General features: G+C 47.0%; 30 protein-coding genes, 1 pseudogene and 1 riboswitch. Of the genes and pseudogenes, 7 read left to right on the top strand and 24 right to left on the bottom strand.

Translation table 11 applies throughout. The annotated features are described in order from the left end of the window. On the top strand, positions 1-1,100 hold a 1,100-nt coding region (locus tag ACLTD4_RS14410), incomplete at its 5' end, for a CocE/NonD family hydrolase (RefSeq protein ID WP_412331385.1). Between the two features lie 135 nt (positions 1,101-1,235). Then, the gene (locus tag ACLTD4_RS14405) at positions 1,236-2,219 is read left to right on the top strand and encodes a ComEC/Rec2 family competence protein (RefSeq protein ID WP_117623967.1); all 984 of its coding nucleotides are present in this window, start codon (positions 1,236-1,238) and stop codon (positions 2,217-2,219) included. 51 nt (positions 2,220-2,270) lie between these two features. Here the strand turns inward: ACLTD4_RS14405 and ACLTD4_RS14400 are convergent, their stop codons facing one another. The 7 genes from ACLTD4_RS14400 to ACLTD4_RS14370 all read right to left on the bottom strand — a co-directional run bounded on the left by ACLTD4_RS14400 (position 2,271) and on the right by ACLTD4_RS14370 (position 9,559). Next, the gene (locus ACLTD4_RS14400) at positions 2,271-2,414 is read right to left on the bottom strand and encodes a hypothetical protein (protein WP_002605186.1); all 144 of its coding nucleotides are present in this window, start codon (positions 2,412-2,414) and stop codon (positions 2,271-2,273) included. Positions 2,415-2,443: 29 nt separating this feature from the next. Further along, positions 2,444-2,992, bottom strand: a complete 549-nt coding sequence (spoVT, locus tag ACLTD4_RS14395) for a stage V sporulation protein T (RefSeq protein WP_002605187.1) — start codon at positions 2,990-2,992, stop codon at positions 2,444-2,446. 293 nt (positions 2,993-3,285) lie between these two features. Continuing rightward, positions 3,286-4,359, bottom strand: a complete 1,074-nt coding sequence (locus tag ACLTD4_RS14390; protein WP_117623966.1) for a lactonase family protein — start codon at positions 4,357-4,359, stop codon at positions 3,286-3,288. Between the two features lie 191 nt (positions 4,360-4,550). Next, on the bottom strand, positions 4,551-4,736 hold the full coding sequence (locus tag ACLTD4_RS14385) for a hypothetical protein (protein WP_002605189.1): 186 nt from the start codon (positions 4,734-4,736) through the stop codon (positions 4,551-4,553). 149 nt (positions 4,737-4,885) lie between these two features. Further along, complete coding sequence (mfd, locus tag ACLTD4_RS14380) at positions 4,886-8,422, bottom strand: transcription-repair coupling factor (protein ID WP_117623965.1); 3,537 nt, start codon at positions 8,420-8,422, stop codon at positions 4,886-4,888. Continuing rightward, entirely contained in the window at positions 8,419-8,997 is a 579-nt protein-coding gene (gene pth, locus ACLTD4_RS14375) for an aminoacyl-tRNA hydrolase (RefSeq protein ID WP_002605191.1), read from the bottom strand. Before pth ends, mfd begins: the two co-directional genes overlap by 4 nt. Before the next feature lie 445 nt (positions 8,998-9,442). After that, complete coding sequence (locus ACLTD4_RS14370) at positions 9,443-9,559, bottom strand: putative holin-like toxin (protein ID WP_333490891.1); 117 nt, start codon at positions 9,557-9,559, stop codon at positions 9,443-9,445. A 197-nt stretch (positions 9,560-9,756) separates the two neighbouring features. Next, positions 9,757-9,852, top strand: a riboswitch (purine riboswitch). Positions 9,853-9,873: 21 nt separating this feature from the next. Here ACLTD4_RS14370 and ACLTD4_RS14365 point away from each other — a divergent pair. After that, positions 9,874-11,286 carry an NAD(P)/FAD-dependent oxidoreductase gene (locus tag ACLTD4_RS14365; protein WP_055659196.1) on the top strand — a complete coding sequence of 471 codons (1,413 nt, stop codon included), beginning with the start codon at positions 9,874-9,876 and terminating at the stop codon, positions 11,284-11,286. A gap of 116 nt (positions 11,287-11,402) precedes the next feature. Here ACLTD4_RS14365 and ACLTD4_RS14360 read toward each other — a convergent pair whose 3' ends face one another. From ACLTD4_RS14360 to ACLTD4_RS14345, 4 genes are all read right to left on the bottom strand, one after another. Next, positions 11,403-11,537 (bottom strand): hypothetical protein, encoded by a 135-nt coding sequence (locus ACLTD4_RS14360; RefSeq protein WP_270467743.1) that lies wholly within the window; start codon positions 11,535-11,537, stop codon positions 11,403-11,405. Between the two features lie 53 nt (positions 11,538-11,590). Next, positions 11,591-12,256 carry a hypothetical protein gene (locus tag ACLTD4_RS14355; protein WP_147335919.1) on the bottom strand — a complete coding sequence of 222 codons (666 nt, stop codon included), beginning with the start codon at positions 12,254-12,256 and terminating at the stop codon, positions 11,591-11,593. A 173-nt stretch (positions 12,257-12,429) separates the two neighbouring features. Continuing rightward, positions 12,430-12,600, bottom strand: a complete 171-nt coding sequence (locus tag ACLTD4_RS14350) for a hypothetical protein (RefSeq protein ID WP_181988720.1) — start codon at positions 12,598-12,600, stop codon at positions 12,430-12,432. Positions 12,601-12,701: 101 nt separating this feature from the next. Continuing rightward, complete coding sequence (locus ACLTD4_RS14345; RefSeq protein WP_117623963.1) at positions 12,702-14,216, bottom strand: glycoside hydrolase 43 family protein; 1,515 nt, start codon at positions 14,214-14,216, stop codon at positions 12,702-12,704. 309 nt (positions 14,217-14,525) lie between these two features. On the opposite strand from ACLTD4_RS14345, the gene ACLTD4_RS14340 reads away from it, so the two are divergent. After that, positions 14,526-16,238, top strand: coding sequence for a hypothetical protein (locus ACLTD4_RS14340; protein ID WP_117623962.1), 1,713 nt, complete (start codon positions 14,526-14,528; stop codon positions 16,236-16,238). An 82-nt stretch (positions 16,239-16,320) separates the two neighbouring features. Here ACLTD4_RS14340 and ACLTD4_RS14335 read toward each other — a convergent pair whose 3' ends face one another. From ACLTD4_RS14335 to ACLTD4_RS14275, 13 genes and pseudogenes are all read right to left on the bottom strand, one after another. Further along, entirely contained in the window at positions 16,321-17,196 is an 876-nt protein-coding gene (locus ACLTD4_RS14335; protein WP_117623961.1) for a DMT family transporter, read from the bottom strand. A gap of 196 nt (positions 17,197-17,392) precedes the next feature. Then, a complete protein-coding gene (locus tag ACLTD4_RS14330; RefSeq protein ID WP_055659203.1) occupies positions 17,393-18,190 on the bottom strand; it encodes an HAD hydrolase family protein in 798 nt (265 codons plus the stop codon). Continuing rightward, positions 18,187-18,771, bottom strand: coding sequence for a xanthine phosphoribosyltransferase (locus ACLTD4_RS14325; RefSeq protein ID WP_002605207.1), 585 nt, complete (start codon positions 18,769-18,771; stop codon positions 18,187-18,189). The genes ACLTD4_RS14330 and ACLTD4_RS14325 overlap by 4 nt, the downstream gene beginning before the upstream one ends. Positions 18,772-18,799: 28 nt before the next feature. After that, a complete protein-coding gene (gene tig, locus ACLTD4_RS14320) occupies positions 18,800-19,918 on the bottom strand; it encodes a trigger factor (RefSeq protein ID WP_055659205.1) in 1,119 nt (372 codons plus the stop codon). 148 nt (positions 19,919-20,066) lie between these two features. Continuing rightward, positions 20,067-21,466: pseudogene (locus ACLTD4_RS14315) on the bottom strand (aminopeptidase). An 86-nt stretch (positions 21,467-21,552) separates the two neighbouring features. Further along, positions 21,553-22,002 carry a D-aminoacyl-tRNA deacylase gene (gene dtd, locus ACLTD4_RS14310; protein WP_117623960.1) on the bottom strand — a complete coding sequence of 150 codons (450 nt, stop codon included), beginning with the start codon at positions 22,000-22,002 and terminating at the stop codon, positions 21,553-21,555. Between the two features lie 43 nt (positions 22,003-22,045). Beyond that, entirely contained in the window at positions 22,046-23,848 is a 1,803-nt protein-coding gene (locus ACLTD4_RS14305) for a glycerophosphodiester phosphodiesterase (RefSeq protein ID WP_117623959.1), read from the bottom strand. A 136-nt stretch (positions 23,849-23,984) separates the two neighbouring features. Next, complete coding sequence (locus ACLTD4_RS14300) at positions 23,985-24,677, bottom strand: GTP pyrophosphokinase family protein (RefSeq protein WP_055659227.1); 693 nt, start codon at positions 24,675-24,677, stop codon at positions 23,985-23,987. Between the two features lie 131 nt (positions 24,678-24,808). Continuing rightward, positions 24,809-25,915 carry a S1 RNA-binding domain-containing protein gene (locus tag ACLTD4_RS14295; protein WP_181988721.1) on the bottom strand — a complete coding sequence of 369 codons (1,107 nt, stop codon included), beginning with the start codon at positions 25,913-25,915 and terminating at the stop codon, positions 24,809-24,811. 189 nt (positions 25,916-26,104) lie between these two features. Next, positions 26,105-27,469 carry an MATE family efflux transporter gene (locus tag ACLTD4_RS14290; protein WP_002605214.1) on the bottom strand — a complete coding sequence of 455 codons (1,365 nt, stop codon included), beginning with the start codon at positions 27,467-27,469 and terminating at the stop codon, positions 26,105-26,107. Positions 27,470-27,676: 207 nt separating this feature from the next. Further along, positions 27,677-42,004, bottom strand: a complete 14,328-nt coding sequence (locus tag ACLTD4_RS14285; protein ID WP_412331384.1) for a doubled motif LPXTG anchor domain-containing protein — start codon at positions 42,002-42,004, stop codon at positions 27,677-27,679. Between the two features lie 13 nt (positions 42,005-42,017). Beyond that, positions 42,018-42,911, bottom strand: coding sequence for a hypothetical protein (locus tag ACLTD4_RS14280; protein WP_117621957.1), 894 nt, complete (start codon positions 42,909-42,911; stop codon positions 42,018-42,020). Positions 42,912-43,241: 330 nt separating this feature from the next. Next, on the bottom strand, positions 43,242-44,432 hold the full coding sequence (locus ACLTD4_RS14275) for a phosphopentomutase (RefSeq protein WP_117621956.1): 1,191 nt from the start codon (positions 44,430-44,432) through the stop codon (positions 43,242-43,244). 331 nt (positions 44,433-44,763) lie between these two features. On the opposite strand from ACLTD4_RS14275, the gene ACLTD4_RS14270 reads away from it, so the two are divergent. The 3 genes from ACLTD4_RS14270 to ACLTD4_RS14260 all read left to right on the top strand — a co-directional run bounded on the left by ACLTD4_RS14270 (position 44,764) and on the right by ACLTD4_RS14260 (position 46,959). After that, complete coding sequence (locus tag ACLTD4_RS14270) at positions 44,764-45,489, top strand: phosphatase (protein ID WP_055660175.1); 726 nt, start codon at positions 44,764-44,766, stop codon at positions 45,487-45,489. Further along, a complete protein-coding gene (locus tag ACLTD4_RS14265; RefSeq protein ID WP_117621955.1) occupies positions 45,486-46,424 on the top strand; it encodes a LysR family transcriptional regulator in 939 nt (312 codons plus the stop codon). Before ACLTD4_RS14270 ends, ACLTD4_RS14265 begins: the two co-directional genes overlap by 4 nt. Positions 46,425-46,563: 139 nt before the next feature. Continuing rightward, positions 46,564-46,959, top strand: a complete 396-nt coding sequence (locus tag ACLTD4_RS14260; RefSeq protein WP_055660171.1) for a Fur family transcriptional regulator — start codon at positions 46,564-46,566, stop codon at positions 46,957-46,959. The last annotated feature ends 157 nt before the right edge of the window (positions 46,960-47,116 follow it).

Here is a 47,116-nt window from a genome sequence, read left to right as displayed (position 1 = left end):
ACTGGGAAGAGGTCTTAAAGCTGCGGCCCATCCGGGACATGGCCAAAAAGGCGCTGGGCATCGATGTCCCATTCTTAAACGAATGGCTGAGGCATCCCGACTACGACGATTTCTGGAGGAAAGCCAACTGGAGAGAGCGCAGCTGCGGCCATGTCGTTCCCGCCCTCGTCATGTCCGGATGGTTTGACGACAATGGAATGGGGACCACGGAAGCGCTGGAGCTGATCGACGATTTCTATCCCACCGGATCGTACAAGGTGGTTCTCGGCCCCTGGAAACACAGCGGCAACGCCAATTACGACATCCACGGCATCTTTATGGGAGAACGCGCACTGCGCTATGATATGGATCTCCTGTGCTTTGCGTGGCTGGATCACTTTTTAAAGGGTGAAGACAACGGCATCGAAACCACCGCGCCAGTGGAATACTATACACTGGGTGACAACTGCTGGAAGACCGGAAAGCACTGGCCTCTGCCGGAAACCGTTCCCACCGTCTGGTATCTGGACCGCGAGGCTCTAACATTATGTAAACCTCAAAGGCAGGAATCCGATTCCTACGATTACGATCCCGACTCTCCCGCCGCACACATCATAGACGTTTCCGAAAATGAGCTGGAGGTGCCGGAAGACTACACCGAAGAAGAGAAACGCGATGATATCCTGTGCTACACCACACCGGTGCTGGAGCACGATTTGACCGTGACCGGAGACATCACCGCAGTCCTTTATCTTTCCTCCGACTGTCCTGACACCGATTTATTCGTGCGGATCACGGATGTGGATGAAAACGGAATCTCCATTAAGCTGGCGGACGGTGTCATGGATGTAAAATACAGAAACAGCTTTGAAAAACCGGAATTTATGGAACCGGATGGCATCTATGAGGTGCGCATTCGAACCACAAAGCTCTCCAACACCTTCAAAGCCGGCCACCGGATGCGTTTTACCGTTACCTCCGGCGCAAAAAATTTTATGTTTCCAAACAGTAATACAGAAAATGGTTTCGACAGCGAAGTGAACCGGATCGCGCACAACACCATCTGCCGCGGCGGGATACAGGCTTCCCATATCCTTGTGCCGGCAGAAAAGAGAGCTTAATGCATGTTTTTTCTCAATAACAGCGGCAGCTTTCGCCATTTCTGAAGATTTCCTGACAATTCGCGCCTCCACCTGTTAAAAACGGGGACAATCTTATATAATAAGGGATAGTCAAAAAAGAAACCGGAGGGAAACATGAAATCATTTAATATCTGGAAAAAAATAGCCGCGGGAATTCTGTTTTTAAATATTGTACTGACCAGCTTTATCGGACAGCCCGTGGCTGCAGAAGGAACGGAAGGACAGCCGGCCATACAGCGTATGGGGTTTTCTTCCAAACTGTCCATCGGGCCGGGAAGCCAGCTCTTTGACGGCGGAAGCCTGTCTCTGCTGGCTGACCACGGCAACCGTCAGATGCTGTCCATGGTCATGCAGTCAAAGGATGGCACTCTTGTCGTCATTGACGGCGGCTGGGACAGTGATTCCGCCCATTTACTCGATGTGATCCGCTCCAAGGGAGGCCATGTCTCCGGTTGGTTCATCACCCATCCCCATTCCGACCATGCAGGCGCCCTGATTGAGATTTTAAATAATCCGGACAGCCAGATCACTATTGACAACGTCTACTACAAATTTACAGACCAGGAATGGTACGATACCCACGGTTCCGGACGCGGCGACTTCGTAGTTGGCCTTCGGGACGCCCTGGCAAAGCTTCCGCCGGAGAAGCTTCACGGCGACATCACCAAGGGCCAGGAAATACAGCTGGGCGATATCCGGGCCGTCGTCATGAATGATCCGTATCTGCTGGATGCCACCTCTGTCAACAACAGCTCCGTCGTCTTTAAGTTTTACTTAAACGGCGTCAGCATCCTGGTTCTGGGCGACTTGGGACCGGAAGGCGGACAGCTCTTAATGAACGAGCACACGACCGCCGAGCTTAAGAGCGATATCGTACAGATGTCCCATCACGGACAGTACGGCGTAAACCGCGATGTCTACGCAGCCATCAATCCTCAGATCGCCTTATGGCCCTGCCCGCAGTGGCTCTGGGACAACGACAACGGCGGCGGTATCGGAAGCGGGGACTGGAAGACGTTGGAGACCCGTCAGTGGATGGAGGAATTGGGCGTGCGCGTCAATTACTGCATCAAGGACGGCGATCAGATAATCAATTAAACAAAACGGCCTGTCGCCATGAAGCTGACAGGCCGTTTTCATTTTTCATCATCAGTCCCCGCCGGGGCCGTCCCTTCTGGGACGTGTGGACTCGGGAAGCGGCTCCACATAGAAGCCGTCCTTGTAGGGTTCTGTATCCACTTCGGGAATGTCTCCATCACCGTAATCATCTTCCTTCGGATCATACGCTGCCATCTCTGTCACCTCCTTTTTTACGGCTGTTATCAGCCTTCCATCTGTCTTCCAAGGAATCCTGCTGCCGTCGTGGCCAGCTTCGTTTCCATATCTCCGAATCTTGCTCTGGGCTCTCGGCTTAACAAAGCAACCGCCCCGATCGCATCGCCTTCACAGATGATCGGCGCGATCACCTGGGCTGTGATCCCTTCCAGGGCTTCTCCTGTCAGGGGAGTGAAATTCTTATCATCTTTTCCAGCCAGCAATACGGTTCTTTCATTAATTACGTTTTCCAGCTGTTTGCTGATCGTCTTCTGGAGCAGTTCCTTTTTCGAACCACCGGCAACCGCGATCACCTGGTCCCTGTCACTGATGCAGACGGTAAGTCCTGTCGTCTGTGCCATAGCTTCCGCATACTGGGATGCAAACGCCGTCAGTTCAACCATCGGTGAATATTTCTTTAAAATGATTTCGCCTTCCCTGTCTGTGAATATCTCTAACGGCGTACCCTCTCTCAAACGAAGGGTTCTCCTGATTTCTTTCGGGATTACCACACGGCCAAGGTCATCAATTCTCCTTACAATACCTGTTGCTTTCATATAAAACTCCTCCATGGTGTACAATTTTATATCACTGATACTATTTTGCTACGAACGCTGAGATTTATACTCATGTCTGCCATTTTTCGTAATATATCCCTGTCATTTTCCATCGAATGAGGTTTTTAAAATTGATTTACAGCCGTGAAGACCGCTCTGAATGCGGCTTCCGCAGTATCATGACTGCAGAGTCTGGCGTAAGAAAATGCGCCAGTTCTTTTGAACTGGCGCAAATACGATCAGATTTTGTGGTTGATGGCTGTTCTGTTATATTCTTCCTGCCTGTCTTCTCCTCACCGTTCCGCTGCGCCGATCAGACATACCGGCGATCCGCAGCGGATCTCCTCATCCATGTCATCGATTTTTCCATTTTCTTCATCAAATCGAAACATGGTAATCGTATCGCTGTCCTGATTCGCGGAAAGGATTACGTCCCCGCAAAGGCAGAAATCCCTGGGCGTCTTCCCCCTCGTCCCGGTCCGCCCGGTGAACGTGAGAAGTCCGGTACCGACGTCCACCGCAAACACCGCGATGCTGTCGTGCCCCCGGTTAGACGCACAGAGAAAACGCCCGTCGCCGGATAAATGAATGGCCGCACACGTGCTGTTCTCCGCCTGCTCCGGCAGTGTGGAGACTCTCTGCAGGATACGGTTTTCTCCGCCGCTGCATTGAATCACAAATACCTCTGAGCTCAGTTCACTCACCACATACATCAGCTCTCTCTTCTCACCGTTTAAGACAAAATGTCTCGGTCCCGTACCTCCCGGAAATACAATATCACGCTTCTCGTCCGGTTCCAGCTTCCCATTCTCTTTATCGATCCTGTAATATTTGATCCGGTCGATCCCTAAATCCACACACCAGAGACCAGCTTCATCCGCAGAGTACCCTGCATAATGAACATGAGGCCCCTCCTGTCTCTCTTTATTGGGTCCATGGCCGGAATGCTGTTTCAAATCACACAGTTCCCCGATGGAGCCATCCGCATTTAACCGGAACATGGATACGCTGCCGCTCATATAGTTGGCTGCGTACAGAAAGCCCCGCTTCTCATCGGGAAGCAGATGACACGGCAGCGTCCCCTCCGTTCCCCGTGTGTTAAGAAGCGTCAGCGAATCGCCGTGAATCCGGAACGCAGCCACACCGCCTCCGGTCCTTCCTTCATAAGTCATGTCCTCCATAACGGAGTATAAAAACCGGCCATCGGAGGAAACCGCCAGGTACGACGGATTCGACACTCCTGCGGCCGCAAAAACTTCCGTGAGCCGCGGCTCCCCGCCTTCTCCCCGGATCAGCCTGTACCCGTGAATTCCGGCCTCCTCTGCCGCTGCATAGCTTCCTGCATACAGGATGTAATTCTGCTTCATAAATGGTATCCTTTCCCCGTATCGTATTTTCTATCATTTTACCCGATAAAAAGAAGCTGCGCACCGCTGGTCTTACAAAGCCGGTGCAGCAGCTTCCTTTCAAAATCTTTTAAGCATGCTCCTTACAGAACCCGGAACAGCCGCCTGCTTACGAAACTCCTACTACTCTTTCGCAATCTTCATTGTCTGAATCAGAACGCTCCTTTCGTGACCCTTGGTGATACGTCCTTTGAGGAGCATACATACGCCTCATGCGTCACCCTTGCCGCCGTGCTGTCAGGAACCGGAGCTACAAATCTGTTCTCAAATGATTCATTCCTTTGAATGGTCAGCTCATTCGAAACTCTCTGCAGAAGATACATACCTAAAACGTCCATGGTTACCACCTTTCTTATATTTTATGATTATGGAAATATAGCATGCATTGGGGATTTTCATCCCTTCTTCTACTATTATTATATCATAAAATAGGCTAATAGCAACCATCGCAAGCTTAAATTTTTATAAACACTTTTCAGAATACTCTTTATTTTTCTGTCAATTCACGCAACTGTTTCAGCAGCTCTTCCGCCTGTTCCATCATGCCGGCCGTGGTCTGGTTTTTCCGTCTGTCGATGAACGTAAAGTACGGTTCATCCGCCATATGGAACTTCAAATCGCCGCGGTACCGCTCCACCATAGCCGGTATGCCCGCCACGTTAAGCTTCGCTTTCTGATACATGGTGAGCCGGATCTCCTGGCTGTTGATGTTCACCTCGGTCACGTAAGCACCATGAGCCAGCGCCTTGATGGCCGCCACGTGCAGGAGATTTTCAACCGGCTTCGGAATATCTCCGAAACGGTCCATCAGCTCATCCTGCATATCCATGTGCTCATCCTCATTCTCAATACTGGAAATCCTCTTGTAAATATCCAGCTTCTGATATTCATTCTTAATATAAGAGGTGGGGATATAAGCGTCGATATCGCAGTCCACCACAGTCTCGTAGGTGTCCTCCTCCCTCCGCTGGCCCTTCAATTCCAATACCGCCTGATTTAACAGCTTACAGTAAAGGTCATACCCGACCGCTTCCATATGGCCGTGCTGTTCCGCGCCCAGAACATTGCCCGCCCCGCGGATCTCCAGGTCACGCATGGCAATCTTGATGCCGGAACCCAGCTCCGTAAACTCCCGGATGGCCTGGAGACGCTTCTCCGCCTCCTCACGGAGCATCTTGTCACGTCTGTACATGAGAAACGCATAGGAAGTCCTGCTCGACCGGCCCACGCGCCCCCTCAGCTGGTACAGCTGGGAAAGTCCCATGCGGTCCGCATCCTGTATGATCATCGTATTGGCATTGGGAATATCGAGTCCCGTCTCGATGATGGTGGTGCAGACAAGCACATCGATCTCCCCATTGACGAAATCAAACATGATGCGCTCCAGCTCATGCTCGTGCATCTGGCCATGGGCGAAGGTCACTGAGGCCTCCGGCACGAGACTGGCGATATGGTTTGCCACCTCGTCAATGTTGCTGACGCGGTTGTATACGTAATACACCTGGCCGCCGCGGGAAAGCTCCCGGTTAATGGCCTCCCGGACCATCTCGTCATTATACTCCATCACGTACGTCTGGATGGGCATACGGTCTACCGGAGGTTCCTCCAGCACACTCATGTCGCGGATTCCCACCAGGCTCATGTGCAGCGTCCTGGGAATCGGAGTCGCGGTCAGGGTGAGAACATCGATATTTTCCTTCAGCTTCTTGATCTTCTCCTTGTGAGCCACGCCGAACCGCTGCTCCTCATCGATAATCAGAAGCCCCAAATCCTTAAACTGGACATCCTTTGACAGCACGCGGTGGGTGCCGATCACGATATCCACCAGTCCACGTTTTAAATCCTCCAGCGTCTTCTTCACCTGGCCCGGTGTGCGGAACCGGGACATCAGATCCACACGCACCGGGAAATCCTTCATTCTCTGGACAAAGGTGTTGTAATGCTGCTGGGCCAGAATCGTGGTTGGCACCAGATACACCACCTGCTTTTCGTCCTGCACCGCCTTAAACGCGGCGCGCAGGGCGATCTCCGTCTTTCCGTAGCCCACGTCGCCGCAGATCAGGCGGTCCATAATCTTCCGGCTCTCCATGTCGCCCTTGGTGGCATCGATGGCGTCCAGCTGGTCCTCCGTCTCCTCGTAAGGGAACATCTCCTCGAATTCCTTCTGCCATACCGTATCAGGCCCGTACGGAAAGCCCTGGGTGTCCTGTCTGGCTGCATATAGCTGCACCAGGTCCCTGGCGATCTCCTTAACCGCGCCTTTCACCCTGGTCTTCGTCTTGTTCCACTGGTCTCCGCCGAGACGGTTTAATTTCGGCTTCTTCGCCTCGGAACCGGCGTACTTCTGGATTCCGTCCAGGCGTGTGGCGGGCAGATAGAGGTTGCCTCCGTCTCCATACTCTACTTTTAAGTAATCCTTGATGACTCCGTCCTGTTCGATCTTCTCAATTCCGCGGTAGATACCGAGGCCGTGGTCCTCATGAACCACATAGTCCCCCACGGACAGATCGGAAAAGCTCTGAATCTTCGTCCCCTCGTAGGTGGTCTTCTTCCTCTTCCGCTTCTTTTTCTCGACGCCGAACATGTCGCCTTCCGTGATCACGATAAACTTGATCATCGGATACTCGAAGCCGCGGTGTAAGTTTCCGTAGGTTACCAGGATCTCACCCGGCTTTACTTCCACCTCTTCCCGGCTCTCATCCGGGCACCATGCCCGCAGGTTGTACTCCCTCAAGTCACTGGCAAGACGGCTGGATCTGGTCCTGGAGGCGGAAAGAAGGATTACACGGTATCCCTCCCGTTTCCACCTGGTCAGATCCTTGATCAGCAGTTCAAATCCATTTTGATAGGAGTTCACATTTTTCACAGAAAGGCTGTATCTTCCATTTACTGTAAATCCGGAGAGTTTCTGCTCCAGGCCGGTCAGATACGCGGTGCGGCTCTTCTGAGTCCTCGCCAGCATCTCCCTGGCCGGATAGAGCAGTCCCGTCTGTCCTGGAAGCAGATATCCGTGCTCGAGACGGGATATCATGCTCTCCCGGAACTCTTCCTCCACCGTAGCGCCCTTTTCCTTTAACCGCTCCGGCTCGTCTAAGTAGATGACCGTGTCCTCTTCCGGGAAATAGTCGAGAAATGACACACTGTCCCGGCAGAAATAATGAATATATCCGTCCAGGCCGTGCTGCTTCCAGCCCTCTTTAAGGCCATCCGAGAGTTCCGAAATAATGGAATGAATCCGGGCTGCTTCCTCGGTCTTAAGCTGCGCCCTTAACTCTTTCTCGTATTTCTTTGCCTCTTTTTCGATCGCTTCCCGTCCGTCTGCGATCTGCTGCTTCGTCAGCACCATCTCCGTGGCCGGATAGACCAGGACACGTTCCAGTTCTTCGATGGACCGCTGGCTCTCGATATCGAAGGTACGGATAGAATCCACCTCATCATCCCACAGTTCGATACGGACCGGCAGTTCCTCGGTCAGCGGAAATACATCGATGATTCCGCCCCGGATCGAAAACTGGCCCATTCCATCCACCTGGGCTACGCGCTCGTACCCCAGCTCTACCAGTTTTTCCTTCCACTCTGCGATATCTAAAGTCTGTCCGCTTCCCACCTCGAGAATCTGCTTCTGTAAGAAGGCCAGCGGAAGCAGATGGTCCATCAGCCCGTCAAAGGTAGTGACGACCACGCCGGACTTCTCCTCCATCAGCCTGCGGAATACGGCCATACGCTGTTTAGTTAAAAGATTTCCGTGAATGTCCGCGTTAAAAAACAGTAAGTCCCTGGCAGGATACAGAGAGACTCCCGGCTCGAAATTGCGGAAGTCCTCGTAAATCTCCCTGGCTCTGGTGTCGTCGTAAGTGACCACCAGCTTCCAGGACACCTCCTTCGCCGCCTCGTACATTAAATGGACCTTCTGGGAATCCATACAGCCGCTGACCAGAACCGGCCCTTTTTTCCGGTTTAAATCGCGGTCTAAATCTTCAAATTCCTTCAGCTCTCTTAATGGACTTTCAAACACATCGCTCATGAATTCTCCTTATTTTTTCTGTTATAATGGTTCATCGCCGCATCTGCTCCGTCCTCGATCATCATGCAGGCCGCCTCCGCCGCGTCGCGGTACGCCTCCTCCATAACTGCCTGCTGCTCCTTCGGGAATCGCCCCAGCACGTAGTCCGCCAGGTCCATGCCGCGCGGTTTCTCGCCTACCCCGATGCGTATTCTCGGAAATTCCTGGGTTCCCAGATGGCTGATGATATTTTTTAAGCCGTTGTGGCCGCCGGCGCTTCCCTTTAAGCGTATGCGCAGCTGCCCTTCTGACAGATTAATATCATCGCAGAGAATGATGATGTTCTCCGGTTCTATTTTATAAAAGTCCGCTATTTCCCGGATGCTTTCCCCGCTTAAATTCATATACGTCTGGGGCTTCGCCAGGATCACCTTCTGGCCGCCGATATATCCCTTTCCGTACAGCGCCTTATGCTTCTTCTCCGTCACCGTCGTTCCGGCCTTGTCCGCCAGAATATCGATGGCTTCAAAGCCTACGTTATGTCTCGTTTTTTCATATTCCCTTGTTGGATTTCCAAGTCCTGCGATCAAATACATATTTTCCGCTCCTTACTATGTTCTATATTAATTTATCTCTGAGTTCATGCCAATTATTTCCGCGGGCAGCGAACCAGGCGAACATGCCCGCATGTCCGGCCGGCGACTGCCGCGAGAACCAATGCCTAGTACTGCATTGCGTAATGCAGTACTAGTTGCCTGCGGCGGGGTATTGGACTTCATAACGCCCGAAAAGCGCTAGATTTCCTTGTAGGGGGTATCTAACGCTGGCTGGTTTACTCATTTTAACAGTTTGAAACCTTGATGTAAAGGGGGAAGATGCGGTGTATATCATAAAATATTTTAAAAATAACTTGAATATTGGGTATAAATCAATTATAATAATATTAAAGAAAGCACCCACTCCAAAAGTGGATGCTCCACGTTAAATGTTAAATGTCCTTACGGACACCGCCCATCCTGTGTGCTAGACAGGGTGGGCATTTTATTTTCGCTTATTTCTCTTATCGAAAAAGGCGATAACCGCTACAAGCAAGCTTCCAAAGGACATCATCAATGCTAATATCCCAATAAAGATAGATAGAACTTCATATGCTGTCATAGGCGTTACCTCCTTTCCTATGTATTCCCTTACGGGTTTCACAATTCCGGGAGGCTGTCACTCCTGTCATGAGTGCTTTCCTGGCTTTAATTTTACCATATATGTATGTTTTTTTCAATCTTATAAGCCGTTATTTTATACGCATTAATTTAGTCGCCCACACATCTTGCGGTGCCCCTCCCAATATGGTAAAATGCTAGTGTCACTGAATCACACCTTATATAGGTTCAAAATAGGTTGAACGTTTCTACCAACTACCGTAATAGTTGACTATAAGGCTGGTTGGTATTTTTATGGGAAAAGGAGTGTTGTTCATGAGTTCAAATTCAAGTAACTATGATGTCATCATCATCGGGGCTGGGCCTTCCGGTATTTTCTGTGCCTATGAGCTGATTCAGCAGAAACCGGATTTAAAGATCCTGATGGTCGAGAAGGGGCGCAGAATCGAAAACAGGACGTGTCCGAAGAGAACGACCAAGACTTGCGTGGGATGCAAGCCATGTTCCATCACCACCGGTTTTGCCGGAGCGGGTGCATTTTCCGACGGCAAGCTGTCACTCTCTCCAGACGTTGGCGGGAATCTCCCGGAGATTCTGGGGTATGACAAGACAGTGGAGCTCTTAAAGGAATCCGATAACATCTATCTGAAGTTCGGCGCCGACACGAATGTATACGGCATCGACAAGCAGAAAGAGATTCAGGAGATCCGCAGAAAGGCGATTAACGCCAACTTAAAACTGATCGAATGTCCGATCCGCCATCTCGGCACAGAGGAAGGCTACAAGATCTATACCCGCCTTCAGGAGCATTTACTGGCTCAGGGCGTTGAGATGGAATTCAACACCATGGTAAAGGACATTATTATAGAAGATAACGAGGCGAAGGCCATCGTTACCGATAAGGGCGAGACGTATTACGCGCCGGAGATCGTATCCGCCATCGGCCGCGAAGGCTCTGACTGGTTCAGCCACATCTGCGACGCGCACGGCATCGAGACCCGCGTCGGAACGGTGGATATCGGAGTCCGCGTAGAGGTCCGCGACGAGATCATGGAGTTCTTAAACAAGAACCTCTATGAAGCGAAGCTGGTCTACTACACACCGACCTTTGACGACAAGGTGCGTACCTTCTGTACGAATCCTTCCGGTGAGGTCGCCACAGAATACTACGAAAACGGACTGGCCGTTGTCAACGGCCACGCCTATAAGTCCAAGGAATACAAGACAAACAACACGAACTTCGCGATTCTTGTCTCCAAGAACTTCACGAAGCCATTCAAGACGCCGATCGAATACGGCAAGCACATCGCCCAGCTCAGCAATATGCTCTGCGACGGCAAGATTCTGGTTCAGACCTTCGGCGATTTCCAGCGCGGCAGACGTACCACGGAAGAGCGTCTCTGCCGCAACAACTTAATCCCGACCTTAAAGGACGCGGTTCCCGGCGATCTATCTCTGGTATTCCCGCACCGCATCATGGTCGATATTAAAGAAATGCTGCTGGCCTTAGACAAAGTCACCCCAGGTATCGCCAGCGACGAGACACTGCTTTACGGTGTGGAAGTAAAATTCTACTCCAACAAGGTTGTAGTCAATTCTGATTTCGAGACCAGTGTCACGGGACTTCGCGCCATCGGAGACGGCGCCTCCGTTACGCGCGGGCTTCAGCAGGCATCTGCCAACGGAATCAGCGTGGCGAGGAGTATCCTGAAAAAAATGGAGCAATAACCATGTAGAAAAAAGTCCCCTTGATAGCCAGACATTAGACAATAAAGGTGTCGGCTATCAGGGGGACTTTTGGATTTTTCTATAATGTCCCGTGGATAACAATTCATTCTATTTGTTCAATATAACTTTTTTATTTCAAATTCATTTTTCTCTTTATAGCTATTCGTTCCGCTAACATAAAATAATAATACATCCAGATATTCTAATATTATTTTAATTACCTTTAAAATTCCTTTCCCTAATTTCTGCATAACCGTATCTCCTTACTATTATGTGTACTCTATCTCCTATGTTTTATTCACGCTTATGATATGTAATTAGCCAGAACGCTGCAAACAATATTGAACATAAATGTGAATATAATATTTCCAACAATCTTAGATTTTTTTCTTTTAATTCCCTGCTCTATCTTTTGCCGAATAACCTTATCTCCATTGGTGATGTCAAAAGTATGATTATCACTGTTGGATCGCAGCGTAGTGAATACAATATTAGCTATTACCTGAAATATTTTATATGCTGCAATACAAAATACGATTCCGTATACTATACTATGAAGCAATCGACCAAATGTGTCAATAGACATCGCCCCTAAAGTTTCAATATCCAGCTTTATGATATCATTTCCAATCACTTTGATTACACACCATACCACAACGAATAACGATATATAATTTATAGCATAGGCGATAATTCTATTATACTTTTTTAAAATTTTATAAACTTTATGTTGTTCTAAGTCCGGCGCTAATAATCCTTTTTGCCATAATTCCACAATATATAATAGCTCATCACCTAACATAGAATTTATGAAATCAACACGTGCTACAATAGGGCATATCTCCTGATCTATTTTATCAACCTCTTCTAATTTTCCTAAAATGACTATGTTGAGCATCTCCTCCGGCCGCAGCTCATCTGCCAGTCTAACCGTCAAAGTATGTTTTTGTGGCAGGGGATAACCTGGCAATTTCGCATTGTATTCCCAGACAATTAAAATACTGTTTACTGGTTTTTCGATATTTAAATCATATTTTTCGAAAGTTGCCCAACTATCAAATTCTATACTCTCTCTATCTTTAAAATTAATATTTACATTTATTCTGAACCCTGCATTATCATAATGAGCCTTAAACTTTTCAGTTATTCTGTTATTAAGATTTTTAAATCCGGCGTTGTGATGACAACGTCTTTATCAAATAACTTTGATTTACAGTCAGGTTTGGCATTCATTGCATAATATAACGCCTGATAATTTTTAATAAACTGTTCATCAGCCCTTATTTCCATTATTTGACGGTCTTTATTATTCATGCCTGTATCCCCCCCTGCCTGTCTCCATATTATCACAAATACCGGCAAAAGGGAATACATTCAACTCATTTTAGCAGTTTTTTTTACTTTATATATTTGTTTTATTCAAACAGAACGCACTCATAATCGCAGTATCCGGCCGATTCCTCATTCTCACGCGAGCAGGACCACAGACAGAGCTTCGCTCCTGTCCAGGTGGCCCGGCACAGCCTAAATACCGGCTCCAGCTTATGGAACACGGTGCCGTCGGCGGACCAGGAAAACTGGTATGTCTTGTCCCCGGAGACAGAAAGCTTCAGCCACAGGCTGCTGCCGGCGGCGGGTGCCTTAAGGACACAGCGCTCCTCCGCTTCACCGAGGAACATTTTCTCCGAAACGGTCCCCTCATAGCAGCGAAGCTCCGGTCCGTCCGGCCCCTGGTATAAGCCGGCGTAGGCGTAGGAATGGCCCACCATGCCGATGCCGCCGAAATCTCCGTTCTTATCTCCGTGCAGTTCCAGCCTGGCTATCATCGAGAACTCCTTTTGCTGGGGGATCTGAGTCAGCACATTAGGGGCGTACCACAGGAGATTCTCCCTGTACGGATTTCTGCGGCAGTACAGCCTTAGATGGCCCGGTGCGGCGGTCAGGGAATAGTTTTCCGGATTGGGATTCGCCTGCCACTGCCACTGGAGACCCAGGTTCTCCGAGGAGAAATCATCCGCACGCGCGATCTCATACTCCGGCATGCCTTCCGCCGGCATTTTCCATTCTGCCACAGGCTCGCCGATTCCGTCTCCGTCCGTATCCTGTCCCATAAACGGCCATCCGTCCACGAAACACATGGGCTGAAGATGGATGATTCTCCCCAGTTCCAGGACATCCTGAAAATGAATGAACCAGTCTCTTCCGTCCGGGGCCGTTATCCAGCCGCCCTGGTGAGGGCCATTAATGGGGGACTTGCCCTGGCGCATGACAATCTTATACTCGTAGGGGCCGTACACCGACGTGGATCTAAGGCAGGACTGCCAGCCGTTCTCCACTCCGCCGGACGGCATTAAAACGTAATAGTATCCGTCTTTTTTATACATCTTCGGCCCCTCTGTGGTTGGGGCGATCTGCTCGCCGTCGAAGATCAGGACCGGTTCGCCGATGAGTTCCCGGCAGTCGGGGTCGATCTCCACCATCATCAGGCGGTGCTTAACCCCAGCCCTGCTGCCCGCGTAGGCAAAGATCATGTATGCCTTCCCGTCATCATCCCAGAAAGGACACGAATCGATCCAGCCCTTTTGTTCGCATAGCATGTTCAGCTGGAATTCTCCATAGGGATCGCGGCTTCTGGCCACCAGAATCCCTTCGTCCACCAGCGGTATAAACACGATGAAGGTTCCGTCGTGGTAACGGATCGCCGGCGCCCAGGTTCCGGATCCATGGGAAGGCACCGCGTATTTTTCATACGGCAGCTCCTTTACACAGTAGTTGATCAGTTCCCAGTGCACCAGATCCTTCGAATGCAGGAGAGGCACCCCGGGAAAATAAGTAAAGGAAGATGCCACCATATAGTAGTCTTCTCCGACCCGAATCACATCGGGATCCGAATAGTCCGCGTACAATACCGGATTTTTGTAAGTCTGCATAAAATCCTCCATTTCAGCCACGCCCTGTCTTACAGGCCATGTGCTCTCATAAAGTTTGATAAATTCTGTACGATCATGGTGTGACCCGCGTCCGAGGGATGCCATCCGAGGACAGCCCCCGAAACGTTCCCATGATCTGCGTTCCATTTCTATAATACAACCGATCATACTTTTTTTCCAGTACAGCCGTGCACTCTTTTATCTTTATAAAATCTTTATACTCAGAATGTGAAACCTTCCTTGTGTTTTTTCTATTTTGCAATATAATAGTACTATTACTATTCAATATTTCTCAAAAGGGAGTTTCGCATGAAAAAAAAGACTAAGTTACTCTTAAACCTTGCTCTGACTCTGTTTTTCCTGATTATGATCATTGTCAAGGGCCCCAACCTAAATCCGCTGTATTCGGATGGCGCATTCGCCTGGTGTTTTATATTCAGCTCCTACGTCGTCTTAAATTTCCTGATTGGTCTGGGCGGAATCCGTGTTACTACGGATCAGTCCTCCCACATGTCCGTCAGCGTGGACAAGAACGTCAAGGGAATTAAAACAGGAATTACGCTGCTGATCATTTTCTGGCTGCTGTATTTTGCAGTCACGGTACTCTCCATGCCTCTGTTTAATTACAAGGCGTACCGCGACCAGCTAGGGCAGCCCGAGATCTCGGAGTTCACCGAGACGGTACAGCCGCTGGCCCTTAACCAGCTTCCGGTCGTGGACAAGGCACTGGCCAGGGAACTGGCCGATAAGAAGGTCGGCGAGAATCCGGGACTTGGCAGCCAGGTCGTACTGGGTACTCCCGTAATCCAGAAGGTCAATGGTAAACTGGTATGGGTTGTTCCGCTGGAGCACTCCGGCTTCTTCAAATGGTTAAAGAATCTGGACGGTTCCGCCGGATACATCGTCGTATCCGCGACCGATGTAAGCGATGTGGATCTGGTAACGGATCACAAGATTAAGTATCAGGAGAATGCCTACCTGCTGGACGACTTAAACCGCCATGTACGCCTGTTTGAGGGCGGCCTCTTCCAGGGTATGACGGATTACTCCTTCGAACTGGATGACGACGGCGTTCCCTACTGGGTAATCACTACCTATAAGAACCGCTGGCTGTTCAGTCTTCCGGAGGCAAGCGGCGTGGCGATTGTAAACGCCTCCACTGGTGAAACTAATTACTACGGTGTGGATGATCTGCCGGAATGGGTAGACCGCGTTCAGCCGGAAGAGTTTATCATGCAGCAGATTCAGAATCAGGGCGCCTATGTTCACGGTATCTTCAACTTCTCCAACCAGGATAAGTTCCGAACCAGCCAGGGCAACATCATCGTCTACAACGGCTCCGACTGCTACCTCTTCACAGGACTCACCAGCGTGGGCTCCGATGAATCCGCCATCGGATTTATCATGGTGGACATGGTAACGAAGGAACCGAAGATGTACCAGATGAGCGGCGCCACCGAGATGGCGGCCCAGCAGTCCGCCCAGGGTAAGGTTCAGCAGTATGGCTATTCCGCCTCCTTCCCGATGATCATCAATCTGGACGGAAAGGCCACGTACTTCATGACACTGAAGGACAGAGCCGGTCTGATCAAGCAGTACGCTTTCGTCTCCGTATCCAACTATACGAATGTCGGAACCGGGGAGACTATCGACAGCGCGCTCCGTAATTTCCGGCAGGTTATGGGAAGCAGCAATGACGGCATCATCACAGGGCAGAATGCAAAGGAAGTTGAAGGAAAGGTCTACCGGATCGCCAGTGAGGCATTAGGTGAGAGCATCACCTACAAGCTGATCCTGAAGGAGAAACCGGATCAGATCTTTACCATTTCCTACGATCTGAGCAATGAACTGGCCCTCACAGAGCCGGGTGACCGCGTAAAGATTAACTATATGGCGAGTGGTACCGGAATCTGTATTGCCACCGCGTTCGACAATCTGGAATTTAAGCAGATACCCGATGAGGAAACAGCGCCTCCGGCTGAGAGCAGCGAGGCCGCAGAATCGGAAAGCAGTGCAGAATAAAGTTATATGGATGAGAAAAAGCATTGGAATGATTGCCCGACAATTATTCCAATGCTTTTATATTTCATAGAAAAATTCCCTTTTATCTGTCCTGCGTCTCCCTGCCGCCCATCCACGTCATCCCCAGAATCAGCGCGGCTCCGACCATCTGCGGTACGCTCATGGTCTCCCTGAGTATTACTGCGGATAAAAGAATCGCGGTCACCGGATCGATATAGCTTAGGACCGCCACCGTCTGCGCCGGCAGCTTCTTCATAGCCGAAAAATACAGAAGGTATCCCACTCCGGTATGGACAATCCCGACAAATGCCAGCAGGACCCAGGATATCGCCGGAACGGACGCCCAGACCGCAGAGAACGGTTCTGCAGTGGTCAGCACCGTATAGGGAAGCAGAATGACAGCCGCCACGCCCAGCTGTGCAGCGGTCGTCTCCAGGCCGGTCAGGCCCTTCATAAATTTATTGAGTATCATGACACTGGCATAGAGGACCGCAGCCATCAGGCCGAAGAATATGCCGAGAAGGCCATTTTCACCGTTCTCCAGAAAGAGTACATTGGATACCAGAAGCATTCCAATGACCGCTCCTACCGCGCAGCACAGCTTCTTCTTTGTCAGCTTCTCCCCCAGCACAATGGGCGACACAAGGATCACGAACACCGGGGCAAAATAGTAGCTGAGCGTCGCACACGACACCGTCGTATATCGGTAGGCCTCAAACAGAAAAATCCAGTTAAAACCGATGGCCGCTCCCGAAAGCACCAGCACCAGCCAGTTGCCCTTAATCGCTCTCCAGTTGACCGGCTGTTTCATCAGACATCCGGCCGTGACCAGAAAGAGGCAGCCGATCACGCCCCGCACCAGGGCAATCACACTGGAGGGGAGCGCGATCCCCCGTACAAACAGGCCAATGCTTCCAAACATCAGCATGGCCACAATCACATTCACTTTTGCTTTCATACTTTAACCCATTCCTTTGTTAAACTACGATTAACTTTAGTTGTTTTTCCCGGGAATGTCAACCTCTTTTCAAACAAAGACAGGCGCCACTCCGAATTAACGGCCGTGGCGCCTGTTACTCTCTTATCACTTCAGTCTCCTGCATTGCATGAATATCACAGTGAAAGTGCAATGCTGCACTGGCTCTGCATGCCGCTTAGATCAGCTTCAGCTTCTTCATGGCATACTCAATTCCATCATCCTCCACATTCTTTGTAAAGAACGTGGCATATGGCTCCAGCTCCACATCGTGGTGTCCCATGAGAATACAGTTCTTCGCATGTTCAAACATCGGAAGGTCGTTGGTGCTGTCACCGAACACGTAAGCGTCCTCAAGCGCCATTCCGTACTTCTCCAGAACCACATCGATGGCAGTCGCCTTGGAATAATCCGCCGGAACACATTCATAGAACCCGTCTCCGCGGTCTATGATGTTATATTCCAGCCCCAGCGCCCTCGAAAATCCGGCCAGATCGCTCTGCTCGTCTGCGAATACGCAGAACTTATCGAAATCATAGCAGTCATCTTCCCAGGAATAAGGTGCTCCATGGCCGTCTCGCTCGACATTTTCCCGAATCTGTTCCAGCTGGGTAAATCTGGTTTTGGCTTTTCTGAAATAGCAGTGCTCCGTGCCTTCCAGAATTCCTTCCATATTATACTTTAAAATGTCCTTCTTAATCTGCAGGCCGCGCTCATGGGGAATGGTAAAGGAAAACAGCACCTCGTCATCCACAATCACCCTTGTGCCGCATCCGCAGCAGTAGCCGTCCACTTCAACCAGGCCCTTGATCGGACCGATCAGGCTGTATGTACGGCCGGAATTGATAAATACCAGATGCCCATTGGCCCGCGCTTTCGCAACCGCACGCTTGGCACTCTCCGGTACATTCCGGTTCACTTCAGAAAGAAGTGTCCCATCTATATCAAAAAATAATGCTTTTCTGTTGCTCGTCATTCATCACCCCGAAAACGGATACTGCCCGTTTTTTCATCCATGCTTTCTACGATTGCAAGGGATTCGACACGGATTCCATCCGCACGCAGACGGTCTCCTCCAGGCTGAAAGCCTTTCTCAATCACGATTCCAGCACCGACTAACTCCGCTCCCGAATCCTTTACAACGGCTGCCAGGCCCTCTAAAGCCTTGCCGTTAGCCAGGAAATCGTCGATCAGCAGAACCTTGTCTCCAGCGCCTAAAAATTCTTTGGCAACCATGATATCATAGACTTTACCATGTGTAAAAGATTCCACCTTGGTGGTGTAGACATCCCCGGCGATATTCTTCGTCTTGGACTTCTTCGCAAATACTACCGGAACATCAAAATACTGGGCAACAATACACGCAATGCCGATTCCGGATGCCTCAATTGTAAGGATCTTATTGATGCTGACATCGGAAAAACGTCTCTTAAACTCCTTTCCGATCTCTTCGAACAGCTTAATATCCATCTGATGGTTTAAAAAGCTGTCTACCTTCAATACATCGCCGGATTTAATCTTTCCGTCTTTCCGTATCCTGTCCTTTAAAAGCTGCATAAAGGTTCCCCCTACTCGTAAGATTTTTTTATTTGATTACTGCATTATCAACTAAAAATTTCATGGTCTTGGTAGAAATCAGATAGTCGTCCACGTTATAAGCTCCGGCCGACTCAATCATCTGATCTTTACTCTCGTATCCCATCTCTGTCGCAAGATTATCACGATCTTCGTCAGATACGGTAATACCTTCCTGGTCCGCGATCGCGTGGAATACCAGTCTCTGCTCAACCGCAGACTTTGCAATATTCTTTACGTAGTTCTCTTTAAAGGTCTCCTCATCCACACCGTAGAACGCGGATGTAAATGTATTTAAATCAATGCCGTACATCGCTGCCTGGTTGGTATAGTTAAGCAGATAATTATTGAAGTTCGCATCAACGGCTTCCTGCGTCGTCTCGATCTGGCAGTTTTCAACGACTGCTTTCAGAATATCATTCTCAACTGCCGCCTGCGCCTGGCCTTCCTTCTGCTCCAGAAGGCTCTGCTTTTTGCTTTCCTTATACTCGTCAACCGTCTTGAAATCAGATACTTCCTGAACGAACGCCTCGTCTAATTCCGGCATGTTCTTTTCCTGTACGTTGTTGACGGTTACCTTGAATACAACTGCCTGACCGGCTAAATCCGCGTTGCCGTAGGATTCCGGGAAGGTTAAGTCGAGTGTCACCTCGTCGCCCTTTTTTGCGCCGATCAGACCGCTCTCAAACCCGTCAATAAACTGGTGAGAACCGATCACAAGATCCTGTCCCTGCGCGGTACCGCCATCAAATGCCACGCCATCCTTTGTTCCTACATAGTCAATATTTACCTTATCTGTATCCTGAACAGCACGGTCCACATCATCATAGGTGGTTTTGCTCTCGCGCTCTGATAAGATCGCAGCGTCCACTTCTTCGTCAGATACTTCCACTGGTGTCTTGGTCACTTCGATTCCCTTATAATCACCGAGTGTCACAGTACCGTTATCGATTCCGGATAAATCCATCATCTGCAGCTGTTCAGACGCGCCCGCTTCTGAACCGGCCTCCGTAGTAGTCCCGGCAGTGGTTTCCGCAGGTGTCGTCTCTTCTGCCGCCTTCTTGGAGCAGCCTGTCACAACTGCCGCCATAATAAGACCACAGGCAGCAACTTTCAAAAATTTTCTCATAATACGTTCCTTTTCCTTTAACCAAAATAATAAATATATAAAATGCTTCCTGACAGTTATACCATATCGGAGCATGTAAAAAAAGCTTTTTACCGAAATTAACAAAAATTTCAGAATACGCAGCTGCCGTTTCCGGCCCCGCAGCCCCTTAGGAAGCCCTGTAAAAAGCCAAAAATGCTTTGTATGTATTATATACATCCAGCTTGGATGCCAGCTCAAACGGAGAATGCATGGAAAGAATCGGCACTCCCAGATCGACTACGTCCACGTTCATATGCGCTACATACTGAGCGATTGTTCCGCCGCCGCCCACATCGACAGCGCCGAGCTCGCCGATCTGCCAGTACACGCCTTCCTGATCCATCATGGCGATGACCTTTGCCATCACTTCGGCGCTGGCATCGTTGGATGAGGACTTCCCACGGCTTCCTGTATATTTAGTCAATACGCAGCCCTTATTTAAATAGCAGGAATTCCGCTCCTCATAGACATTCGGAAATGTGGGATCGTAAGCCGCATTCACATCGGAGGATAAGCAGATGGAATTCCTCAGTGCGCGTTTCACATCTGCGCCCTGTGTCTCCGCCAGTTCCTCTACATAATGGAGTACATAATCGGAGTTTAGTCCGGTATTTCCCACAGAACCGATCTCTTCCTTATCGGTAAGAATGGTTACAGTGGTGTAGACCGGATTCTCTGTCTCAATCTCCGCCATCAGCGCTGTGTATGCACACACTCGGTCATCCTGGCCGTAAGCACCGATCATACTGCGGTCCAGACCTACGTCGCTGGCCTTATGAGCCGGAACCAGTTCTATCTCGGCACGGAAAAAATCAGCCTCAGTAATTCCATAACGTTCGTTTAACAGCTGAAGCGCCAGTAGCTTAACCGGCTCCTTGATCTTTGCTTCGTCCACATATGGAATCGAGCCAATAATTACATTCAGTTCTTCCCCCTTCAGTCCATCCTTTAAGGGGCGCATATTCTGCTCAGCCGCCAGATGCGGAAGCAGATCCGTCACACAGAAGACCGGATCGCCTTCCTGTTCCCCGATATTCACCTCTACAATCTCGCCGCTCTTCTTCACGATGACGCCGTGCATGGATAACGGGGTGGCCCCCCACTGATATTTGCGGATTCCACCATAATAATGAGTCTTAAAATACGCCAGATCACTTTTCTCATAGACAGGATTCGGTTTCAGATCAAGGCGTGGGGAGTCGATATGCGCTCCGTTTAAGCGAAGTCCTTCTTCTACAGATTTACTTCCGAACGTTGTCGCTATCACCGACTTTTCCGGTTTACCAGATATACCTTGTCGCCTGCAGAATACTTCTTACCAGCTTCAAACGGCGTATAGCCTGCGGCTTCCAGGATCTTTACAGCTTCCTTTACGCACTCCCGCTCTGTCTTACCTTTATCCAAAAATGCCTTATACCCTGCCGAGAAGGCTTCCGCAGCTTCACGCTGTTCCGGTGCCTCCTTCGCAATATTCGGGAATTCCCATGTTAATTCTTCTGCTAAAATTTCTCCCTTTGTCTTTTCCATTGTGTAAATAACCTCCATGTTTGTCTGTTTATTTTATTATTTCAATTTGCGCCCGGTAATCTCTCAGAGGGCAGCTATATCCTATTTCAGAAAAGTTCGCCGCTGTCAAGCGCCAGGGTGAACGGTCCGTCATTTTCCAGATCTATCTTCATATGTGCGCCAAAGCTTCCATGCTCTACCGTCTGAACGTGTTCACGGCACCGGTCAATCACATATTCGTACAGTTCTTCCGCCAGTTTCGGCCCCCCGGCCTTTACAAAGCTGGGCCGGTTGCCCTTTTTACAGTCCGCGTAAAGCGTAAACTGGCTTACCACCAGAAGCGCTCCGCCGACATCAGCAAGCGAAAGATTCGTCTTTCCATTCTCATCCTCAAAGATACGCAGTTTGCATATCTTATCCACCATCCGGTCCGCTGTCTGCTCCGTGTCCGTGTCTGAGACACCCAGAAGAAGCAGAAAACCTTTGCCAATGGCTCCAATTACTTCCCCGTCCACGGACACTGCCGCGCGGGAAACTCTCTGCAGTACAACCTTCATGCCAATAACTCCTGTCTATTAGTAACAGTTCAGACTGTTACGTCTACTTTAATACAAGCCGGAGATATTCAAACAGCGTCTCCGTCGCCCGCTCCCGATAGACGATCTCTCTCGCCAGAACCGGATAATCCGTGATGATGTTGTCAACTCCCAGCATCTTCATACGCTCCATCTCGCTCTTGTTGTTCACCGTCCACGCATGGATCGCTTTTCCTTTTTCATGGGCGGCTTCCACCAGCTTACCGCTGACAAAGCTGGACCGTATGCTGATAAAATCCACATCATCATCGGAATAATAATCACCGTATGCGGCAGAAATAATATATCCGGTTCGTATATCCGGATCCAATTCCTTCACTCTGGACAGATAAGAGAGGCGTGTGGAAGTTATCACACACTGCTCCTTCATCTGAAAATCCGAGATCAGCTCCACCACCTTATCCGGCAGGGGACTGTCCTTTCCCAGGTTCTTAATTTCAATATTCATCTTGACCCGGCCCTTGCAGAACTCCATAATTTCTGCGAGCGTCGGAATCCGCTCTCCTTCAAACTCCTCGGAAAACCATTTCCCCACATCCAGATCCTGGAGATCTTCCAGAGTGTAGGAGCCGATGGTCCGGTTCACTCCCGCCACTCGTTTCAGCGTGGAGTCATGCCCCAGAACCACAACGCCGTCGGCCGTCTCCTGCACATCGATCTCCACAAAATCGGCCAGATTCTCCACTGCCAGTTCCATCGCAGCCATGGTGTTCTCCGGTGCTGATTTGGAGCTTCCGCGGTGCGCCGTGATCTGGATCTCCGTCAGGATATCGTCGGTGATGGCCGAACCATTTCTCACGAGGTTGAAGAGGAACAAGAGGCTGAGCGCCGCCGCCACAGCCACGCCCGCTCCCAGTATCCGCCCGCGGAACGATTTTCTGGAAGGATAGGAGAAATCCCACCGGGGTTCCCGGCTCAGACGGTTGCTGTACTGATAATACTGGACGCTAAGCGCTGCAAAATTCCCCAGTGCCAGGGCCATGCTGGCCAGGAAGATAAGCACCAGCTCGATCCGGTCCCCGACCGCCGGCAGAATCGCCAGCGCCAGGCGATTATCCGTAAACAGGCTCATACCGACCGCCGCCACCAGGATACAGAAAATATAGATCACATGAAGCAAAACGATCAGTCCCGCATAATATCCGCCCAGCAAAAACACGGTATTCGCCAGATGGCCTTTTATCAGCCTCCGGCTTCGTCTGTAGCCGTCCCGGAAGCTCTTCTGTTCGATCATACAGGTGTAAAAAGTATACAGCCCCGGTACAACAACCAGGATGACCAGCACCACTGCTGCGCAGACCGCCAGGCGGCCGGCATTCTGCTTCATCAGCTCTGACATGACAAAATTCAGCGGCTTGACATGGGTCAGTACCCGGTAGATTAGATAGAGGTTGGAAATCCCATAATCAGCCAGAATCAGAAGCCCCAGCCGCCAGTTTTTCTTCTTAATCTCATCAGACAGCTTCGATAATCCGCCTAAAAATATCTCTCCCACACTGAGCTTCCGGAAATACGCCGCCCCCTGAAACAGGGTCAGGAGACATCCGGTCTCAAGCGCGAGAAAGAGGATACCGATGATACCGATCACAAGAATCATGACGATCGTCCCCGGCTTCAGAAAAAAATAACCGATATTGCCCGCAGTTAAATAGCTGTATCCGGCCATCTTTAAAGACCACTTTAATCCCTTATTAAGCAGGAAGAGATAAAGCGGCCCGGTAAGCAGGCGGTACAGGACTTCAAAAAGCAATGCATTCTTCTGATTAAATTTAAGAATCTGGCATGTTTCCTTCGTCAATGTCCTCATATACAACCTTCTTCTACAGGGTTATTATTTTCAATCCATAGCCTGTCATTCCAATCCATATCCCGTTGTTTCAGTCCTCGCCTGATTTGCTAAAAAGCAGCCCGAACGGATGGAATCCGCTCTGGCTGCCCACATTCTACGGTAATTCTTCCTCTGCCACTTCCTCATCATCGGGCATCTCCTGATCCTGCTCCCGCTGTGCCTCTGCAAGTTCCAAAATAGCCTGATTTAAGGAAAACATCTTTACATCCAGCATATTGACCACATCTGCACAGGCCTTCAATTCCTGCTGTAAATACGCCGGGGCATTTCCTTCAAATTTGTAATAGATCTTATGTTCCAGACTTGCCCAGAAGTCCATGGCAATCGTTCTGATCTGAATCTCCACCTTCGTATCGACAGGTCCGTCAGTCAGATAAATCGGAATCGTCACAACCATATGATAGCTCTTATAGCCATTTGGCTTTGGATTCTTAATGTAATCTTTTACGTAGAGCACCGTAACATCGCTCTGTTTCGTTATCATCTCAGCGATCTGATAGATATCTGATGTAAAGGAACAGATAATCCTTATTCCCGCGATATCGCTTAACTTTTCCACCATGTTGTCGATCGTCACTTCAAATCCGTAGCGCTTCAGCTTCTTAACGATACTGTCCGGCGTCTTAAGACGGGACTTGATGTGCTCAATCGGATTGTAATTGTAGATGTGCACAAACTCATTATTGAGTATCTCAATCTTTGTATTGATTTCCTTTAATGCCGAGTCATACAAAAACATCACAGATTTCCACTGGTCAACCTGGTTAAATGAATTGGGAATATTCATCTTCATTCCTCCCTTCCTCACCACGTGTCCGCATTCTAGTCAGTCCGGGCAGAGCCGCGACAAAGCGCCTCTGCCCGTTAGAATTAGTATACCATAGAAACCCGGCATTTTATATTCTTTTTCCTGACTTTCTAAAATTTTAATCCTTTTAACAGCGCGCCCAGGCCCGTAGTCACTTCTCCGTCGCCCTTGAAATCGAATCCTTCTAAATCGATTTCCTCTTCCGGCTCGAGGGCCTTCATGCTTAAGCTGATCTTATTGTCTTTAATGGAGATAATTTTTACTTTTACCGTCTGGCCTTCCTTTAAGACAGCGCCCGGATGTTTGATTCTCTGGTTGCTGATCTGCGAAATATGCAGAAGTCCGGATAAGCCGTTCTCCAGGTTTACAAATGCGCCATACTCTTTTAGTGTATCCACGGTTCCTTCCATGACGGCTCCCACTTCACACTTGGCGATCTTCTTATTCTTTTCTTCCTGAAGCTTCGCACGCGCAGGCTCCTTACCAGAAAGCACCAGTTTCTTTGCTTCCGGATCAGCGGTAATAACGGTGGCTTCTATGGTCTTTCCATTATATTCCTCTAAGTCCTCAACATATTCCGCCGCCAGCTTGGAAGCCGGAATAAATGCTCTGACACCCTCCAGATACGCAACGGCTCCGCCCTTTACGATCTCTGCAATCTTAACATTTACGATGGTACGGTCGGCCAGCATCGCGGCAAACTTATCCCATAACATGTTCTCGTTGGCTTCCTTCATGGAAAGCTCGATATTGCCTTCCCCGTCGTCGGTGCTGATGACCGTGGCTGTAATCTCATCGCCAGGATGAATCTCCGCCTGAAGCTGGAAATCCGGATCACCGTTGATATTCTCCTTATTAATAACGCCGCCTGCGTAGTATTTCAAGTCAACCAAAACCTGGTCTTCCGTCACACCTGCTACAGTTCCGGTCAGGACATCTCCTTCTTTTACACGCTTAAAGGAAGCTTCCAGCTCTTTGGCATAGTCTTCCATGGTTTCTACGCGGGCTTCCGGTTGTGGTTGTGGTTGTGCTGCCTCTGCCTCTGCTGGCACTGCTTCTGCTGGTGCTGATTCTGCTGGCGCTGCTTCTGCTGGCGCTACTTCTGTTGGCGCTACTTCTGATGACTCCGCTTCTGCTACTGGTTCAGCCGGTGCGTTTACCACCTCTTTCTCTACGAGCACGTCCTGCTCCAGAGTTACATTTTTTTCTTCACTCATGTTTCTCTCCTCCATTTATGTTATTATTTTATGTAAAATTTAATAATTTTCCTTTACAGTATACCATAAACAAAGGGTTCGTGGAAGCCCCGCTATTCCTTCAAATTTCTTAAATATTACTAAATTATTCTGTCCGATGCTTCAGCAAACGCATTTTATCCTATCAAATTAAAAGAAAAACCCGGGAAGTCAATTCTTCCCGGGGTAGATACGTTTTCTCAAAAACCATCTCTGTGGATCACGAATCTGAATCTGATAGCACAGCCATAACGGAATACACGCCGCGATCCATGCCAGCGGGCTCGCCATACAGATCGCCATATATCCCCATTGGCCTGTGAGCGTAAAGGCGATAATGGTTCTTACAACCATCTCCGCCACACCGCACAGCATGGGAAGAATTCCATTCCCCAGCCCCTGAAGGACGTTGCGGTACAGAAACAAAAATGCCAGAAATACAAAATACCACGATATGGTGTGCAGATAAGTAATCGCATATCCTAACACCTCTTCCGATGGATTGGATATGAACCACCGAACAATGCTTTCACCGCACACAGCCGATATGAATACCGCGACCACCACTGCCCCCAGTACGATTATGTAAGACTGGCGCACACCTTCCTTTACCCGGTCGAACCGGCCAGCGCCCATATTCTGTCCGCAATACGTCGCCATGGCTGCCCCCAGTGTAATCATAATCTGCGTGGACAAATTCTCGACTTTGGACGCGGCCGTATAGGAAGCCACCACAGTGGACCCAAAGTCATTGATGGCGCTCTGAAGGATCATAACTCCAACCGCAGTAATCGAAAATTGCAGCGCCATCGGAAGACCCACACTGAACATCTGGACCACCGTATACCACCGGCACCGGAAATCCGACTTTTCCAGCCGCAGCATCGGAAACTTTTTAAACATATAGACAAGACACAGCACCGCGGAAACTCCCTGAGCGATTACCGTAGCCAGTCCGGCGCCGGCCACACCCATATGGAATGTGATGACAAATAGAAGATCCAGCACCACATTTAAAAGAGATGACACAATCAGGAAATAGAGCGGCGTACGGCTGTCCCCAACACCTCTGAGAATGCAGGAAAGCACATTATAATAGAGCGTTGCCCCCAGACCGCCATAAATCATCATCAGATATGAGGAGGCGCCTTCCATAATATTGTCAGGCGTTCTCATAAGCCTTAAAAGCGGTTCCGTCGTTACCATGGTTACCGCAGTTAAAACCACCATAACCGCTGCGCTGAGCATCAGCGCCACAGCGACGTAATTCCGCAGCCGTTTCTTGTCACCCGCTCCAAAGGCCTGAGATATCATAACCCCAAATCCGCTGGCGATTCCATTACAGAAACCAATTACGAGGAACACCATGGAACCGGTGGAACCCACGGCCGCCAGTGCCTCCTCTCCAATAAACTGTCCCACAATAATGGAATCCACCATATTGTAAAACTGCTGAAAAATATTTCCGATCAGCAGTGGAATGGAAAACGCCAGAATCAACTTCAGCGGCTTTCCCTGTGTCATATCCTTTGTCATTTTTACATGCTCCCTGTTTTGACGCAAATCACGAGTCAATTTTATCAAGTATATAATCTATCACAACTCTTCCACGATTACCAGTGGTTTCTTCAGAAACGGGGGAATGAACAAAAATAGAGAGAAACCGCCCGGCAGAGTGTACATTCTGCCGGGCGGTCTTCGTCTGTTGCTTGTTTCTTTGTTGTTTGTTAAATGATCCCTGAATTACTTGTTTTCTTCTTTCTTCTTGTTGTTCAGCATTGTAAACGCTGCTAACAGGAATCCGGAAAGTATTGCTGCTAATCCTGCCTGAGCTCCTGCGCGATCGCCAGTCTTTGGAAGACCCGCTAACGGCACATTGCCATCATCAATCAGGATTAAGTTGTCTGTCGGGTTACCGTCAACCGGTGCATTTGCTAATGGTACTGCATCCGGATCAATTGTTACGGTAGGACCATCATCAGTTCCAGGACCATTCGGGACGTATGGTTTGTTGTTGTCTGGGGTGCTGCCACCACCGTTTCCACCATTATTATTAGAATTTCTACTAAATGTACCGGTTATTTCAATATCCTGAGCCGGCATCCTGAATGTGCCTGTTTTATCCCAACCACTAAAGGTGTAACCCGATTTTGTCGGATCAACTTTTACGGTTACTGGAGAATTGTATTCATAGGTCTCTACGCTTCCGTAAAGTTCTCCATCAACCTTATAGGTTACAGTATAACTGTTAATACTGTAACGCCCTTCAATCACTACATTTTCAGCCGGCATATTAAATCCGCTTTCACGATTCCAGCCACTAAATGTATATCCTTCTTTTCGGGGCTCTGATCTCAAGGATACTGGCGCTCCAAATTCATAGCTTTCTGTATCCCCAACTACCTCTCCGTCAATTTTGTATACAACCGTATAGTTATTGACATTAAAACTGCCTTCAATTACTATGTTTCTAGCTGGCATCGTAAATCCATCCGTCTGATTCCAACCACTAAATGTGTGGCCATCCTTTTCAGGATCTTTTCTCAGGGTTACAGGAGTTCCATATTTGTACATCTCTTTTTCTCCGTAATCCTTACCATCTACTAAATAGGTTACGATATACTCATTAACATCAAAGTTTCCTTCAATTACTACATTTTCAGCCGGCATAATGAAATCCTCTGTTCTGTTCCAGCCACCAAACTTATGGCCTTCTTTTATTGGCTCAGATCTCAATTTAACTGCCGTACCGTATTCGTAAGTCTCAACCTCTCCAGTGATTACACCATCAACTTTATAGGTTACCGTATAACTGTTGACATGGAAGCTTCCTTCAATTACTACATTCTCTGCTGGCATTGTAAATCCCGTTTCCTGATTCCAGTGACTGAACGTATAGCCTTCTTTTAAAGGCTCCTCTCTCAGTGTTACTTCTCTGCCATACTCATAAGTCTCTACTGCCCCACTTATTTCTCCGTCAACTTTATACGTCACCGTATAGCTGTTAACACTAAAGTTTCCTTCAATTACCACATTCTCTGCCGGCATTGTAAAGTCTTCTTCACGATCCCAACCGCTGAATGTATAGCCTTTCTCTTTTGGTACTTCTCTCATAGTAACCGGACTTCCGTACTCGTAGGTTTCGATCTCTCCGTACTGACTTCCATCTACCTTATACGTTACTGTGTAGCTGTTAATGCTAAAGCTTCCTTCAATTACTACGTCCTTAGCCGGCATCTTAAATTCAGCGTTTTGATTCCAGTGGCTAAATGTATAACCTTCTTTTGTCGGTTCGGATTTCAGCTGGACTAACTCACCATACTCATGGCTCTCTGTCTCACCATACGGTTCTCCATCTACCTTATATGTCACTGTATAGCTGTTAATCTTGTAAGAGCCTTCAATTACAACATCTTCCGCAGGCATCTTAAATTCGGTTGTCTGACTCCAGCCACTAAATGTATACCCCTCCATTTTCGGCTCTTCTCTCAGAGTTACTGTACTGCCGTACTCATAGGTTTCGTTCTCTCCATACTGAGTTCCATCGACCTTATATGTTACTGTGTAGCTGTTAATACTGAAGTTTCCTTCAATTACTACATCCTTAGCCGGCATAGTGAACTCTGCATTCTGATTCCAGTGGCTGAACGTATAACCTTCTTTTATCGGTTCAGATTTCAGCTGAACTAATTCGCCATACGCATGGGTTTCTGGTTCTCCATACTGCTCTCCATCCACCTTATATGTTACTGTATAGCTGTTAATCTTATAAGAGCCTTCAATTACGACATTTCTAGCAGGCATTATAAATCCAGTTGCGGGATTCCAACCACTAAATGTGTATCCTTCTTTTTCTGGATTGTCTCTCAGGATTACTGGTGTTCCGTATTTATATGTTTCTTTTTCTCCATAATCCTTGCCGTCTACTAAATATGTTACGGTATACTCGTTAACATCAAAGTTTCCTTCAATTATCACATTTTCAGCCGGCATAGTGAAATCTTCTGTTCTGTTCCAGCCGCCAAACTTATGACCTTCTTTTATTGGTTCGGATCTTAAATTAACTACTGTACCGTAATTGTAAGTCTCTACCTCACCATATATCTCTCCATCGACCTTATAGGTTACTGTATAACTGTTGATAAGGAAGTTTCCTTCAATAACCATATTCTTTGCAGGCATTGTAAATCCAGTGTCCTGGCTCCAGTGGCTGAACGTATAACCTTCTTTTACAGGCTCGCCTCTCAGTGTTACTTCGGCACCATATTCATAGGTCTCTACTTCACCACTTACTTCTCCATCAACTTTATACGTTACTGTATAGCTGTTGATCTGATAGGTACCTTCGATAACTAGATCATCTGCAGGCATCATAAAGTTATCTTCATGATCCCAACCACTAAATGTATAACCTTCCTTCTTTGGCTCTTCTCTCAGTACTACTGCACTTCCATACTCATAGGTTTCTGTACTGCCATACTGGCTTCCATCCACCTTATATGTTACTGTGTAGCTGTTAATCTTAAAGCTTCCTTCGATTACAACATCATTCGCTGGCATATTAAATTCACTGCTGCGATTCCAGTGGCTAAATGTATAACCCTCTTTTGTTGGTTCGGATCTCAGCTGAACTAATTCATTAAACTCATATGTCTCCTGTTCTCCAAACTGCTCTCCATTCACTTTATACGTCACAGTATAGCTGTTGATCTGATAGGAGCCTTCTATCACTACATCTTCAGCCGGCATCTTAAATCCAGCCTCATAACTCCAGCCATTAAATGTATAACCTTCTTTAGACGGCTTCTCTCTCAGCGTTACTGCTTCACCGTACTTATAAGTCTCTGGTTCACCAATTTGTGCTCCATCTACCTTATACGTTACGGTATAACTGTTTACTATAAAGCTGCCTTTAATTTTAACATCTCTGGCCGGCATTGCAAATTCATTACTATGATCCCAACCACTGAAAGTATATCCTTCCTTCGTTGGATTCTTCTGTAATGTTACTAATTCGCCATATTTATAAATCTCTTCCATTCCATACGGCGTTCCATCTACCTCATAAGTTACCTTGTAACTGTTAATGTTAAATGATCCCTTAACTACTACATCTTCTGCTGGCATTGTAAATCTGTCATCATGATCCCAACCGCTAAATGTATAGCCCTCCTTCTGAGGTGCTTCTTTCAGCTTAACTTGCGATCCATAAGAGTACGTTTCTATTGAATCATAAAACTTACCATCAACAAAGTATGTTACAGTATATTCATTCACCTTAAAGCTTCCTTCAATCACTACATTTTCAGCTGGCATATTAAATCCCGTTTCAGAACTCCAACCGCCAAATGTATAGCCCTCTTTTTGAGGTTCCTGCCTCAGCTCTACAGGTGCATTGTACTCATAGGTCTCGATGTCACCGTAAAGTTCACCATCGACCTTATATGTTACCGTATAACTATTAATACTGTAATGGCCTTCAATTTCCACATTTTCAGCCGGCATATTAAATCCGCTTTCACGATCCCAGCCGCTAAATGTATAGCCCTCTTTCTGAGGTTCTGTTCTCAAGGACACTGGCGCTCCAAATTCATAGCTTTCTGTATCCCCAACTATCTCTCCGTCAACTTTATATACAACCGTATAGCTATTGATGCTGAAGCTGCCTTCAATTACTACGTTTTTAGCTGGCATTACAAATCCATCTGTTTGATTCCATCCACTAAATGTATGACCTTCTTTTTCAGGATCTTTTCTCAGGGTTACAGGAGTTCCGTATTTGTATGTTTCTTTTTCTCCATAATCCTTGCCGTCTACTAAATATGTTACGGTATACTCGTTAACATCGAATTTTCCTTCAATTACAACATTTTCAGCCGGCATAGTGAAATCTTCTGTTCTGTTCCAGCCGCCAAACTCATGACCCTCTTTTGATGGTTCGGATCTCAATTTAACCTCTGTACCATACTCGTAAGTCTCCACTTCTCCAGTAATTTCACCATCAACTTTATAGGTAACAGTATAACTGTTGATCTTGAAGCTTCCTTCAATCACTACATTTTCTGCAGGCATGGTAAATCCTGTCGTCCGACTCCAATGGCTGAACGTATAGCCTTCTTTTACCGGCTCTTCTCTCAATGTTACATCTGCACCATACTCATAGGACTCGGTTTCACCGCTTATCTCTCCGTCGACTTTATACGTCACCGTATAACTGTTGATCTTAAAGCTTCCTTCGATCACGATATCCCCTGCAGGCATTGTGAAATTCCCCTTGCGATTCCAGCCATTAAATGTATAACCTTCCCGCTCTGGTTCTTCTCTCAGCGTTACTGTACTTCCATATTCATAGGTTTCTGTACTGCCATACTGGACTCCATCTACCTTATACGTTACGGTATAGCTGTTGATTCCAAAGCTTCCTTCGATCACAACATCTTTTGCCGGCATCAGGAAATCTTCACCGTAATTCCAATGGCTAAATGTATACCCTTCCTTTATCGGCTCGGATTTCAACCGGACTAATTCGTTATACTTATATACTTCCGGCTCTCCATACTGCTGTCCATCTACCTTATACGTTACTGTATAGCTGTTGATCTTATAAGAACCTTCAATCACGACATCTCCAGCCGGCATCTTAAATCCGTTCTCATAACTCCAGCCCTTGAATGTGTAGCCTTCCCTGGACGGCTTTTCCCTCAGCGTTACCGCTGCTCCATACTCGTAGGTCTCCGTCTCTCCATACTGCTCTCCGTCTACCTTATACGTTACAGTATAGCTGTTGATCTTATAGGAGCCTTCAATTACTACGTCTCTTGCTGGCATCTCAAATGCTTCCGTGCGGCTCCAGCCACTAAATGTATAACCTTCTTTCTCCGGGCTCTGCCTTACCGTTACCAGCGTTCCGTAATTATACGTTTCCACCTCTCCAACTGGCTTTCCATCTACCTTATACGTTACTTTGTAGCTGTTGATGTCAAAGCTTCCTTCGATTACAACATTTTTTGCCGGCATATGGAACGTTCTGCCTGCTATGGAGTTTGAAAGCAGCTTCTGAATAAAGTTCTCTTTCACATCTTCACTGCTCCAGCCGCTAAAGGTATAACCTTCTCTTTCTGCGTCCGCTTTTACAGTGACTTCCTGATTATACTGGTAGGTCTCTGTTTCTCCGGTCTGCTTTCCATCTACCAGATACGTCACGGTATAATTGTTAATCGTAAAGCTTCCTTCAATTACCACATCTTTTGCGGGCATATTGAATCCGGTATCACGACTCCAGCCGCTGAAGGTATAACCTTCTTTTTCCGGGGCTTCTCTAAGAGTCACAGGTGCATTAAACTCATACGTTTCCGCTTCTCCTACCTGTTCCCCATCTACTTTGTATGTCACTTTATAGCTGTTGATTTTAAAGCTTCCCTTGATCACTACATCATGTGCCGGCATTGCAAATCCGTCTTCATGATCCCATTTGCTGAAGGTATATCCTTCCTTCTTCGGCTCTTTCTGAAGTGTTACTGCACTTCCGTATTCATACGTTTCTTCCTTGCCATAAGCACTTCCGTCTACCTCATACGTTACCTTGTAGCTGTTAATGCTGAATGACCCGTTAATGACTACATTTTCTGCAGGCATCGTAAAGTCTTCCTCATGGTCCCAGCCGCTGAAGGTATAGCCTTCCTTCTCCGGGGCTTCTTTCAGCTTCACAGCAGTTCCATACAAATATGTCTCTGCTGTTTCATAAGGTGTACCATCTACCAGATACGTTACCGTATACTCGTTTGCAGTAAAACTTCCTACAATCACTACGTCTTTGGCCGGCATGGCGAAGTCTTCCTTCAGATTCCAGCCACTGAACTTATGCCCTTCTTTTTCCAGATCATCTCTGATCGTTACAAGCGTTCCATACTCATAGGTTTCTATTTCTCCAGACTGTACTCCGTCTACCTGATAGGTCACTTTGTAGCTGTTAATATCAAAATGGCCTTCAATTACCACATCCTTCGCCGGCATACGGAACGTCTTTCCCGCGATAGAAGAAGACAGTAATCTTTGGATAAATGATTGCCTGACATCTTCACTGCTCCAGCCGCTGAAGGTATAGCCTTCCTTCGTTTCGTCTGCTCTTACGGTTACCTCTTCATTATACTGGTGCTTTTTCTCATCAATAACCTTTCCGTCTACCTTATAGGTTACCGTATAATCGTTGATGCTGAAGTTTCCTTTGATCTCTACATCTTTTGCAGGCATCTTAAACCCGCTGGTCTCGCTCCAGCCGCTAAAGGTATATCCCTCCTTCGTTGGCGCATCTCTCAGCGTTACATCTTCTCCAAATTTATAGGTATCTACCTTTCCATATAACTGGTCATCAACCTTATAGGTAACTGTATAGCTGTTAATCTCGAAATGTCCTTCAACCACTATATTTTCTGCAGGCATCGTAAATCCTGACTCACGGCTCCAGTGACTGAACGTATAACCTTCTTTTGCAGGTTCCTCTCTCAGTGTTACTACTGCTCCATACTTATAAGTTTCTGCTTCACCGCTTATCTCACCGTCAACTTTATACGTCACCGTATAGCTGTTGATCTTAAAGTTTCCTTCGATTACTACATCCTCTGCAGGCATCGTAAAGTTATTTTCACGATTCCAGCCACTAAATGTGTAACCTTCCGTCTCAGGTTCAGCCCTCAGCGTTACTGCACTTCCATACTTATGAGTCTCGGTATCTCCGTACTGGACTCCATCTACCTTATACGTTACGGTATAGCTGTTAATTCCAAAGCTTCCTTCGATCACAACATCTTTTGCCGGCATCAGGAAATCTTCACCGTAATTCCAATGGCTAAATGTATACCCTTCCTTTATCGGCTCGGATTTCAACCGGACTAATTCGTTATACTTATATACTTCCGGCTCTCCATACTGCTGTCCATCTACCTTATACGTTACTGTATAGCTGTTGATCTTATAAGAACCTTCAATCACGACATCTCCAGCCGGCATCTTAAATCCGTTCTCATAACTCCAGCCCTTGAATGTGTAGCCTTCCCTGGACGGCTTTTCCCTCAGCGTTACCGCTGCTCCATACTCGTAGGTCTCCGTCTCTCCATACTGCTCTCCGTCTACCTTATACGTTACAGTATAGCTGTTGATCTTATAGGAGCCTTCAATTACTACGTCTCTTGCTGGCATCTCAAATGCTTCCGTGCGGCTCCAGCCACTAAATGTATAACCTTCTTTCTCCGGGCTCTGCCTTACCGTTACCAGCGTTCCGTAATTATACGTTTCCACCTCTCCAACTGGCTTTCCATCTACCTTATACGTTACTTTGTAGCTGTTGATGTCAAAGCTTCCTTCGATTACAACATTTTTTGCCGGCATATGGAACGTTCTGCCTGCTATGGAGTTTGAAAGCAGCTTCTGAATAAAGTTCTCTTTCACATCTTCACTGCTCCAGCCGCTAAAGGTATAACCTTCTCTTTCTGCGTCCGCTTTTACAGTGACTTCCTGATTATACTGGTAGGTCTCTGTTTCTCCGGTCTGCTTTCCATCTACCAGATACGTCACGGTATAATTGTTAATCGTAAAGCTTCCTTCAATTACCACATCTTTTGCGGGCATATTGAATCCGGTATCACGACTCCAGCCGCTGAAGGTATAACCTTCTTTTTCCGGGGCTTCTCTAAGAGTCACAGGTGCATTAAACTCATACGTTTCCGCTTCTCCTACCTGTTCCCCATCTACTTTGTATGTCACTTTATAGCTGTTGATTTTAAAGCTTCCCTTGATCACTACATCATGTGCCGGCATTGCAAATCCGTCTTCATGATCCCATTTGCTGAAGGTATATCCTTCCTTCTTCGGCTCTTTCTGAAGTGTTACTGCACTTCCGTATTCATACGTTTCTTCCTTGCCATAAGCACTTCCGTCTACCTCATACGTTACCTTGTAGCTGTTAATGCTGAATGACCCGTTAATGACTACATTTTCTGCAGGCATCGTAAAGTCTTCCTCATGGTCCCAGCCGCTGAAGGTATAGCCTTCCTTCTCCGGGGCTTCTTTCAGCTTCACAGCAGTTCCATACAAATATGTCTCTGCTGTTTCATAAGGTGTACCATCTACCAGATACGTTACCGTATACTCGTTTGCAGTAAAACTTCCTACAATCACTACGTCTTTGGCCGGCATGGCGAAGTCTTCCTTCAGATTCCAGCCACTGAACTTATGCCCTTCTTTTTCCAGATCATCTCTGATCGTTACAAGCGTTCCATACTCATAGGTTTCTATTTCTCCAGACTGTACTCCGTCTACCTGATAGGTCACTTTGTAGCTGTTAATATCAAAATGGCCTTCAATTACCACATCCTTCGCCGGCATACGGAACGTCTTTCCCGCGATAGAAGAAGACAGTAATCTTTGGATAAATGATTGCCTGACATCTTCACTGCTCCAGCCGCTGAAGGTATAGCCTTCCTTCGTTTCGTCTGCTCTTACGGTTACCTCTTCATTATACTGGTGCTTTTTCTCATCAATAACCTTTCCGTCTACCTTATAGGTTACCGTATAATCGTTGATGCTGAAGTTTCCTTTGATCTCTACATCTTTTGCAGGCATCTTAAACCCGCTGGTCTCGCTCCAGCCGCTAAAGGTATATCCCTCCTTCGTTGGCGCATCTCTCAGCGTTACATCTTCTCCAAATTTATAGGTATCTACCTTTCCATATAACTGGTCATCAACCTTATAGGTAACTGTATAGCTGTTAATCTCGAAATGTCCTTCAACCACTATATTTTCTGCAGGCATCGTAAATCCTGACTCACGGCTCCAGTGACTGAACGTATAACCTTCTTTTGCAGGTTCCTCTCTCAGTGTTACTACTGCTCCATACTTATAAGTTTCTGCTTCACCGCTTATCTCACCGTCAACTTTATACGTCACCGTATAGCTGTTGATCTTAAAGTTTCCTTCGATTACTACATCCTCTGCAGGCATCGTAAAGTTATTTTCACGATTCCAGCCACTAAATGTGTAACCTTCCGTCTCAGGTTCAGCCCTCAGCGTTACTGCGCTTCCATACTCATGAGTCTCGGTATCTCCATACTGGACTCCATCTACCTTATATGTCACTTTGTAGCTGTTAATACTGAAATTTCCCTTAATTACAACATCATTTGCAGGCATCGAAAATGCTTCTTTTTGACTCCAATGGCTGAACGTATACCCGTCTTTTGTCGGTTCATCTCTAATCTCAACCATTTCGCCAAAGTCATACGATTCTTCTTCCCCGTAGAGAGCTCCATCTACTTCATATCTTACCGTATATTTGTTGATCTCAAAGTGCCCTTCGATTATCACGTTCTCTGCAGGCATTGTAAATCCACTGTCACGACTCCAGCCTTTAAAAGAATATCCTTCCTTTACTGGTTTTTCTCTTAAAGAAACATTTTCGCCATATTGATACGTTTCTACTGCACCGTATGTGGAATTGTCTACTTTATAGGTTACTGTATAACTATTAACGCCAAAGCTTCCCGTTATCTTTATATCGTGAGCAGGCATCTTAAACATTTCAGCATCTTTACCATTAATTTTCCAACCGCTAAAGCTATATCCTTTGGCAGCTGCATCGGCGGCAATTGTTACATCTTCCCCGACTCTGTATGTTTTTGTCTGAGGTAAAGAACTAACACCATCTGGTACGTTTCCTGTATATTCATACTTTACACTATAACTTTTCCTGTCATAATACAATTTAACAACCAGTTTTCCGTCACCTGTAATTGTTCTGTCTTCAGGCATTGTCAAAGCAGCATTATACTCAAATCCGTCGTTTGTGTAATCTTTCGGCGTAAATGCGGCCTTCTCTCCAGTTACTCCTGAACCAGTCTCTGTGTCAATCTCTACTAATTTATATTCCTCAGGATTTTCAACGGACTGCTGATAGTGTTCTATTGTGTAAGGAGTATCTGTATTCCTGGTATAATATAGCTTCAATACAGTACTACCATCACCTTGCACTTCTGCCTCTGTAATATTATCCACAATTCCGGAAACATACGTAAATCCCGGCATTGTTTTCTTATAATCATCATCCTTTACAATAGTTCCTGTAGTAGAATATTTGGTTGCTACGTCAGTCGTTTTTTGTGGATAACTTTTATCTAACTGCTGTGTATAATGTTCTACAGTGAATGGTATACCATCTTTTGGTTTCCAGATTGCATACAGGTCAACATTAGCATCTTTAATTACAAAAGAATTATTTGTGCCGTTTGATACATATCGAGGTGATGTCGATGCTTTATCTGTATCCCAGCCTAAGAATTCATATCCTATGCGGGTAGGTATATTATTATAATTTACACGCACAGTGGTTCCCTCGCTATAATTCTGCGTAGGCGGAACATTTTCGTTACCACCATTTGGCCAATATCTTACAGAATAAGTATTTTTATCTACTACAATACCGTCGACATGCCAATCTCCCTGATCTTTAATTACGTACCATAGAACTTTCTGCGTATCTGGATTAAAACTTTTTCCTGCTTTTTGGGCTGCTGCCGCTATAGCTGTGCCAGATGGTTCTTTTAAAATATTAGCCGCAACCATTTCAGGGTTATTATTTATTTCTATTTTATTCCTTAAGGTACCAGTTAACTGTGTCTGTGTGGTTGACGGATAATAATCACTTGCTCCATATCCATTAGGTTCAAAAGGAGCTTTCCCATCTGTTCTAATAAAGAATTTAGCCTCCTGGCCATCTGTTCCTTTCTTATTAAGCCACGTAGCATATAGTGTTATATCACTGGTAATAGTATTCGTTTTATTATCAATATTCGGCGGATACTGTACGCCTTCAATAAATGTCTGTTGAAGCATTTCTGTACCACTATGATGGCCAGACTTTTCACCATGCCAACCAACAAACTCATATCCATTTTTATTTGTAAAAGGATTATCAGGTGTTATAATTTTCCCTTCATCACCCACTATCATGGTAAATGGTTCACCAGTGCCTCCATAATCCTCATTAGGATCAAAGGTCACCGTTATTGTTATTGGCTCAAACCAAAAATAGAGATCTTCATTACTATTGAAACTCTGCCAACTATCTCCTTTATCTTTAAGAGAATATTCTAATATATATTTTCTTTTAGCCTGTTGACGAATGCGAAGTACAGATTCACCGTCATATTGGTTGCCAATAGTTGCCTTCACAAATTTATAGGACTTAAAAGCCTCACTTTCATTATTTTTTATATCTTGAGCAATATTGGAAATCATCAAGCCCGAAGTTGTAAGTGTAAAACGGTTCCACCAGTCTCCAACATAATTATTGCTACCTATCGTTTTTCCGTCAATACTCATAGTTCTAATTTTGGCAGCCATTCCTCCGTTGGTAAAATATATTGCATAGATTGAAAAATGTTCTGCCTCAAAAGCAATCATCTCGATCGAATTATTATCGGCTACGTCTACCGCGTCAGATACTGATTCGACCTTTTCAACTTCTTCAACGCTAACCTTTTCAACACTTTCAGATGTTGCATCAACATCACCGGTATCAATATGAGTAATCTCTACCTTTTCAGCTTCCGCACTCTTCTCTTCAATCGCCTTACCAGCAAATGTAACTTCTACATATCCATTATCACTCCAGCTATTATCCAGAGCCTCCAGTTCGCCTGCTTCATTCTCCACAAACAGCTTAATATCATAAGCCAGAACCGTATTCGCGGAAGTATCTTCACCAGTCTCCTCTGCCGTCTTTTCCTTAACAGCCTCCTCAACCTTCTCCGTAACTTCCGTCACCTTCGCCACAGTTCCTGCCGGCAGAATTCCTTCTTCTGCATGAAGGCTCACGACTACATCGCCCAGAGTCTTGCTGAAATTAAATTCCGGATGCTCCCCAATCTCCGCCATCACCACAACGATTTCCTGTTCTTCCTCAATCTCCGGAACAACAAACCGTTTTACACCTGTATCTGCATTAGAAGCAGTAGCTTCGTCATCTTCTACTGCTTCAAGGCTTTCCCCATTTGCAGTTACGTGGTCAATGACATAGCCAACCTGTGGTTTTACGGTAAATGTTAAATCTTTTCCTTCTTCTACATTCTTAGCGCCCTTTACAGCAGCCGTACCAACTGGTGTAACCGTATAAGTAACGGCATAGCCTTCTTTAGACACGTCGATATGCAGCTTATTCAAAGTAGTAACATAGGCCTTTGCATAATAGGACTCATCCAATACTACCTGGCCATAGGTCTTGCCGCTGGTGGTTCCTGTTTTCGATACTTCTTCTTTTTCGTCAGCTTCAGGATCCACTACCAGAGAATCGTTCTTCTTTCCGTCTTCTCCGTTAGCAGCATGATCCTTTCCATCAACGGTTGTATCGTCTGCCTTATTATCTTCCGCAGCATTTTTGTCTGCATTATCTTTATCAGCATTATCCTTATCAGAATTATCATCAATTACAGCATCGCCCTGGCCGTCGTCCGGTTTGGATACTTTGCCCTGGTCTTCTGCCTTATCATCAGAAGGATCCTGGTTTTCTCCGTTGTCAGGAGTCACAGCATCTGCCTTATTGTCCTCAACAGCGCTGTTTCCTTCTTCTCCATCAGGAGTCACCACAGCATCTTTATCAGCATTGCCGCCGTTGCTGCCGTCTTCTGTATTTGTATCGCTATTAACAGCTTCGCTATCATGCTTATCACTGGTATCTGTGTTATCAGCCTTATCGGTTTTATCTGCGGCATCAACTTTATCTTCCTTACCTTCATCAGTAGATACCTTGTCGCTCTCCTTACTTCCCGCATCACCATTGACTGCAGTTGTAAGAATATGAGTATAATGACGGTTCAAAGTCGCTGCCGATACCAGAGAGTCCCCCTGATCGGAACCGCTGTCAGAAGAGCCGCTGTTCGAAGATCCGCTATCAGATGCTCCGCTATTCGAAGCCCCACTGTTCGAAGACCCGCTGTTCGAATCCCCACCATCAGACGCTCCACTATTCGAAGCTCCGCCATCAGATGCCGCCCCACTGTTCGAAGACCCACTCTCAGAATTCCCCGCTTCGGCCTTTCCGCCGTCTTCGGTCTTGTTCGTATCACTATTCTGTACGCCGCCGTTCGTCCCGGCATGATCTTCCGGCTTCTGAACCTGCTCTTCTTTTCCTGTATTTGTATTGGAATGGTCGGTATTTTCCCCATCTACGTTTGTATCCGGGTTCTGAACCGTTCCGTCATTTGTTCCGTTTCCATCACTTACATTAGCATCCGGATTCTGAACATCACCGCTTGCCGCGCCTTCTCCGTCAATCGCTCCGCCTGCATTTGCATCCGGGTTCTGTACATCGCCTTTTGTGGTACCATTGCCGTCAGCCGCTTCGCCCATATTTGCATTTCCGTCAGGGTTCTGTACGGTTCCGTCAACTGCTCCGTCTTCGCCGCCGGCATTGCCGTCGGGATTCTGCACTTCGCTGCCAGCTCCGCCATTAGCTCCAGTGCCTCCGGCTCCGTTTCCGTTGCCTTCACCGCCAACCGGTGCTGTCGGTGCTTCCGCATCCAGTAAAGTGGAATTCCCCTTTACCGTTACCTTCTGAGTCGTATATCCGTCAATTCTGGAACGGAATGTCACTCTCGCATCAGAATCATTGATATACAGGAAAATGATATCCTCATCGCCTGTAATCTGATAACCTTCGGGATCGCCGTTAATACGAATAAACATACGAAGCTCTGCTCCGTCTGCATATTCCTCTTCGTCCATATCGTAAGCCGGTGCAAACTCAAATACAGAACCTGTTTCAAACAGCCTCTGATATTCCTTTGCAAGGCTTCGGTCGGATGTATCCACGCCGAGGTCCTCAAAATTAAATTCATCGCCATTATCAATGGCTGCCTGCGCAGAGTCTCTCAAATCCTCTCCGCTCATTACAAATGTAGCATTCTCTTTCTCAAAAGCAGCGGCCACATCCGCCCATGACACCATGTTAAATGAGGTCATTGTAAGAACAAATGACAGGAATCCCGCTAAACCTCTTCTTAACTTTTTCTTTAATCCCTTCATAGCTTCCCCTCTCTTACCCTTCCATCAGGGCACTCTCTCTATTTTTATGCAGATATCTGTCTTCATATAAAATCCATCCGTCACTGCTCTCCAGTGCGGAGGTCATCAGGAGCACCAGCTCCATGAAACTTCGGAAGGCCTGTTTTTCACCGGTTTCCCTCCAGCGTATAACGCCCTGCCATGTCGAATGTTCCCGGAACAGAATCTTTATCAGAAAGGTGGCTTCTTTCCCACCTTCCCGGTAAACAGACCACATCTTATCCGGTATAATCCTGATGTCTTCGTTCTGTCCTCCGGAATCGTCTTCCCTCAGACTGCCAAGTCCGATAAAGTGCCCCATGGCATCAGCCAGGGCTATGGTCCCCGTAAAATCTTCCAGATAATTGAGGAAGGCGTTCTGAACGCTTCCCGCCAGCAGACCGCCCTCGAAGGAGTCTACGGCGATCTGGCAGACATTTGAGGTCTTTTGTGACTGCCTTTGCTCGCCCGGTCCGTTCAGCACCCGTTCTATCCAGTAGGTCATTTGCAGAAAACTCTCAAATTCCTGTTTTTCCTGCCCTTCCAGCCAGGAGATCTCTCCCTGCCAGCTCGTGTTGTATCTGAACTTTACGTTGAGCTTAAATGTGGCCAGCGTTCCATCTTCCAGCTGATCATATTCCTGTACGGGAGGTTCAGGAAGCTTCGTTCCGCCAAATCTCCGGTAATCCATCGTTCTCTTCGGATTCGCCAACTCGTCGAATATCCGGTTCACGTGAAGCATCATCTCCAGGTAATTCTCAAACCGGATCCCCGGCGCCGTACCAGCGTGATATATGATGCCGCTCATGCAGCCATTCTCAAATCCATTTACCGATATCTTGAAGTAGCGGGAAGAGTTGCGGTTCATACTCATCTTTGCTATCGTCATAAATTTTTTCTTCTCCCTCTGTTCAGAGCTTTTGTTTATCTATTTCATTACATTTTCTTCAAATAAATATAGTTTTACCCAGTGTCTGTAACCAGTATATACCAGAATGGTTACAAATTGGTTACATTTTAAGTTTTTTTGAAAATAATTTAAAATTATTTGTAATGTGTAACCGTAACCTTAAAAACTGCATGAAACTGGTGTCTGAACACGCAAAAAAGCGCCGGAAATACCGGGAGATTGCATCTCCTCACGTATTTCCGGCGCTCATTTAAAAGCTTTTATTCAGTTTTGTTCTCATGGACGGTTTCAAACCCTGGCGCATCACTTCTATTTTAATTCCTGAAGTATCGATTTTCCAATTGTTCCTTCCGGCATTGTAACCCCGAAATTGTCTGTGATGGTAGCTCCGATTACGGCAAAGGTATCTTCTGACGGGATTCTTCCGCTTCCGCTCATGGAAGGAGAGTATGCCAGAAATGGTACTTTCTCTTTCGTATGATCCGTACCGGTATAGGTCGGGTCATTGCCGTGATCAGCCGTTAAGATCAGTAAATCATCTTCTTTTAGCTTGCTCAGAACGATCTGCAGCTTCTCATCAAACCGCTCGATCTCTTTACCGTAACCGATCGGGTCGCGGCGGTGTCCCCACAGCGCGTCGAAATCCACCAGATTTACGAAGCACAGGCCGTGGAAATCCTTATCCATGACTTCGATGGTCTGCTCCATTCCATGTACGCTGCTCTGTGACTTATAAGCCTCCGTAATTCCTTCACCGTCAAAGATATCCTTAATCTTGCCGATACTTATCACATCGTATCCCGCTTCCTTTAAGGCATCCAGTGCGGTTGGTCCGTAGGGCTTTAACGCGTAGTCATGGCGGTTAGGAGTCCGTTTGAACTCGCCCTTCTTCCTGCCTACATACGGTCTGGCAATCACGCGGCCCACCTTCCACTCGTCTCTCATCGTCAGCTCCCTGGCAATCTCGCAGCAGCGGTACAGCTCGTCAAGTCCGAAGGTCTCCTCGTTTCCGCAGATCTGAAGCACAGAATCGGCAGAGGTGTAGACGATCATGTCTCCGGTCGCGATCTCATGCTCGCCATACTCGTCTAAAATCTCTGTTCCGCTGGCCGATTTATTGCCCACGATCTTATGTCCCGTGCGCTTTTCCAGCTCCTCGATCAGTTCCTTTGGAAATCCGTGTTCAGTAAATGTCTGAAACGGCTTCGTAATATGAAGTCCCATCATCTCCCAGTGTCCGGTCATCGTGTCCTTGCCGGTACTGGCTTCATTCAGTTCAGTGTAATAGGCCAGCGGCTTCTCTGCCGGCTCTGCATGAATTAAGGGATGCAGGTTTGCAATTCCCATTTTTGCAAGATTCGGTATGTGGAAGCTCTCCATCCGCTCATCGATATGTCCCAGCGTATCCGTCCCCACGTCGCCATAGTCCGCCGCATTATCCATTGCCCCGATTCCCAGGGAATCCAGCACAATGGTAAAAATTCTGCGATATTTTTCCATATTGTATCATTCTCCTTCTGTCTGCAACACTATTTATATTGGTTCGATACTGGTATTATACTCCATAAAAATCATTTTATAAAAGGACAAATGTCTTAATGAATTATTTTTTCTAATATGATTGGGGAAAGATAAGGTGTGAGAGCTGCCGCTGAGCAGGCAGGCATCTTGTATACAGCGCGCTGCCTCTTGATTTCTCTGCTTTTTTGGTGACAATTCTGTTTACTTTTATCCAGAATATGGTATATTTGTAATTAGAAAGATTACATTTTAGGCAGACATAAATTGTATAACAAAAAGGAGACGAGGCGCAGGCCTCCATACGTTATTTATGAAAGATATCATGGATTTACACACCCATACCACCGCAAGCGGCCATGCATACAACACACTTTATGAGATGGCACGCTCTGCCTCAGAGAAAGGACTCACGCTTTTCGGTTCGACAGATCATGCACCGAAGATGCCGGGAACCTGTCATGAATTTTATTTTATTAATTTTAAAGTCATACCGCGTACCCTGTTCGGCGTAAAGATACTGATGGGGTCTGAACTCAACATTCTGGATTATACCGGCCGCATTGATTTAAGGGAAGGCATACTGGAACGTCTCGATTACACCATCGCCAGCATCCACGAGCCCTGCTACAAATGCGGTACTGTTACAGAAAATACAAATGCCTATTTAGGGGCCATCAAAAATCCTTATGTTAAAATTATCGGCCACCCGGATGACGGACGGTTTCCTATTGATTACGACACGGTCGTAGCCGCCGCCGCGGAACACCACACGCTGCTGGAGCTCAACAGCAGCTCGCTGCATTCGGCAAGCATGCGGCTCCACGCAAAAGAAAACTACCGGATCATGCTGGATTTATGTAAACATTATAAAGCATCTGTCATCATTGACAGCGACGCTCACATTGAAGCTGATGTGGGAAATCATAAACTTGCCTGGGAGCTCATCTGCGAGACCGGCTTCCCGGAAGAGCTGATTGTAAACGGTTCTCTGGACCGTCTGCTTCCGTATATCCCCAGGCTGAAGGAGTGCTTATGATCAACTTTCTGAATCTGGAATATTTTCTGGCAGCGGCCGAGGAACTTAACATCACCCGGGCAGCCAAACGCCTCTATATATCCCAGCAGTCATTAAGCAATCATATTTCCAATCTGGAAAAGGAGTTTGACGTCCAGCTGTTCAACCGGACAACACCGCTGACACTCACCTATGCCGGAAGAGCGCTGAAGCTGCGCGCCAAACAGCTGCTGGAACTAAAGGATGAGACTTACCGCCAGCTGGCCGATATTAAGGATTTTACCACCGGACAGATATCCATCGGGGTTTCTCACACGCGGGGACGTTTTCTCCTTCCCGCCATCCTGCCGGTCTACCGCGAAAAGTTTCCGAACATCGAGCTTCACCTGGTAGAAGGCAATTCGTCGGAGTTAAGTACTTCCCTGATCCGGGGAGACATCGACTTAATTATTGACCTGCTTCCATTTAAAGCAGAAAACGTGGAAACCGTCACGATCTGTGAAGAAGAGATTCTTCTCATCGTTCCCGATCAGATCCTGGACAGCTTTTTCCCCGGCCGCCAGGAGGAAATTAAGAGTCAGCTGAAAGAAAATGCGGACGTGCGTTTGTTAAAAGATTGTCCATATCTTCTTATTAATAAAGGAAACCGCGTCCGGACCATTGCCGACGAAATTTTTGAGGATGCACAGATCACGCCCTCCATCGTTCTTGAAACGGAAAATATCGAAACCGTACTGGCTCTGGCGGGCAAAGGGATGGGAATCACATTTTATCCCAAGATGTTCATGTCGGGAACCGGGCTCATGACCGATCTGCCAAAGAATAAAAAGGGACTCAATTTCTATTCCCTTCCAAAAGGGCGCACCCACGGGATTCTGGCCTTCGGCTACCATAAAGGCCGCTATCTGTCCCAGGCTACGGAAGAATTTATCCGGATCGCCAGGGAAAACATATAAAAACTGATTTAATATAGAAAAAACTACGTTTTTACCTGTATTTTCGACCTTCACAGCATTGACAATCACCATTTGGTGGTGTATCATTAAATAGTAACCATTATCAGTATTATTACTATTTTAATGCAAAGGAGCTGCTATGAAGACATTGAAGTATAGCCGTCAGCGGGAATCCATCAAATCTTGTTTGATGGCCAGGCATGACCATCCGACTGCCGACGCCCTATACACATCAATCCGCGAAGAATATCCAAACATCAGCCTTGGGACTGTCTACCGCAATTTAAACCTGCTGGTGGAGTTGGGGGAAATTCAGAAGCTGACATGTGGAGATGGGGCAGATCATTTTGATGCAGACACTTCACCGCACTATCATTTCGTATGCAGGGACTGCGGCCAGGTCTACGACCTGCCTTTAAAAACCCTGGATAACATCAATCAACTGGCTCAGGAATATGCGGCCGGCCATGTTGACAGCCATACAATCTTTTTCTACGGTACCTGCAAAAATTGTTTAGAAAAAAATTTGCAATAAGTATTGACAGAAGCAAAAAGATGTGCTAAATTAATATCAGTAATCATTACTGTTATTGATTACAACAAAACAAGTTCAATAAAAACAAATATATAAAAATGAAAAGGAGACCTGAATTATGAAGAAATGGGTTTGTACAGTATGCGGTTATGTTCAC

It is taken from the genome of Hungatella sp. (assembly GCF_046966825.1).
The sequence above is the reverse complement of the archived record's forward strand: the minus strand, read 5'-3'. Positions and strand labels throughout refer to the sequence as shown.

Bases quoted from the DNA above. Each gene is read 5' to 3' on its own strand.
- ACLTD4_RS14405 (WP_117623967.1), top strand. From the start codon at position 1,236: ATGAAATCATTTAATATCTGGAAAAAAATAGCCGCGGGAATTCTGTTT.
- ACLTD4_RS14400 (WP_002605186.1), bottom strand. From the start codon at position 2,414: ATGGCAGCGTATGATCCGAAGGAAGATGATTACGGTGATGGAGACATT.
- spoVT (WP_002605187.1), bottom strand. From the start codon at position 2,992: ATGAAAGCAACAGGTATTGTAAGGAGAATTGATGACCTTGGCCGTGTG.
- ACLTD4_RS14390 (WP_117623966.1), bottom strand. From the start codon at position 4,359: ATGAAGCAGAATTACATCCTGTATGCAGGAAGCTATGCAGCGGCAGAG.
- ACLTD4_RS14385 (WP_002605189.1), bottom strand. From the start codon at position 4,736: ATGGACGTTTTAGGTATGTATCTTCTGCAGAGAGTTTCGAATGAGCTG.
- mfd (WP_117623965.1), bottom strand. From the start codon at position 8,422: ATGAGCGATGTGTTTGAAAGTCCATTAAGAGAGCTGAAGGAATTTGAA.
- pth (WP_002605191.1), bottom strand. From the start codon at position 8,997: ATGTATTTGATCGCAGGACTTGGAAATCCAACAAGGGAATATGAAAAA.
- ACLTD4_RS14370 (WP_333490891.1), bottom strand. From the start codon at position 9,559: ATGACAGCATATGAAGTTCTATCTATCTTTATTGGGATATTAGCATTG.
- ACLTD4_RS14365 (WP_055659196.1), top strand. From the start codon at position 9,874: ATGAGTTCAAATTCAAGTAACTATGATGTCATCATCATCGGGGCTGGG.
- ACLTD4_RS14360 (WP_270467743.1), bottom strand. From the start codon at position 11,537: ATGCAGAAATTAGGGAAAGGAATTTTAAAGGTAATTAAAATAATATTA.
- ACLTD4_RS14350 (WP_181988720.1), bottom strand. From the start codon at position 12,600: ATGAATAATAAAGACCGTCAAATAATGGAAATAAGGGCTGATGAACAG.
- ACLTD4_RS14345 (WP_117623963.1), bottom strand. From the start codon at position 14,216: ATGCAGACTTACAAAAATCCGGTATTGTACGCGGACTATTCGGATCCC.
- ACLTD4_RS14340 (WP_117623962.1), top strand. From the start codon at position 14,526: ATGAAAAAAAAGACTAAGTTACTCTTAAACCTTGCTCTGACTCTGTTT.
- ACLTD4_RS14335 (WP_117623961.1), bottom strand. From the start codon at position 17,196: ATGAAAGCAAAAGTGAATGTGATTGTGGCCATGCTGATGTTTGGAAGC.
- ACLTD4_RS14330 (WP_055659203.1), bottom strand. From the start codon at position 18,190: ATGACGAGCAACAGAAAAGCATTATTTTTTGATATAGATGGGACACTT.
- ACLTD4_RS14325 (WP_002605207.1), bottom strand. From the start codon at position 18,771: ATGCAGCTTTTAAAGGACAGGATACGGAAAGACGGAAAGATTAAATCC.
- tig (WP_055659205.1), bottom strand. From the start codon at position 19,918: ATGAGAAAATTTTTGAAAGTTGCTGCCTGTGGTCTTATTATGGCGGCA.
- dtd (WP_117623960.1), bottom strand. From the start codon at position 22,002: ATGAAGGTTGTACTGCAGAGAGTTTCCCGCGCGGCAGTGTCCGTGGAC.
- ACLTD4_RS14305 (WP_117623959.1), bottom strand. From the start codon at position 23,848: ATGAGGACATTGACGAAGGAAACATGCCAGATTCTTAAATTTAATCAG.
- ACLTD4_RS14300 (WP_055659227.1), bottom strand. From the start codon at position 24,677: ATGAATATTCCCAATTCATTTAACCAGGTTGACCAGTGGAAATCTGTG.
- ACLTD4_RS14295 (WP_181988721.1), bottom strand. From the start codon at position 25,915: ATGAGTGAAGAAAAAAATGTAACTCTGGAGCAGGACGTGCTCGTAGAG.
- ACLTD4_RS14290 (WP_002605214.1), bottom strand. From the start codon at position 27,469: ATGACAAAGGATATGACACAGGGAAAGCCGCTGAAGTTGATTCTGGCG.
- ACLTD4_RS14285 (WP_412331384.1), bottom strand. From the start codon at position 42,004: ATGAAGGGATTAAAGAAAAAGTTAAGAAGAGGTTTAGCGGGATTCCTG.
- ACLTD4_RS14280 (WP_117621957.1), bottom strand. From the start codon at position 42,911: ATGACGATAGCAAAGATGAGTATGAACCGCAACTCTTCCCGCTACTTC.
- ACLTD4_RS14275 (WP_117621956.1), bottom strand. From the start codon at position 44,432: ATGGAAAAATATCGCAGAATTTTTACCATTGTGCTGGATTCCCTGGGA.
- ACLTD4_RS14270 (WP_055660175.1), top strand. From the start codon at position 44,764: ATGAAAGATATCATGGATTTACACACCCATACCACCGCAAGCGGCCAT.
- ACLTD4_RS14265 (WP_117621955.1), top strand. From the start codon at position 45,486: ATGATCAACTTTCTGAATCTGGAATATTTTCTGGCAGCGGCCGAGGAA.
- ACLTD4_RS14260 (WP_055660171.1), top strand. From the start codon at position 46,564: ATGAAGACATTGAAGTATAGCCGTCAGCGGGAATCCATCAAATCTTGT.